General features: G+C 56.8%; 46 protein-coding genes, 1 tRNA gene, 1 other RNA gene and 3 pseudogenes (2 of these 51 cut by a window edge). 27 read left to right on the top strand and 24 right to left on the bottom strand.

The genetic code is table 11. The features are described from left to right. Together GTO91_RS08215 and gyrA are read right to left on the bottom strand one after the other, a co-directional pair. A protein-coding gene (locus GTO91_RS08215; protein WP_161257587.1) for a TetR/AcrR family transcriptional regulator crosses the window boundary here: on the bottom strand, positions 1-450 show its 5' portion. It extends 132 nt beyond the left edge of the window; 450 of the gene's 582 nt are visible here — the first part of the coding sequence; the start codon lies at positions 448-450; its stop codon lies off the left edge, out of view. A gap of 105 nt (positions 451-555) precedes the next feature. After that, positions 556-2994: a DNA gyrase subunit A gene (gyrA, locus tag GTO91_RS08210; RefSeq protein ID WP_161257584.1), complete on the bottom strand. Its 2439-nt coding sequence runs from the start codon at positions 2992-2994 to the stop codon at positions 556-558. A 205-nt stretch (positions 2995-3199) separates the two neighbouring features. On the opposite strand from gyrA, the gene GTO91_RS08205 reads away from it, so the two are divergent. Beyond that, positions 3200-3838 (top strand): nitroreductase family protein, encoded by a 639-nt coding sequence (locus tag GTO91_RS08205; protein WP_161257580.1) that lies wholly within the window; start codon positions 3200-3202, stop codon positions 3836-3838. A 77-nt stretch (positions 3839-3915) separates the two neighbouring features. Here the strand turns inward: GTO91_RS08205 and GTO91_RS08200 are convergent, their stop codons facing one another. The 7 genes from GTO91_RS08200 to GTO91_RS08170 all read right to left on the bottom strand — a co-directional run bounded on the left by GTO91_RS08200 (position 3916) and on the right by GTO91_RS08170 (position 11891). Then, complete coding sequence (locus GTO91_RS08200; RefSeq protein ID WP_328793760.1) at positions 3916-5985, bottom strand: (Fe-S)-binding protein; 2070 nt, start codon at positions 5983-5985, stop codon at positions 3916-3918. Continuing rightward, complete coding sequence (locus tag GTO91_RS08195) at positions 5961-6938, bottom strand: electron transfer flavoprotein subunit alpha/FixB family protein (RefSeq protein ID WP_161257577.1); 978 nt, start codon at positions 6936-6938, stop codon at positions 5961-5963. Before GTO91_RS08195 ends, GTO91_RS08200 begins: the two co-directional genes overlap by 25 nt. An 88-nt stretch (positions 6939-7026) precedes the next feature. Continuing rightward, positions 7027-7791 (bottom strand): electron transfer flavoprotein subunit beta/FixA family protein, encoded by a 765-nt coding sequence (locus tag GTO91_RS08190; RefSeq protein ID WP_161257574.1) that lies wholly within the window; start codon positions 7789-7791, stop codon positions 7027-7029. A gap of 14 nt (positions 7792-7805) precedes the next feature. Further along, positions 7806-8588, bottom strand: a complete 783-nt coding sequence (locus GTO91_RS08185) for an enoyl-CoA hydratase-related protein (protein ID WP_161257571.1) — start codon at positions 8586-8588, stop codon at positions 7806-7808. Positions 8589-8667: 79 nt separating this feature from the next. Beyond that, the gene (locus tag GTO91_RS08180; protein ID WP_161257568.1) at positions 8668-9810 is read right to left on the bottom strand and encodes an acyl-CoA dehydrogenase; all 1143 of its coding nucleotides are present in this window, start codon (positions 9808-9810) and stop codon (positions 8668-8670) included. Positions 9811-9832: 22 nt separating this feature from the next. Then, positions 9833-10684 (bottom strand): 3-hydroxyacyl-CoA dehydrogenase family protein, encoded by an 852-nt coding sequence (locus tag GTO91_RS08175; RefSeq protein ID WP_161257565.1) that lies wholly within the window; start codon positions 10682-10684, stop codon positions 9833-9835. A gap of 28 nt (positions 10685-10712) precedes the next feature. Continuing rightward, positions 10713-11891 carry an acetyl-CoA C-acetyltransferase gene (locus GTO91_RS08170; RefSeq protein ID WP_161257563.1) on the bottom strand — a complete coding sequence of 393 codons (1179 nt, stop codon included), beginning with the start codon at positions 11889-11891 and terminating at the stop codon, positions 10713-10715. 408 nt (positions 11892-12299) lie between these two features. Here GTO91_RS08170 and GTO91_RS08165 point away from each other — a divergent pair, with 408 nt between their 5' ends. Then, on the top strand, positions 12300-13919 hold the full coding sequence (locus tag GTO91_RS08165; RefSeq protein ID WP_161257638.1) for an AMP-binding protein: 1620 nt from the start codon (positions 12300-12302) through the stop codon (positions 13917-13919). A 152-nt stretch (positions 13920-14071) separates the two neighbouring features. On the opposite strand, the gene GTO91_RS08160 is transcribed toward GTO91_RS08165, so the two are convergent. From GTO91_RS08160 to dnaA, 9 genes are all read right to left on the bottom strand, one after another. Continuing rightward, positions 14072-14413 (bottom strand): hypothetical protein, encoded by a 342-nt coding sequence (locus GTO91_RS08160; RefSeq protein WP_161257560.1) that lies wholly within the window; start codon positions 14411-14413, stop codon positions 14072-14074. A gap of 315 nt (positions 14414-14728) precedes the next feature. Beyond that, complete coding sequence (gene icmF / locus GTO91_RS08155) at positions 14729-18055, bottom strand: fused isobutyryl-CoA mutase/GTPase IcmF (protein ID WP_161257557.1); 3327 nt, start codon at positions 18053-18055, stop codon at positions 14729-14731. A gap of 24 nt (positions 18056-18079) precedes the next feature. Next, positions 18080-19219: an acyl-CoA dehydrogenase gene (locus tag GTO91_RS08150; protein WP_161257554.1), complete on the bottom strand. Its 1140-nt coding sequence runs from the start codon at positions 19217-19219 to the stop codon at positions 18080-18082. A 72-nt stretch (positions 19220-19291) separates the two neighbouring features. Beyond that, the gene (locus tag GTO91_RS08145) at positions 19292-20467 is read right to left on the bottom strand and encodes a CaiB/BaiF CoA transferase family protein (RefSeq protein WP_328793758.1); all 1176 of its coding nucleotides are present in this window, start codon (positions 20465-20467) and stop codon (positions 19292-19294) included. Between the two features lie 371 nt (positions 20468-20838). Further along, positions 20839-22764 carry a DNA topoisomerase (ATP-hydrolyzing) subunit B gene (gyrB, locus tag GTO91_RS08140; RefSeq protein ID WP_161257548.1) on the bottom strand — a complete coding sequence of 642 codons (1926 nt, stop codon included), beginning with the start codon at positions 22762-22764 and terminating at the stop codon, positions 20839-20841. A gap of 108 nt (positions 22765-22872) precedes the next feature. Then, entirely contained in the window at positions 22873-23151 is a 279-nt protein-coding gene (gene remB / locus GTO91_RS08135) for an extracellular matrix regulator RemB (RefSeq protein WP_161257545.1), read from the bottom strand. Positions 23152-23162: 11 nt separating this feature from the next. Further along, positions 23163-24281, bottom strand: a complete 1119-nt coding sequence (recF, locus tag GTO91_RS08130) for a DNA replication/repair protein RecF (RefSeq protein WP_161257542.1) — start codon at positions 24279-24281, stop codon at positions 23163-23165. Between the two features lie 5 nt (positions 24282-24286). Then, a complete protein-coding gene (gene dnaN, locus GTO91_RS08125) occupies positions 24287-25402 on the bottom strand; it encodes a DNA polymerase III subunit beta (protein WP_161257538.1) in 1116 nt (371 codons plus the stop codon). A gap of 160 nt (positions 25403-25562) precedes the next feature. After that, positions 25563-26894 (bottom strand): chromosomal replication initiator protein DnaA, encoded by a 1332-nt coding sequence (dnaA, locus tag GTO91_RS08120; RefSeq protein WP_161257535.1) that lies wholly within the window; start codon positions 26892-26894, stop codon positions 25563-25565. Between the two features lie 518 nt (positions 26895-27412). Here dnaA and rpmH point away from each other — a divergent pair. The 16 genes and pseudogenes from rpmH to GTO91_RS08040 all read left to right on the top strand — a co-directional run bounded on the left by rpmH (position 27413) and on the right by GTO91_RS08040 (position 41896). Further along, positions 27413-27547, top strand: a complete 135-nt coding sequence (rpmH, locus tag GTO91_RS08115; protein WP_012282181.1) for a 50S ribosomal protein L34 — start codon at positions 27413-27415, stop codon at positions 27545-27547. A 45-nt stretch (positions 27548-27592) separates the two neighbouring features. Continuing rightward, a complete protein-coding gene (gene rnpA, locus GTO91_RS08110) occupies positions 27593-27949 on the top strand; it encodes a ribonuclease P protein component (RefSeq protein WP_161257532.1) in 357 nt (118 codons plus the stop codon). Position 27950: 1 nt separating this feature from the next. Beyond that, complete coding sequence (yidD, locus tag GTO91_RS08105) at positions 27951-28163, top strand: membrane protein insertion efficiency factor YidD (RefSeq protein WP_161257529.1); 213 nt, start codon at positions 27951-27953, stop codon at positions 28161-28163. Between the two features lie 49 nt (positions 28164-28212). Beyond that, on the top strand, positions 28213-28875 hold the full coding sequence (locus tag GTO91_RS08100) for a YidC/Oxa1 family membrane protein insertase (RefSeq protein WP_328793761.1): 663 nt from the start codon (positions 28213-28215) through the stop codon (positions 28873-28875). Further along, positions 28875-29498, top strand: a pseudogene (jag, locus tag GTO91_RS08095) (RNA-binding cell elongation regulator Jag/EloR); the annotation flags it as partial. The gene GTO91_RS08100 and the pseudogene jag, both read left to right, overlap by 1 nt. 403 nt (positions 29499-29901) lie before the next feature. After that, positions 29902-31302 (top strand): tRNA uridine-5-carboxymethylaminomethyl(34) synthesis GTPase MnmE, encoded by a 1401-nt coding sequence (gene mnmE / locus GTO91_RS08090; RefSeq protein ID WP_161257520.1) that lies wholly within the window; start codon positions 29902-29904, stop codon positions 31300-31302. 45 nt (positions 31303-31347) lie between these two features. Next, positions 31348-33261, top strand: coding sequence for a tRNA uridine-5-carboxymethylaminomethyl(34) synthesis enzyme MnmG (gene mnmG / locus GTO91_RS08085; RefSeq protein ID WP_161257635.1), 1914 nt, complete (start codon positions 31348-31350; stop codon positions 33259-33261). Beyond that, entirely contained in the window at positions 33258-34031 is a 774-nt protein-coding gene (gene rsmG / locus GTO91_RS08080) for a 16S rRNA (guanine(527)-N(7))-methyltransferase RsmG (RefSeq protein ID WP_161257517.1), read from the top strand. Before mnmG ends, rsmG begins: the two co-directional genes overlap by 4 nt. 519 nt (positions 34032-34550) lie before the next feature. Then, the gene (locus GTO91_RS08075) at positions 34551-35312 is read left to right on the top strand and encodes a ParA family protein (protein ID WP_161257514.1); all 762 of its coding nucleotides are present in this window, start codon (positions 34551-34553) and stop codon (positions 35310-35312) included. Next, positions 35305-36282 carry a ParB/RepB/Spo0J family partition protein gene (locus GTO91_RS08070; RefSeq protein ID WP_207708992.1) on the top strand — a complete coding sequence of 326 codons (978 nt, stop codon included), beginning with the start codon at positions 35305-35307 and terminating at the stop codon, positions 36280-36282. Before GTO91_RS08075 ends, GTO91_RS08070 begins: the two co-directional genes overlap by 8 nt. 289 nt (positions 36283-36571) lie before the next feature. Then, positions 36572-37717 carry an aminotransferase class V-fold PLP-dependent enzyme gene (locus tag GTO91_RS08065; protein WP_161257511.1) on the top strand — a complete coding sequence of 382 codons (1146 nt, stop codon included), beginning with the start codon at positions 36572-36574 and terminating at the stop codon, positions 37715-37717. A 1-nt stretch (position 37718) separates the two neighbouring features. Continuing rightward, positions 37719-38402, top strand: a complete 684-nt coding sequence (locus tag GTO91_RS08060; RefSeq protein ID WP_161257508.1) for a DUF554 domain-containing protein — start codon at positions 37719-37721, stop codon at positions 38400-38402. Between the two features lie 19 nt (positions 38403-38421). Next, positions 38422-39534, top strand: coding sequence for an alanine racemase (locus GTO91_RS08055; RefSeq protein WP_161257505.1), 1113 nt, complete (start codon positions 38422-38424; stop codon positions 39532-39534). 220 nt (positions 39535-39754) lie between these two features. Then, complete coding sequence (locus GTO91_RS08050) at positions 39755-40264, top strand: DUF4446 family protein (RefSeq protein ID WP_161257501.1); 510 nt, start codon at positions 39755-39757, stop codon at positions 40262-40264. An 85-nt stretch (positions 40265-40349) separates the two neighbouring features. Continuing rightward, complete coding sequence (locus GTO91_RS18625) at positions 40350-41396, top strand: peptidoglycan DD-metalloendopeptidase family protein (RefSeq protein WP_161257497.1); 1047 nt, start codon at positions 40350-40352, stop codon at positions 41394-41396. A gap of 89 nt (positions 41397-41485) precedes the next feature. Further along, complete coding sequence (locus tag GTO91_RS08040; protein ID WP_161257494.1) at positions 41486-41896, top strand: bactofilin family protein; 411 nt, start codon at positions 41486-41488, stop codon at positions 41894-41896. Positions 41897-41942: 46 nt separating this feature from the next. Here the strand turns inward: GTO91_RS08040 and yyaC are convergent, their stop codons facing one another. Beyond that, positions 41943-42605, bottom strand: coding sequence for a spore protease YyaC (gene yyaC / locus GTO91_RS08035; protein WP_161257491.1), 663 nt, complete (start codon positions 42603-42605; stop codon positions 41943-41945). Between the two features lie 87 nt (positions 42606-42692). Between yyaC and GTO91_RS08030 the strand changes: the two genes are divergently transcribed. The 4 genes from GTO91_RS08030 (at position 42693) to spoIIR (ending at position 47903) form a co-directional block, all read left to right on the top strand. Then, positions 42693-43832: a YkvI family membrane protein gene (locus GTO91_RS08030; protein ID WP_161257488.1), complete on the top strand. Its 1140-nt coding sequence runs from the start codon at positions 42693-42695 to the stop codon at positions 43830-43832. 114 nt (positions 43833-43946) lie between these two features. Continuing rightward, positions 43947-45866 (top strand): selenocysteine-specific translation elongation factor, encoded by a 1920-nt coding sequence (selB, locus tag GTO91_RS08025; RefSeq protein ID WP_161257485.1) that lies wholly within the window; start codon positions 43947-43949, stop codon positions 45864-45866. A 125-nt stretch (positions 45867-45991) separates the two neighbouring features. Continuing rightward, positions 45992-47158, top strand: coding sequence for an ABC transporter substrate-binding protein (locus GTO91_RS08020; protein ID WP_161257482.1), 1167 nt, complete (start codon positions 45992-45994; stop codon positions 47156-47158). A 106-nt stretch (positions 47159-47264) separates the two neighbouring features. Beyond that, complete coding sequence (gene spoIIR, locus GTO91_RS08015) at positions 47265-47903, top strand: stage II sporulation protein R (RefSeq protein WP_161257479.1); 639 nt, start codon at positions 47265-47267, stop codon at positions 47901-47903. Between the two features lie 73 nt (positions 47904-47976). On the opposite strand, the gene ssrS is transcribed toward spoIIR, so the two are convergent. Next, a non-coding RNA gene (gene ssrS, locus GTO91_RS08010) (6S RNA) lies at positions 47977-48157 on the bottom strand. Positions 48158-48339: 182 nt separating this feature from the next. Between ssrS and GTO91_RS08005 the strand changes: the two genes are divergently transcribed. Continuing rightward, positions 48340-48437, top strand: a tRNA-Sec gene (locus GTO91_RS08005). A 248-nt stretch (positions 48438-48685) separates the two neighbouring features. Here GTO91_RS08005 and GTO91_RS08000 read toward each other — a convergent pair. The 4 genes and pseudogenes from GTO91_RS08000 to GTO91_RS07990 form a co-directional block, all read right to left on the bottom strand. After that, positions 48686-49666, bottom strand: coding sequence for an Abi family protein (locus tag GTO91_RS08000; protein WP_161257476.1), 981 nt, complete (start codon positions 49664-49666; stop codon positions 48686-48688). A gap of 256 nt (positions 49667-49922) precedes the next feature. Then, positions 49923-50450: pseudogene (locus GTO91_RS18775) on the bottom strand (HD-GYP domain-containing protein); the annotation flags it as partial. Between the two features lie 63 nt (positions 50451-50513). Further along, positions 50514-50873, bottom strand: a pseudogene (locus GTO91_RS18770) (response regulator); the annotation flags it as partial. A gap of 102 nt (positions 50874-50975) precedes the next feature. Further along, positions 50976-53603, bottom strand: coding sequence for a hybrid sensor histidine kinase/response regulator (locus GTO91_RS07990; RefSeq protein WP_161257470.1), 2628 nt, complete (start codon positions 53601-53603; stop codon positions 50976-50978). A 301-nt stretch (positions 53604-53904) separates the two neighbouring features. Between GTO91_RS07990 and GTO91_RS07985 the strand changes: the two genes are divergently transcribed. The 4 genes in view from GTO91_RS07985 to GTO91_RS07970 are tightly spaced (at most 2 nt apart) and all read left to right on the top strand, a layout consistent with a single transcriptional unit that may run on beyond the window. Then, complete coding sequence (locus tag GTO91_RS07985; RefSeq protein ID WP_328793757.1) at positions 53905-55449, top strand: spore germination protein; 1545 nt, start codon at positions 53905-53907, stop codon at positions 55447-55449. Further along, the gene (locus GTO91_RS07980; protein ID WP_161257467.1) at positions 55446-56615 is read left to right on the top strand and encodes a Ger(x)C family spore germination protein; all 1170 of its coding nucleotides are present in this window, start codon (positions 55446-55448) and stop codon (positions 56613-56615) included. The genes GTO91_RS07985 and GTO91_RS07980 overlap by 4 nt, the downstream gene beginning before the upstream one ends. Positions 56616-56617: 2 nt before the next feature. Beyond that, positions 56618-56836, top strand: coding sequence for a hypothetical protein (locus tag GTO91_RS07975; protein WP_161257464.1), 219 nt, complete (start codon positions 56618-56620; stop codon positions 56834-56836). Continuing rightward, on the top strand, positions 56833-57671 hold the 5' portion of the coding sequence (locus GTO91_RS07970; protein ID WP_161257461.1) for a GerAB/ArcD/ProY family transporter. 289 nt of this gene lie beyond the right edge of the window; the window shows 839 of its 1128 coding nt (coding positions 1-839); the start codon lies at positions 56833-56835; the stop codon falls past the right edge of the window. Before GTO91_RS07975 ends, GTO91_RS07970 begins: the two co-directional genes overlap by 4 nt.

Genomic DNA, 57671 nt, shown 5'->3' with positions numbered 1-57671 from the left:
GAGCCCCGTGGCGGAGAGTTCCGCCGGCATGGAGCGCAATCGGCCTTTTTCAATCCCTGAAAGGATGATACCCGATAACTGGCCGTAGAACTTATGGAGGGATTGGCGGAACTGGACCTGGCGCTCCCGGTTGAACCAGACGCCCATCAACAGCAATTGGCAGAAGTCCCGGTTCTGGTCAAAAAAACGAACCAGCGCATGGATCGCCCGCCGCAGTTGTTCCGTCGGGTCGTCGCTGCCGGCGACGGCGTCGCGGACGTATTGTGACAGGCGCTCCGTCCCTTCTTCCATCAGATAGGCGATCAAATCTTCCTTGCCGTCAAAATGATAGTACAAGGTGCCTTTGGCGACGCCAGACCGTTCGGCCACCTCATCCATCGTAGCGCGATCAAAGCCCTTTTCGGCAAAGATATCGACGGCGCCCTGAAAAATCTGCTCCACCTTGCGCATAGCCGCTCCCTCTTTCCCCCCGGTTTGCCTCATCCTACTGCCAATCAATTGGCTTATCCCCAGCAAATTTACTGATCGACAGCCTATCGGCGCCGACCTGCCCGCTTACTCGTCGTCCTCTTCCCGCATGGCCACCCGGGCGAGGGCGACCACCTTGTCGTTGGCGCTCATCCGCATGATGTTCACGCCCTGGGTGACGCGGCTGAGGACGCTGATCTCATCGACGTTCAGACGGATGATGACACCCTCGGCGGAGATGACCATCAACTCGTCACCGGGACGGACCACCTTGATGCCGGCCATCAAGCCCGTCTTGTTGGTGAGGCGCATGGCCAGGATGCCTTTGCCGCCCCGGTTTTGCTTGCGGTATTCCGTGAGGGGGGTGCGCTTGCCCATGCCGAGTTCGGTGATCATCAACAGTTCATCGTCGTCCTTGACCGCGTCAAGGGCGACGACAAAGTCGCCCTTGGCCAGTTCGATCCCTTTGACGCCGCGGGCCGTCCGACCCATCTCGCGCACATCGGTCTCATTGAAGCGAACGGCCATGCCCCCACGGGTGGCCAGCAGGATGTCGCTCTGGCCGTCGGTGAGCTTGACGCCGATCAGTTCGTCGCCTTCATCAAGGGTGAGGGCGATCAATCCTTCTTTTCGCGCCGTGTCATAGTGCTGGAGGGAGGTCTTCTTGACGATGCCACTGCGTGTCGCCGTGAAGAGGTACTGGTCAGCGGCAAACTCCTTGACGGGGATGACGGCGTTGACCTTTTCATCGCCGGTGATCGCCAGCAGGTTGACGATGGCCGTCCCCTTGGCCGTCCGCGACGCCTCGGGGATCTCGTGGGTCTTCAAGCGGTAGACCTTGCCGCGGTCGGTGAAGAAGAGCAGGGTGTGGTGGGTCGTGGTGACAAAGAGGTGCTCCACGAAGTCATCCTCTTTGGTCCCCATGCCGGTGACCCCCCGGCCGCCCCGGCGCTGGGCCTTGTATGTATTGACCGGCAGGCGCTTGATGTAGCCGTTGTGGGTGATGGTGATGACAGCGTCTTCTTCCGCGATCAGGTCCTCCACGTCGATGTCGGCGCCGCCGCCGGTGATCTCGGTGCGGCGGGGATCGGCGAATTTATCTTTGATGTCGGAGATCTCTTTTTTGATGATGTCCAGGACCATCTTCTCCGAATTGAGGACAGCGCGAAAATAGGCGATGCTCGATAACAACTCCTGGTACTCGTTCTCGATTTTTGCCCGCTCCAAACCGGCCAGGCGCTTGAGGCGCATGTCCAAAATGGCTTGGGCCTGTTTGTCGCTGAGTTTAAACTCCTCCATCAGGGTGGGACGGGCTTCGTCCTCGTCCCGGGAGGTGCGGATGATCTCGATGATCCGGTCGATGTTGTCGATGGCGATGCGCAGGCCTTCAAGGATATGGGCGCGCGCTTCAGCCTTCTCAAGGTCGTAGCGGGTCCGGCGGACGATGACGTCTTTCTGGTGCTCCAGGTAGTAGTAGAGCATGTCGCGCAGGTTAAGCACCTTGGGCACGCCGTCGACGAGGGCCAGCATGATGACGCCGAAGGTCTCCTGCATTTGCGTATACTTGAACAACTGGTTAAGCACGATCTGGGGGTTCACGTCGCGGCGCAGTTCGATGACGATCTGCATGCCCCGCCGGTCCGATTCATCCCGAAGGTCGGTGATGCCGTCGACGCGCTTGTCCCGGACCAGATCGGCGATGCGCTCTAACAGTTTCGCTTTGTTCACCTGGTAGGGGATCTCATGGACGAGGATGCGCATCTTGTTGCCATTCATCTTTTCGATGCGAGCCTTGGCGCGCATGATGATGGAGCCGCGTCCGGTCGTGTAGGCCTGGCGGATGCTGTCGCGTCCCATGATCAGGGCGCCGGTGGGGAAGTCGGGACCTTTGATGACCTTCATCAGGTCTTCGATGCTCGTCATCGGGTTTTCGATCATCATGATGACGGCGTCGATAATCTCGGTCAGGTTGTGAGGCGGGATGTTAGTGGCCATGCCGACGGCGATGCCGGAGGAGCCGTTTAAGAGCAGGTTCGGCACCCGTGACGGCAGGACAGTCGGTTCCTCCCGCTTGTCATCATAGTTGGGTTTAAAATCGACGGTGTTCTTGTCGATGTCGGCCAGGATGTGGCTCGTGATCTTGGCCATGCGCAATTCCGTGTACCGCATCGCCGCCGCCGGGTCGCCGTCGATGGAGCCGAAGTTGCCGTGTCCGTCGACGAGCATGTAGCGTGTGGAGAAATCCTGGGCCAAGCGGACGGTGGCGTCATAGATCGCCGAGTCGCCATGGGGGTGGTAGCGGCCCATGACATCGCCGACGAGACCGGCGGATTTGCTGTAGGGCTTGTCGGGCGTCCGGCCCGTTTCATAGAGGGTATAGAGAATCCGGCGATGAACGGGCTTGAGCCCGTCGCGCACATCGGGCAGCGCCCGGGAGACGATGACGCTCATCGAGTAATCGAGGAAGGATTTTTTCATTTCGTCTTCGAGTTTGATGGGGACAACTTTTCCGACCATATCCGACATCGGATGTTCACCTCATGTCATATTCCGTACCATGTCCGCTTATACGGTGCTCATCTTTACTATTATAACCAATCTAGCCGCCTCTTTCAAAGGCTGCCTGTCGTCCCGCTCAAATAGGGGATGGACGAGCACAGGAGGAATTCATTATGGTTATCGCGAAGTTAGTTTACTGAATTTATAGAAAATTTCTAAAGGGGGATGGTTAATGGATCTGGCATCGTCGATTCAAGGCCGCAGAAGCATCCGCAAGTATAAACCCGACGAACCTCCTGTAGAAGTGATCGAACAGATCATCGTGGCCGGCTTGTGGGCGCCGTCGAATATGAACATTCAACCTTGGCGCTTCGTCGTCGTCCGTGGGGAAAAACGAGTTGACCTGCTGGCGGTGATCGGCCGTTCGGGCCAGTCGATCCTGCCCAAGCTGGAGCGCATTTTCGCCGACAAGCCGAAGGTGATTAAGTTCACGCTGGAGTTTTTTCAAGACCTGGGCAGAGCGCCCATCCTTATCTTCTGTTACGGCCCCGCGGAGTGCGCGCCGCCGCCAGGCGACCTGAACCTTCAGGAACGACGGGTGGCCCATTTCGAGTACTCCACCAATCTGCAGAGCGTGGCGGCGTCGATCCAGAACATGCTGCTCGCGGCCCATGCCAACGGTCTTGGCACCTGTTGGATGACGGGCCCCCTCCATGTGGCGGACGAGGTGAACGAACGCCTCGGTGTCGCCGGCCAGGAACTGGTCGCCCTGATCACCCTGGGTTATCCCGATCAATCGCCACCGGCGCCTCCCCGCAAGCCGGGGAGGGTGACCTGGGTTGGTTTTGAAAATCGTAAGGCCGGGGACTAAAAAAATATTGAGCAAAAAAAGAGCGGAAGGCTGCGCAGTTACGATGCGCGACTTTCCGCTCTTTTTCTCATCAAGGTTTATAGGCTCCGCTCCAACAACTCCGCCAGGTCGATCGTCTGCACCCGCCCTTCAGTCTCGCTGGCCTTTACGCCGTCGGTCAGCATGGTCAAGCAGTAGGGGCAGGCCGAGCAGATCACATCGGCCCCCGTTTGCAGCGCTTCTTCAGTGCGGTTTTCATTGATCCGGCTGCCCAGGTGTTCCTCCATCCACATGCGGCCGCCACCAGCGCCGCAGCAGAAGGATTTTTCCAGGTGGCGCGGCATCTCCGTCAGCCTGAGGCCGCCGATGGCGGTAAGGACGCTCCGAGGGGACTCGTAGATCTCGTTGTAGCGACCCAGGTAGCAGGAGTCGTGGAAGGTGACCGTCAGATCGACCGGTTTGGCCGGTTTCAGCTTCCCTTCGCGGACCAGCCGTTCCAGAAGAGACGTGTGGTGGATCACCTCAAAATCGCCGCCGAACTGGGGGTATTCGTTTTTGAGGGTGTTGTAGCAGTGGGGGCAGGCCGTAATGATCTTCTTGATGTTCAGCTCTTTCCAGGTCTCCACGTTGGTCATCGCCGTCTCCTGGAAGAGATACTCGTTGCCCATCCGGCGGGCCGTTTCGCCGCAGCACCACTCATCGCCGCCCAGGATGGCGAAAGAAACGCCGGTCCTTTGCAGGAGGCGGACAAGCGACCGGGTCACCTTGCGGGCCCGGTCGTCAAAAGAACCGGCGCAGCCTACGTAGAGGAGATACTCCGCCTCCGGCTCCTCGTCCAGGGTTGGCACAGGCGCGTCGAGGCCGTCGACCCATTCGCCGCGGCTGCCTTTCGGCAGTCCCCAAGGGTTCCCTTGCTTTTCCATGTTGTTGAAGGTCCGCTGCACATCTTCGGGAAACTCGCTCTCGGTCAGCACCATGTACCGGCGCATTTCGATCAGTTTGGGAATATGCTCGTTGCTGACAGGGCAGGCCTCCATGCAGCCCCGGCAGGTGGTGCAGCTCCAGAAGAAGTCTTCGCTAAAGATCTCGCCGGTCACCTTTTTCTCCAGGGTTGCCGCTTCGGCTTCGGTCAGGCATTCGGCTCCTTGAGCGGATAGACTTTGTTCGGAAGCGCTGTCGGCGGCAGCGACTTGCCTACGAATCCGTTCCAATAGCGGTCCTTTCTCGTCGATATGGCTGCGCAAGGTCACATGGAGTGCCTTTGGATTGAGCGGTTTCCCCGTCTGATAGGCTGGGCATTGATCGGTGCAACGGCCGCACTGGACGCAGGTGTAGGCGTCAAAGAGCTGCTTCCACGTGAAGTCCTCCAGTTTGGCGGCGCCGTAGGATTCGACCGACTCGTCTTCAAAGTCGATTTTGCTGAGCGCCCCCTTCGGTTCAAGCGATTTCCAGTAGGCGTTGAAGGGGGCGAAGACGAGGTGCAGGTGTTTGGAACGGGGGATCAGGACGGCGAAGGCGAACATGGTGACGAAGTGCAGCCACCAGAAAACCCAGACCGCCGCTTCCGCTTGCCCCGGCTGGTAACCAGCAAAAAGCTGGGACGCCAAGGCGGCCACCGGCGCATAGGTCTTCAGGTGAAGGCCCTCTCCCGCAGCAAACTGGGCGCCATGGGACAGGGCTTCACTGGCGACGATGATCAGGATGAATCCGAGGATCAAAAAGGCTTCGCCGCTGTTTTCCAGCCGCTCCGGCTTGAAGACAGTCCGACGCAAGAGGCTGCCAGCGACACCGACAGTGACGAGCATAAGGAAGAGATCTTTGACGAGCAGATAGGCAGAATTGTTTCCCACCCCGGGGATGGGGTGGGAGAAGAGCCCTTCGGCGACCATGTTCAGCACGCCGAGTCCGAGGACGAGAAATCCCCACATGATCAACAGGTGCAGGCTGCCGGAAACAGGGTCCTGCAGCACCTTTTTTTGACCGAACACATGGGTGAGCACAGCCTTCCGCCGCTCATCGGGACAATCGAAGCGGTCTTCCGGCTTGCCGAACTGGGTGTAGCGGTAGCGGCGCCGGACCTCAAAAAGGGTGTACCCGCTGGCGAGAGCGAGGAGGACCAAAAAAGCCGCTGCGTTGAGCCCGTTCATCCCGCCTGCTCCGAATTCCACGCCAGAGCCCGCTGAAATTCCTCTGTCAGCAGGGGGATCACCTCAAAGAGATCGCCCACGATGCCGTAGTCGGCCGCTTTGAAGATGTTGGCTTCAGAATCCTTGTTGATGGCGACGATGACCTTGGAACCGCTCATCCCTGCCAGGTGTTGGATGGCGCCCGATATGCCGGCGGCGATGTACAAGGTCGGTGACACCGTCTTTCCGGTCTGTCCCACCTGTTCCTGGTGCGGGCGCCAGCCGGCGTCGACAGCAGCTCGGGAGGCGCCGACGGCGGCACCCAGCACATTGGCCAGGGCCTCGAGGATGAGAAATCCATCGGCGCCTTTCATGCCTCGTCCGCCGGAGACGATGATCTCGGCCTCTGTCAGTTCGGGTCGGCCTGTCACCTGGCGGACTACGTCGCGGACAATCACCCGCAGGTCATCGCCGGTGAGGGACACCGTTGCCGTCTCGACGATAGGCGCCGCCCCGCCGCCAATCGGTTCGGCAGCTTTAAAGACATTGGGGCGAACGGTGACGATCAACGGATAGGCGACGGCTGTTACCTGTTGAAAGGCTTTTCCGGCATAGATGGGCCGAATGAAGAGATTATCCCGATAGTCGATCACGTCGCTGATCTGGCCGGCGTCCACCCGCTGGGCGACGCGAGGCGCCAGGTCCCTTCCGGTGGCCGTGTTGCCGATGAGAACGATCTCCGGTTGGTCGCGCCGGATCAGATCAGATAAAACCCGCCCATACGTAGCTGCTGTGTAGGTTTTCAAATCGGCATGGTCGGCCACAATCACCTTGCCCACACCGTAGTTGCCCAGTTCCGCCGCCACAGGGGAGACGCCTTCCCCGATCAAGACGGCTTCCACATCCCCCAGCCGGCGCGCGAGGGTGATCATCTCCAGGCTGATCTTTTTCAGCTTTTGATCCTGCACCTCCGGTACGACCCAGACCTTTGCCATGCCTTACGTTCCTCCCTTTTCTTCACCTTCGTTTTTCGTCAGCGCTATCCACTTGAAATGGTCCAATGCCATTGAGCAGATCACCCGTTCAGATCACCTTGGCCTCTTCCCGAAGGGCCGCCACCAGCGCCTGCACGGCGGCGGCGGGATCGCTCTTGTAGACCTTTCCTGCGGTCTTGGCTTTGGGAAGGAATGTGTCGCCGTTCTGGACCTTTGCTTTCAGGCCAACGGGCACAAGGCTGCCGGCGGGGATCGTCTTCAACTCCTTTTTCTTCGCCTGCATGATCCCTTTCATATTGGGGTAGCGGGGCTCGTTAAGTCCCCGCTGGGTCGTGACCAGGACGGGCAGGGGCGCTTCGAGGATCTCGCTGCCGCCGTCGATCTCCCGCCAGGCCAGCGCCTTGTTCCCCTCGATCTCCAGCTTCGTCACCACGTTGAGTTGGGGCAGGTCCAATAGCTCGGCCACCCGGATGGCGACCTGGGCCGAGCCGTCGTCGATGGCCCGCCAGCCGCAGAGGATAAGATCAAAGCCGCCCGGTTTGAGGGCTTCAGCCAGGGCGGCGGCGACTATCCCTTCATCGGCGATCAACCCCTCCGTATCGATGCGCACGGCTCGATCAGCGCCCATGGCGAGGGCCTTGCGCAACGCCTCCTGCACTTTGGCGCCGCCGGCGGAAAAAAGGACCACCTCGCCCTTGCCGGCTTTTTCCTTGATCTGCAAGGCCGCTTCCAGTGCCAGTTCGTCATAGGGGTTGATGATGTAGGTGACCCCTTCCGGAACGACGACGCCGTCCTTGACGATGATCCGGTCCTCCGTATCGAAGGTTTGCTTGAGCAGTACGGCGATCTTCACCGCTTCGACCTCCTTTATTCCGCTTTGAAATCGGCTTGGCGTTTTTGCAAAAAGGCGGCCATGCCTTCCTTTTGGTCTGCCGTGGAGAACCCGCCGGCGAAGAGCTCCGCCTCATAGGCGAGGGCGCGGTTGAGATCCATGTTGCTGCCCTCCCGGAGCGCCGCTTTGGCGGCGCTCACCGCCAGGGGACCCCGTCCGGCGATGCGCCCGGCGATGGCCTTCGCCTCTTCCATCAACGCTTCGGCGGGGACAACCTTGTTGACCAAGCCGATGCGCAGCGCTTCCTCGCTGCTGATCATGTCACCCGTGAAGAGAAGCTGGGCGGCCATGCCGCGACCGACGAGGCGGGGCAACCGCTGAGTGCCGCCGAAACCCGGGATGACCCCTAGGGAGACCTCCGGTTGGCCGAAGCGGGCCTTCGTTGCGGCGATGCGAAAGTCACAGGCCGTCGCCAGTTCACAGCCGCCCCCGAGAGCAAAGCCGTTGACGGCGGCGATCACCGGCTGGGGCAGTTCCTCGATCCGGTTGAATACCTGCTGGCCTAAGCGGGAGAATTCTCGCGCCTCGGCAACGCCAAAGCCGCTCATCTCGGCGATATCGGCGCCGGCGACAAAGCTTTTTTCCCCGGCGCCGGTCACGATGACGGCGGCGATCCCCCGATTAGCCGCGATGCCGGCGAAGGTCTGGTCAAGTTCCAGTAAGACAGCCCGGTTTAAGGCGTTGAGCACCTTGGGGCGGTTGACCGTCACGATGGCGACCGCCCCAGCCGTTTCATAGATCAGGTTCTGAGAGTCCACTCCGCGCCCTCCCTTGTAACGAGTTCAATGAACCAACTCAACGAATTGCCATTTACTTTTTGCACGCAGCTTTTTGATTTCAACGAAGCAGATGCCGGGCGATGACCATCTGCTGGATCTGGTTGGTCCCCTCGTAGATCTGGGTGACCTTGGCGTCGCGCATGTGCCGTTCCACCGGGTATTCCCGCGTATAGCCGTACCCGCCCAACAGTTGGACGCAATCGGAGGTGACCTGCATGGCCGTATCGGTGGCGAATTTCTTGGCCATGGCCGCCTCTTTGCCATGGGGCCGGCCGGCCGTCTTCAGCCAGGCCGCCCGGTAGACGAGCAGTCGCGCCGCGTCGATCTCGGTGGCCAGATCGGCCACGAGCCACTGGATGCCCTGGTTGGCGGCGATCGGCCGCCCGAACTGTTCGCGCTGGCGGATGTAACGGATGGCGTAGTCGAGGGCCCCTTCGGCGATACCAAGGCCCTGGGCGGCGATGGCGATGCGGCCGCCGTCGAGCATTTGCATGGCCACCTTGAAACCATGGCCGATCTCGCCAAGGACGTTCTCCTTCGGCACGAGGGCGTTGTCAAAGTGGAGTTCACAGGTGACGGAGCCGTGAAGGCCCATCTTTTCCACAGGCTTCGAGATCGTTAGGCCGGGCGTGTCCCGCTCGACGATCAGGCAGGTGATCCCCTCGGCCCCCCGGCTGGCCGGATCGGTGCGCGCGAAGGTGACGAAGATACCCGCCTCGCTGGCATTGGTGATGAAGACCTTGCTGCCGTTTAGTCGCCAGTGCTCGCCGGCGTCGGAAGCCGTCAAGGTCAGGCTGGCGGCGTCGGAACCGGCGTTCGGCTCTGTCAGGGCATAGGCGCCGATTATCTCCCCGGCGGCCAATGGCCCCAGGAATTTTTCGCGCTGGGCTTCTGCGCCGAAGCGGGCGATGCTGGTGCAGGCGAGGCCCGTATGGACAGCGACGATCACCGCCGTGGAGGCGCAGACCTTGGCCAGTTCCTCGATCATCAGCACATAGGAGAGGTAATCGCCGCCTGAACCGCCGTACTCTTCCGGGATGGAGAGGCCGAGCAAACCCAGTTCGCCCATCTTGGCGATCGTCTCCTGGGGAAAGCGGTGCTCCCGGTCGACCTGCTCAGCGACGGCGGCCACCTCGTGGCGGGCAAACTTGCGCACCATTTCCAAAAAAAGTTCCTGTTCCTCATTCAGCGTGAAATCCATCGGGTCGCCCATTCACCCTTTCTTATGCGTAGCGGTAAAAGCCGCGGCCTGATTTGCGGCCCAACCAGCCGGCTTTTACGTACTGGCGAAGCAGCGGGCAGGGGCGGTACTTGGGATCGCCGTATCCGTCCTGGAGGACCTGCAAAATCGCCAGCACCGTGTCGAGGCCGATCAGGTCGGCCAGCGTCAACGGACCCATGGGGTGGTTCATGCCCAGTTTCATGATCGTGTCGATGCTTTCGGCCGAGGCCACCCCTTCGTAGAGGCACCAGATGGCCTCGTTGAGCATCACCATTAGCACCCGGTTGGAGATGAACCCGGGCACGTCGCGGCACTCGGCGGTGGTCTTGCCCAGGCGGCGGCTCAACGCCTCGATGGCCTCGTAGGTCTCATCGGATGTGGCCAGGCCGCGGATGATCTCCACCAGCTTCATCAGCGGCACGGGGTTCATGAAGTGCATGCCGATCACCTGCTCCGGCCGTCCCGTGACGGCGGCGATCTCCGTGATCGGCAGCGACGAGGTGTTGGAGGCCAGGATGGCGTTGGGAGGGGCGAGGCGGTCCAACTCCCGGAAGATCTTCGCCTTGACGCCCATGTTTTCTACGACGGCTTCAATGGCGAGATCGCATTCGGCGGCGGCGGCGAGATCGTCGCAAGGCGTCAGCCGGGCCAGCGCGGCCTCCATCTCTTCCGGCGACAGCTTTCCTTTTTCCACAAACTTGGCCAGGCTCTTGCGGATCGCCAGGAGCCCCTTCTGCACCGCTTCCATGCTGATGTCATGGAGGAGGGTGGAAAAACCGGACTGGGCGGCCACCTGGGCGATGCCGCTGCCCATCTGTCCGGCGCCGATGACCATGATGGCGCGAATCTCCATGTTTCCTCGTCCTTTCTGAAGCTAAGAATCAGTCGACGCGCACCATGAGGGCGTCACCCTGGGCGGCGCCGCTGCAGATGGCGGCGATGCCGACGCCGCCGCCCCGGCGGCGCAAGCCATGGATGAGCGTCGCCATGATGCGGGCGCCGCTGGCGCCGATAGGATGGCCGAAGGCGATGGCCCCGCCGTTGACATTGACCTTTTCCAGGTCATACCCGGCGACTTTCTGGCTGACGAGGACGACGGCGGCGAAGGCCTCATTCACTTCAAATCGATCGATCTGGTCCGGGGTTTTTCCTGTTTTGGTCAGCAGCCGGTTGATGGCATGACCCGGCGCGCTCGCCAGATCTCGCGCTTCCAGGGCCACTTCCGTGTGGTCCAGCAAGGTGGCCAGGGGACAAATCCCCATCGCTTCTGCCTTTTCCCGGCTCATCAGGACCAGCGCGCCGGCGCCGTCATTGACGCTGGGCGCATTGCCGGCGGTCACCGTCCCGTTTGGATCGAAGATGGGCGCCAGTTTCGCCAATCCTTCCCGAGTGGTGGGGCGGGGCTGCTCGTCCCGGCTGATCATCGCCGGAGCGCCCTTTTTCTGCGGAACCGTCACCGGAACAATCTCTTCGGCGATCCAGCCCTGTTCCATGGCTGCCGCCGCCCGCTGCTGGCTGCGCAAGGCCCACTCGTCCTGCTCTTCCCGGCTGACACCATATTCTCCCGCCATTTCGGAGCCGTGCAAGGCCATGTGGCGGTCGTAAAAGGGACACCAGAGCCCGTCATGGACCATCAGGTCGACGGCCTCGAAGTTGAACATGCGCTGTCCCCAGCGGGCCGACGGCAGGAAATAAGGCGCCTGGCTCATGCTCTCCATCCCGCCGGCGACGGCCGCATCGATCTCTCCAGCCGCGATCATCCGGGCAACGAGAGCCACAGCGATCATGCCGCTGGCGCAGACCTTGTTGACGGTCAGGGAAGGGGTTTCCCAGGGGATGCCGGCTAGGCGGGCAGCCTGGCGGGACGGGATCTGACCGGCGCCACCCTGGAGCACCTGTCCCATCGTGACATACTCGACCGACTCGGATGCCAGATCGCATTGCCGCAACGCCCCCTGAATGGCGGCAGCGCCTAACTCAACCGCTTTTACAGACGACAGGGCGCCTCCGAATTTGCCAAACGGCGTGCGGACAGCGCTGACGATGACCACATCTCGCAACCAATCTCCCCCCATTTTTAGCTCTCGTTGTAAGCGACGCCAGTGTACGTAATAGCTACGCAATCAAAAGCGGAAATCCTGCCTGAGTTTTTTCAAAAATCTCTAAATTAAGAAAATTAAAATAATAGCAGACACCTGTCTACATCTGTAACGGCTTGACCAATCCCTCCCTCTCACCGGTTCCTCGGGAATGGAGAACCTCTGAAAAGCGTTTTCCATCACTTGTTTTTAAGAATTTTTTAATTATTCGGATAATATTAGCAGGAAGATGATTCTCCACGGAGAAAGATCATTCCTGCCCAAACATGCTATTGTCGAGAACCCGGCTTCATTCCTCGTTGCATCCTTCGCAGGGGCAAACATATCGCGCAGGGGGAGGAATCGGCATTGCCTGGCTCGTTCTTCAACATGACCGATTATGAGCAGACCTACGCGGAGTTTCAATGGGAAGTCCCCGCCAAGTACAACTTCGCCCGCGATGTCATTGACCGCTGGGCCGTCGACCCCGACCGTCTGGCCTTGTGGTGGGTCGATGACCATGGGAACGAAGAAAAAAAAACCTTCCGTGAACTGAGCGACGCATCCCAGCGGGTTTGCCATATCCTGCGAGATCAGGGGATCGGCAAAGGCGATGTGGTCGTCGTCATCCTCCCGCGCCTCGTCGAGTGGTGGGTAATCAACATCGCCTGCTTGCGCATGGGCGCCGTGATCAGCCCGGGAACGATGCAACTGACGGCCAAGGACATCCGCTTCCGCTTGCAGACCGCCGACACGCGCTGCATCATCACCACCGATGCGATCGCCCAGCGGGTCGATGAGATTTACAGTGAATGCCCGACCGTAAAAAGCCGTATCATCATCGGCGGTCTCCGGGAAGGCTGGCTCCATTACGATACCGCCGTAGCGGCAGCGCCGGATGTCTTTCCCACCGCCGACACAGCCGCCGATGACAGCGCCATCCTCTACTTCACCTCCGGCACGACAGGCTACCCTAAGATGACCTTGCATACCCATACGAGCTACCCCATCGGCCATTCCGTGACCGGCTTCTATTGGCTCGACCTGCGCTCAGAAGACCTCCACTGGAACCTGAGTGACACAGGCTGGGCGAAAGCCGCCTGGAGCAGCTTCTTCGGCCCCTGGATCTGCGGCGCCGCTGTCTTCGTCCACCACAGCGACCGCTTCGACCCGAAGAAGACGCTGGAACTGCTCGATCAGTACCCGATCACCACCTTTTGCGGCGCACCGACCATCTACCGCATGCTGGTGCTGGAGGATCTGAAGCAGTACCGCTTCGCCCACCTGCGCCACTGTGTCGGCGCCGGTGAACCGCTCAACCCGGAGGTCATCGACACCTGGAAGGAGGCGACAGGCCTCACCATCCGCGACGGTTACGGCCAGACCGAATCGGTGCTCCTCGTCGGCAGTTTCCCCTGTATCGAGCCGCGCATCGGTTCCATGGGCAAGCCGACGCCCGGTTTTGACGTGCAGGTGATCGATGACGAGGGCAACATCCTGCCACCGAACAAGGAGGGTGATATCGCCGTCCGCGTCAAGCCCAACCGGCCCGTGGGGCTTTTCAAAGAATACTGGCGCGACCCCGAAAAGACCGCCTCCGTCTTTCGCGGCGACTGGTACCTCACGGGTGACCGGGCCTACCGCGATGAAGACGGCTACCTCTGGTTCGTCGGTCGGGCCGACGACGTGATCCTTTCCGCCGGATACCGCATCGGCCCCTTCGAGGTGGAAAGCGCCCTGCTGGAGCATGAGTCCGTCGCTGAATCGGCCGTCGTCTCCAGCCCTGACGAGGTCCGCGGCGAGGTGGTCAAGGCCTTCGTCGTGCTCCGCCCCGGTTTCATGCCCTCCGAGGAACTGGCGAACGAACTGAAAGAGCACGTAAAAAGGGTGACGGCGCCTTACAAGTACCCGCGCTCGATCGAGTTCGTCCCTTCCCTGCCGAAGACGGTCTCCGGCAAGATCCGTCGCGTCGAGCTGCGCAACCGGGAGTGGAAGGAGCACCGGAAATAAAAAAACTCCAGTCAATTTGCCTAATTTCTTAGGCTGACTGGAGTTTTCGGAAATCATATTCGTCAACACGAATTATAAAGTTTACAGCAAAGATAAATAAGATTTTTAGGCAAGCTGATATCAATCTTTAACGATTTCAGCTTGCCTTTCGTTTAATTGTTAAAACTAAGAAATAGTTGAATGTTTTTCTCTTTAACAACAGATTTTTGATAAGAACACTCAGAAGCATTTATTGTCTTAGATTTTCTTGAGTTAGTTTTACTCTGCGGCTTTTTGGTTTTTTGTCGCGAAGACTTTAGGGGGATAAACAATGTAACTCCGGCAAACTCGATCACCATGATGTGACCTCCTTGATTTAGAAAGTAACACCCTAGAACACAATTTTGTTCAGATACATTTTTCTTAGGGCCTGGCTTACTCCGAGTTTTTTTTGCTTTTTGTTTCGAAGAGACTTGAGAGATAGATGCAGCAACCTCGGCAAACCCAATCATCATAATGGTTCCTCCTCGTCTTACTTTTCTCCCAACTAGACTTAAAACTACTGTGCTTTCCTACCATGTAAATACCATCGCGAATCAGTATTATGCAGAGAGATTCAATATTTTTTTTACACGCCTATGACTTAAGGTATCAAGTCTAAACCATGGGTTCAAATTTAACCCGCATAAAAATTCGATGATAAGTAAAAAAAATACCTCTGGGTGGTTCACCTTTTTATCTAAGGTGAGTAGCATCCTAGAGGTCTTTTTTTATGGCTTGTTTTCTCCATTTCGAAATTTTAATTAATTATTTCTACACCCTAAGATTAATCACATATTCCGCCGGTACCTTCCCCCCACCTCGTAGAGGGCCGCCGTGATCTGCCCGAGGCTTGCCACCCGGACCGTCTCCATCATTTCGGCGAAGATGTTGCCGCCGCTGCGGACCACGTCCTTCAACCGCGCCAATGCGAGGGGGGACGCCTCCCGATGCCGCTCCTGGAATTCGCGCAGGTGGTCGATCTGCTGGCGTTTCTCTTCCTCGGTGGCCCGGCTCAGTTCAATGTTTTCCTCCACCTCTGTTCCCTTAGGATTGAGGAAGGTGTTGACGCCGATGATCGGCAGATCCCCCCTGTGCTTGCGCGTCTCGTAGAGCAGCGACTCCTCTTGAATTTTGTTGCGCTGGTATTGGGTCTCCATGGCGCCCAGCACGCCGCCGCGCTCATTGAGGCGGAGAAACTCGGCGAGCACCGCCTCCTCCACCAGGTCGGTCAGTTCTTCGATGATAAAAGCGCCTTGCAGCGGGTTCTCGTTTTTGGCTAGGCCGAACTCCCTGCCGATGATCAACTGAATGGCCATGGCCCGCCGCACTGACGCCTCTGTCGGCGTCGTGACCGCTTCATCGTAAGCGTTGGTGTGCAGCGAGTTGCAGTTGTCATAGATGGCCGACAAGGCCTGCAAGGTGGTGCGGATGTCGTTGAAATCCATCTCCTGGGCGTGAAGCGATCGCCCCGAAGTCTGGATGTGATACTTCAGCTTCTGGCTGCGCTCATTGGCATGGTACTTCTGTTTCATCACGACCGCCCAGATGCGCCGGGCCACCCGGCCGAGGACGGAGTACTCCGGATCGAGGCCGTTGCTGAAAAAGAAGGACAGATTGAGGGCGAAGTCGTCGATCTTCATCCCCCGGCTCAGGTAGTACTCCACATAGGTAAAGCCGTTGGCCAAGGTGAAGGCCAACTGGGTGATCGGGTTGGCGCCTGCTTCGGCGATGTGGTAGCCGGAGATGCTGACCGAGTAGTAGTTGCGCACCCGCTCGCCGATGAAGTACTCCTGGATGTCACCCATCATCTTGAGGGCGAAATCGGTGGAAAAGATGCAGGTGTTCTGCCCTTGGTCCTCCTTGAGGATATCGGCCTGCACGGTGCCGCGCACCTTTTGCAGCGTCTCCGCCCGCAGGCAGGCCCATTCATCCGGACTCGGCAGGCGCCCCTCCCGCTCGGTGAATCGATCGACCTGCTGATCGATGGCCGTGTTCAGGAACATGGCGAGCAGGATCGGCGCCGGGCCGTTGATCGTCATCGATACGGATGTAGTGGGCGCGCAGAGGTCGAAACCGGCGTAGAGCCGCTTGACGTCATCGATCGTGCAGACGTTGACGCCGCTGTTGCCGATCTTGCCGTAGATGTCAGGGCGATGGGCCGGGTCCTCCCCGTAGAGGGTGACGCTGTCAAAGGCCGTGCTCAGGCGGACGGACGGATCATCTTTGCAAAGGTAGTGGAAGCGCCGGTTCGTCCGCTCCGGCGTGCCTTCGCCGGCAAACTGGCGCCGCGGATCCTCCCCTTCCCGCTTGAAGGGAAAAACGCCGGCGGTAAAGGGAAACTGACCGGGAACGTTTTCTTTCAGCGCCCAGCGCAGGATCTCGCCCCAATCCTCATAGCGGGGCAAGGCCACCTTGGGGATCTTTGTTCCGGACAAGGTGGTTGAAAACAGCGCCGTCACATTCTCCCGGTCACGCACCTTCGTGACCCATTGGTCCTGGCGGTAGGCGGCGCAGAGGCAGCCCCAGTTGTCCAGGATCCGTTGACAGTCGGGATAAAGCTTTTCCTGCCACAGCCGGATCTGTTCATCGATATCGGCGAGGCTATCGGCAATACCGGAAGGGCTCTCGGCTAACACCTGACGGGCGCCCTGCAACTGGTAGAGGCGGCGGGCGACCTGGACCTGCTCCTCCACGAAGTGGCGGTAATCCCGGGCGGCGTGGACGATCTCGGCCAGGTAGTTGACCCGCTCGGCTGGGATGACGCCGGCGGAAGTTCGCGGCGTAGGCATTTTCTGCCCACTTGGTAGCGCTGCTGAAAGGGCTGCATTTTGCCCAATCACAGGAAAGCCCGCTGTAACCGGCGCAGGCGCCTCCGGCAACGGCCAGAATCCGGCCGTCTTTTCGTTCACCATCTCCATCAGACGGTGAAAAAAAATCTGGATCCCCGGGTCGTCAAACTGGCTGGCCACCGTGCCGAAGACAGGGATATCGCTATCCGGAATGTCGAAGTGGTTGCGGCTTCGCCGCCACTGTTTGCTCACGGCCCGCAAGGCGTCTTCGGCGCCGCGCCGGTCGTACTTGTTGATGACAACGGCGTCAGCAACGTCGATCATGTCGATCTTCTCCAACTGGGTGGCGGCGCCGAATTCGCTCGTCATCACATAGACGGAGACATCGCACACATCGATGATCTGGTGGTCTCCCTGGCCGATGCCGGAGGTTTCTACGATGACCAGGTCATAGCCGGCCCCCTTGACGACGGCAATGGCGTCGTCGATGGCCCGGCTCAGTTCGCTCCGCGAATTGCGGGTGGCCAAGGAGCGCATGAAGACGCGGGGATGGTGGATAGCGTTCATGCGGATGCGGTCCCCCAGCAAGGCGCCGCCTGTCTTCCACTTGGAGGGATCGACCGACAGCAAGGCCAGCCGCTTCTGCGGATAGGCCGCCAGAAAGCAGCGGACCGTCTCATCGATGAGCGAACTCTTGCCGGCGCCGCCCGTTCCGGTCACACCGATAATCGGCGTCTCCACTCCCTGGAGGCGTAAGCAGTCAAAGAGCGACGACAACGCCGGATCGGGCTCTTTTACGTTTTTTTCGGCCAGGGAGATCCAGCGGGCCACCTGCGGCCAATCGCCCGGCTCCGGCGACAAAACTTCCACCCCTTCCGGTCTCTTCTCCGCCGGGTCAAAATCCGCCTGACCGACGAGAAAGTCGATCATCCCCTGCAAGCCCATCTTCCGCCCGTCTTCGGGGGAAAAGATCTTGCAGACGCCATAGGCCTCCAGTTCCCGAACCTCCCGAGGGACGATGACGCCCCCACCGCCGCCGAAGACGCGGATATGGGACTGCCCACGCTCCCGCAGCATGTCGATGATGTACTTGAAAAACTCGATATGGCCGCCCTGGTAGGAGGTGACGGCGATGGCCTGGGCGTCTTCCTGGATGGCCGCATCGACGATCTCCGCCACAGAGCGGTTGTGTCCGAGATGGATCACCTCGACCCCGCTGGTTTGCATCAACCGCCGCATGATGTTGATCGACGCGTCATGGCCGTCAAAGAGACTTGTCGCCGTCACGATGCGCACGGCGTGGCGCGGCCGGTACGGTTCTGTCATCCTCTTCTCCCCGATCCCTCTCGGTTATTTCAACAACGCGGCGGCGATGACGGTGCGCTGGATCTCGCTGGTGCCTTCGTAAATCTCGGTGATCTTGGCGTCGCGCATCATCCGCTCGACAGGATATTCCCGGGTATATCCGTATCCGCCATGGATCTGGACCGCCCTGGTGGTCACGGACATGGCTGCTTCCGAGGCGTAGAGCTTCGCCATGGCCGATTGCTTGCTGTAGGGAAGGCCGGCTTCTTTGAGATAGGCGGCTTGGTAAACGAGCAGGCGGGCCGCTTCAATGGCCGTGGCCATATCGGCCAGCATCCACTGGAGCCCCTGGTTGGCGCTGATCGGCTTGCCGAACTGTTCCCGCGTCTTGCTGTAAGCCAAGGCCTGGTCAAAAGCGCCCTGGGCGATCCCCAGGGCCTGGGCGGCGATGCCGATGCGACCGCCGTCGAGGGTCATCATGGCGATTTTAAACCCTTGCCCCTCCTCGCCCAGACGGTTTTCCTCCGGGATTCGGCAGTTGTCAAAGACGAGTTCATAGGTGCTGGAGGCGCGGATCCCCATCTTATGTTCTTTTTTTCCGAAGCTGAACCCAGGCGTTCCCTTTTCCACGATAAAGGCCGTCGTCCCTCGGTGCTTTTTCGCCGGGTCGGTGGCGGCGATCACCACATAGACATCGGCCCATTCGGCATTGGTGATGAAGATCTTGGTCCCATTCAAGACATAGCCGTCGGCGTCCCGAACAGCCGTTGTTTTGAGCGAACCGGCATCTGAACCGGCGCCCGGCTCCGTCAGCCCGAAGGCCCCCACAGAGCGTCCCTCGGCGAGGGGCGTCAGATATTTTTCTTTCTGCTCATCCGTGCCGAAGGCGTCGATGGGCCAGGCGCACAGGGAGGTATGGGCGGAAAGAAGTACACCGGAAGAGGCGCAGACACGGCTCAGCTCTTCCACCGCGATGGCGTAGCTCAGGTGATCCATCCCCGCCCCGCCGTAGCGGTCTGAAAAAGGGATCCCCGTCAATCCCAACTCGGCCATGCCCTCCCAGAAGGAGCGATCATAGGTCTCCTGCTCATCCATCTCTGCCGCCTTGGGGGCGATCTTCGAATCGGCAAAATCGCGCACCGTCTGGCGCAGCATCTCCTGTTCCTCGGAAAGACGAAAAATCATCAGGAGACCTCCTTTTTCGATTTCATCACTCACATCTGGCAAAAGGCGAAGGGCAAATAAAAAAGTCTAACCTCATGGCTCACTTTTTTCGTACTGCTGGACAACCCCGCCGCGCTTCAGTTCAGCGATCGCTTCTTCCCCATACCCCAGCTCGCGCAGCACCTCCTCGGTGTGCTCCCCGAGAGACGGAGAATAACGCCGACAGCGGCTCGGCGTGTCGGAGAATCTGAACGGAAAGCCCGTCTCCGTGAGCAAGCCCTCCGTGGGATGGACCGAATGAAAGACCATCGCCCGGCTCCTTACCTGCGGGTCGGCGATGACCTGTTCCACATCCTGCACCGGGGTGCAGCAGACATCGCGGTTGTGGAAAAAAGCGGCCCACTCCGCTTGTGTCTTCGTCCGGAAGAGAGCGGACAACGCGTCCATTCCCCGCCGGCAGTCGTCCTCCCCATCGCCGAGTTCGGTCAGGTCCATCCGCTCGACGGCGGCGCAAAAGCGCTGCCAAAAGTGGTCCTCTAAGGCGGCCAACGCCATGTAGCGTCCATCGGCTGTCTCATAGACGTTGTAGCGGGGCAGCGCTCCGGCGATCGGTCCCCTCCCCCGCTGCGGGATCTCTCCCGTCGCCCCGAAGCGGGTCACGTAGTGGCCCATCATCGCCACGACAGCGTCCAACATGGCCAGATCGATGTACTGGCCTTTTCCCGTGCGGTGACGATTTTCCATCGCAGCCAGGACCGCAATGGACGCAAGCAGGCCGCTGATCAGATCCGAAAGGGGCACGGCGGGGATCGCCGGCGGCCCCTGCTTCAACCCGATCAGATCCAACAGACCGCCCAGGGCGAGGTAGTTAAGGTCATGACCGGCCAGATCCCGGTAGGGCCCATCCTGGCCATAGCCGGAGATAGCGCAATAGATGAGCCCCTCATTTTTCGCTTTTAGCGATGGGTAACCCAAACCCAGACGTTCCATGACGCCGGGACGGAAGCCCTCCAGCAACACATCGCTCTCGGCGGCCAGTGCTTCGATGATCCGCCGTCCTGCTTCGGTCTTGATGTTGACGACCATGCTCCGCTTGTTCCGGTTCAGGCTCAGAAAAAAATCGCTCTGTTCCCTAACCGGCGGAAAGAGCGTCCGCAAATAATCCCCCTTGTCGGGCGCCTCGATTTTTAGCACATCAGCCCCCAGATCGGCCAGCAGCAACGAGCAAAAAGGACCTGGCGCCAGGCGGGACAAGTCGAGGACTTTCACCCCTTGCAGCGGACCAGCAGGGAGCGGCTTACCATTGCATTCTGAAATCGCTCATTTCCCCCCTCCACAGATGTGCCCCTGGAGTCGCCATTCCCTGAACCAACGGTTTCATTCCCGGCCCGGCAATATTGCCGTAAACCGCAACGATGCCGGGCCGGTGTGATGGATATTACCCCATGGAAGGGTATGGATTTTTTCGAGGGACAGATAAAAAATTCCTGCTTATACTTTTTAAAAATTCTGAATATTAGTAATAAATAAAGATCGGTCGACTGTATCGCCGACCGATCGCGTGTGTTACGTGTTTTCATGTTGTCATCAAGTATTAATAAAACATTTATTAGGTGTTCACAACGTTTTAAACGTTTTCCTCAAATATCCAGGTTCCGCACGTCCTTGGCATGGGTCTGGATGAACTCCCGCCGCGGCTCCACTCGGTCGCCCATGAGGGTGGTGAAGATCAGTTCCGCCTCGGCGGCGTCCTCTAAAGAGACCTGCAGGATCGTCCGGTTCTCGGGATCCATTGTCGTCTCCCAGAGTTGTTCCGGGTTCATCTCACCGAGACCTTTGTAGCGCTGGATGGTGATGCCGTCGCGACCCGTCTTCTCCAGGTGGCGGTTGAGCTCGTTGTCATGGTAGAAGTAACGCACATCGCGGCTCTTTTTTACCTGGTAGAGGGGCGGCTGAGCGATATAGACATAACCGTTTTCAATCAACGGCTTCATGTGTCGGTAGAAGAAGGTGAGCAACAACGTCCGGATGTGGCTGCCGTCCACGTCGGCGTCGGTCATCAGGCAGATGCGGTGGTAGCGCGCCTTGCCCAGATCAAAGTCCTCGCCGATGCCGGTGCCCATAGCCGTGATGAGCGCCCGGATCTCCTCGTTGGAGAGCACCTTGTCCAGCCGGGCCTTTTCCACGTTCAGGATTTTGCCGCGCAAGGGCAGGATCGCCTGGAAGCGCCGGTCCCGGCCCTGTTTGGCGCTGCCGCCGGCGGAGTCGCCCTCGACAATGTAGATTTCGCAGAGGGAGGGATCCTTGAAGGAGCAGTCAGCCAGCTTGCCCGGCAGGGAGGTCGATTCGAGGGCCGACTTGCGGCGGGTCAGTTCCCGGGCTTTGCGCGCCGCTTCGCGGGCCCGCATGGCGCCGATGGCCTTTTCGATGATCCGCTTGGCGACAGAAGGATGCTCCTCCAGGTAGGTGCCGACGCCCTCGGTGACACAGGAATCGGTGATGCCCCGCACCTCCGAGTTGCCCAACTTGGTCTTCGTCTGGCCCTCGAACTGGGGTTCTCTGACCTTCACCGAAATGACGGCGGTGATGCCTTCCCGGATGTCTTCGCCGGACAGGTTGTTTTCGCTGTCCTTGAGTTGATTGAGGCGGCGGGCGTACTCGTTGACCACCCGGGTGAGGGCCGTCTTGAAGCCGGCCTCATGGGTGCCGCCCTCCTGGGTGTTGATGTTGTTAGCGTAGGAAAACACGTTTTCCGCGTAGCCGTCGTTATATTGCAAGGCCATTTCCACGTGAACGGTGTCCTTTTCCGTCTGGAAGTAGATGACCTCGTTGTGGACGGCGTCCTTGTTGCGGTTCAAAAATTTGACGAAATCGATGATGCCGCCGCTGTGGGCAAAGACGCTCTCCTGATCCGATCGTCGGTCCACCAGGGTGATCTTTACGCCGCGGTTGAGGAAAGAGAGCTCCCGCAGGCGATGGGAGAGGGTATCGTAGCTGTATTCCAATTCCTCGAAAATCTGCGGATCCGGTTTGAAATAGACGGTGGTGCCCGTTTCTTTTGACTGACCGACGACGCGCAATTCGGAGACGGCGACGCCACGTTCATAATGCTGCTCATGGATCTTGCCGTTGCGGCGCACCGTCACCTGCAGTTTTTCGGACAGGGCGTTGACGACGGAGAGACCGACGCCGTGGAGGCCGCCGGAGACCTTGTATCCTTCGCCGCCGAACTTGCCGCCGGCGTGCAACACCGTCAAAGCCACTTCAACGGCCGGTTTGCCCATTTTGGGGTGAATATCGACGGGGATGCCGCGGCCGTTGTCAGACACCTCGACGCTGTTGTCCTCGTGGATGATCACGTCGATGGTGTCACAGTAGCCGGCCAAGGCCTCGTCGATGGAGTTGTCGACGATCTCATAAACCAGATGATGCAGGCCCCGGGCACTGGTTGAACCGATGTACATGCCCGGTCGACGGCGAACGGCCTCCAGACCTTCGAGCACTTGTATCTGACTGGCGTCGTAATTCGACGCGCCGCTGACAGTCCAGGTATCCTGTTCAGCCACCCGAAAAAACCTCCATTCAGGGAATGCACAATCTCCGGGGGGCTAATTCCCCGATCCGGTGCTTCCAAAAGAACATTTTACCATATTCTTTCGAATTGCACAAATCGGCTATCGCTGGCTCTCCTCCCAGGCTTTGAGCATCGCTTTGATGTTATTGCCCCGTTTCATCAAGGTCGTCGATGAGATGGGGGACAGATAGATGTATTTGGTGGTGACGATGAAGGACTTTTCCTTTCCCTCTTCCGCGATGCGCTTGACGAAGCCCTCGTCGTGGACGGTGCTCAAAAACTCCTTCGTCGTTGCCGCCTGGCTGGACGATTCGAGATCGATGATGGCGACGATCTCCTCTTTGGGGACGATGACCTCCCCGCCAAGATGCAGGAACATGGGGCGCCCTCCTATTCATCGCTTCGAGAAAGCTGTCCCGCCTGGACGCGGTAGATGCCGGCCCGGCCCAGTTGCTCCGGCGAGAAGGCGTGCAAATGGGTGGTGGTGATAAATACCTGGATATTTTTACTCTCCAATTCGGACAGCAATTGCTGCCGCCGATCGGGATCAAGCTCACTCATCACGTCATCGAGCAGGACCAGGGGGTACTCTCTCTTGATCTGGTGGATGAAGGCGATCTCGGCCAGTTTCAGCGACAAGGCGATCGATCGCTGCTGCCCCTGGGATCCGTAGATACGGGCGTCCCGCCCGTTGAGGAACAGTTGCAGGTCATCGCGATGCGGCCCCGTCAGGGTCGCCTGCCGGGCGATCTCCTCGGCGCGCCGCTCTTGTAAGGCCTTGCGGTAAGCCTCCAGCCAACGGGACCGATCATCAGGCAAGGGAAAGGAGGAGCGATAGGTCAGTTCCAGTTGCTCCTTGTCACGGCTGAGGCCGCGATAGATCTGCCGTGCGTAGGGAGCGATGCGGGCCAAACCATCCAAGCGACGGGCCAATGTCTCCACCGCCGGCAGGGCCAGTTGTTCATCCCACAATTCCAACTCGACCGCCGTCGCTGCCCCCTCCCGCAGTCGCCGAAGCAGGTTGTTGCGCTGGGTAAGCACCCGGGCATAACGGGATAGGACATCACCATAGGCTGGCGATGCCTGAGACAACTCGCGATCCAAAAATCGCCGCCGCTGGGCCGGCGAACCCTTGACCAGCGACAGATCTTCCGGCGAAAAGACGACCGTATTCAACGTTTCTGACAGATCGGCGATGCGGCGCAATTTGCGGCCGTTGACCTTGGCCAATTTCCGCCGCTCGCCGCCAAAAGCGAGTTCAAGGCCGACAGTCTGACCGTCGGCCGTCCCCATGGCCTTGATCCGGTAAAACTCTTCCTGCCACTGGACCATCTCGGCGTCCCGGGCGTCGCGATGAGACCCGCCGCCGCTCAAGAGGGCGATCGATTCGAGGAGGTTCGTCTTGCCCTGTCCGTTAGCCCCGACGAAGATGTTCACCCCGGGCGTAAAGTCGACCTGCAGTCCCCGGTAATTGCGAAAATGGGCCAACTCGATCGCTTGGATTTGCACAGGTGTTAAATCGTCCGGACAGGCACGATCAGGTAGAGGTAGCGCTCTTCTCCGACAGGCCGCAAGAGTCCGGGCGCCAGCGTTCCGGACAGGTCGAGCCGCACCTGTTCCGTGTCGATGACCTTCAGCACATCCTGAAGGTAGCGGAAGTTGAAGGCGATGGGGATCGGATCGCCGTTGATATCCACAAAGACCTCTTCATAGATATGACCCACCTCGGGCGAGTTGGAACGGATCGTCAACAGGTTTCCCTCTGACGACAATTTGATGATATTGGAACCCTCCTTGCCGATGGAGGCCAGGGAGGCCCGGTCTACCGCCTCGGCCAGGGCTTTGACAGGGATCGTCAGGCGGGTCTTGTGATCCCGCGGGATCACCTGCTGGTATTTTGGGTACTGGCCTTCGATGATGCGCAGGATGACGCGCAGGCGGTCCGTTTCCAGGAGCGCCTGGGAACGGGTCAGGGTGATCTGCAGCGGCCCTTCTTCATCGGGCAGCAGCCGTGCCACATCGGAGAGGGTCTTGCCGTGGAGGATCACCTGTCGCGACTGGTTGACGCTCATCTCCACAGCCTGGCCGGATAAGAGGGCCAGACGGTGGGTGTCGGTAGCCACCCAGCGGATCTCTTCCGGCTGGATATCCCAGAGCACCCCCGTAAACCAGGGGCGCGATTCATCGCTTGACGCAGCGAAGGCGACCAGACGCGTCATCTCTTTAAACTGCCCCTGATTGACGATCAGTCGATCACCGTCCAAGATCGCCGGCAGCAGCGGAAATTCCTGCGGGTTCATCGTATTCAAGGTCAATTCCGATCCATGATAGCGGACTTTCAGGGCCGGATTTTCCTCATTGACAAAAAAAGTGATGGGGCCTTCCGGCAACCGGCGGGCCATCTCGTTGAAAATGCGCGCGTTGACGACAGTGCTGCCTGTCCGCATTGTACGGACAGGAATGGTGTATTCGATGCCCAGTTCCATATCGGTGGCGACGAGACGCAGCGCCTCGTCATGAGCCTCCAAGTAGATGCCGCTCAACACCGGCGTGGTCGCTTTGGAGGAAACGGCGCGCGACACCGCGTTGACCGCTTCCAGCAGTTCGGCCCGGGAACAGGAAAACTCCATGGCCTGGAAACCTCCTTGGTTGGCGCCTTTTTACCCTTTTTATATACCGTAGTCATAGTAATCAGGCGGGATATGTGGAAAAGTGGCTGATCGCCACGGTTTCGCTCAAAACAGGGTGTGGATAACTCTGGGGATAAGTGGGTAAGTCCGGGGATAACTTTTAAGCCCTCTGGATTTTTTCTTTTAAAACTTGAATCGTCATTTCCAGTTGGGGATCCTTTTCGATATCTTTCGTAATTTTTTCATGGGCGTGGATGACGGTGGTGTGGTCCCGGCCGCCAAATTCTTCGCCAATCTTCGGGAGAGACACGTCGATCATCTCCCGAGAGAGGTACATGGCGATCTGCCGCGGGAAGGCCACATCACGGGTTCGTTTTTTCGCTTTGAAATCTTCCACTCGCATATTGTAGTGCTCAGCCACGACCTCTTGAATGAGCGCGATGGTGATCACCTTGGCCCGGTGAGAGGGGATGATGTTTTTTAAGGCCTCTTCGGCCACATCCGATGTGAGGGACTTGCCGCTTAAGTTGGCAAAGGCGATGACCCGGTTCAAGGCGCCCTCCAACTCGCGGATGTTGGATTGAATGATGTTGGCAATAAAGACCATGACTTCATTGGGCACATCCAGGTTTTCCAGGATCGCTTTTTTGCGCAGGATGGCGATCCGCGTCTCCAGGTCGGGCGGGTTGATGTCGGTGATCAAACCCCATTCGAATCGGCTCCGCAGCCGGTCTTCCAAGGTGGGGATCTCTTTTGGCGGCCGGTCCGAGGAGATGATGATCTGCTTGCTCGACTCATGAAGGGCGTTGAAGGTGTGGAAAAACTCTTCCTGGGTCCGTTCTTTGCCAGCCAGGAATTGAATATCATCGATCAACAGCACGTCGATGTTGCGGTAGCGGTTGCGAAACTCCACCGTCTTGTCGTCGCGGATGGCGTTGATCAACTCATTGGTGAATTTTTCGGACGACACGTAGACAACCCTGGATTGGGGACGCTGGTCAATGACAAAATGGCCGATGGCCTGCATCAGGTGAGTTTTCCCCAAACCGACGCCCCCATAGACGAAGAGGGGGTTGTAGGCTTTGGCCGGCGCTTCGGCGACGGCCAGCGCAGCAGCATGAGCGAAGCGGTTGGAGTTGCCCACCACGAAGGTGTCGAAGGTGTACTTGGGATTTAACAGCGGCGGGCTGCTCTCTTCGGCTGCTACAGGACGGCGGGAATGTTCGGAACGGCGCGAATCGGCGCTCGGTGTAAAAAACCGGACTTCCACCGATTCGCCGAGGACAACGGAGAGGGCGTTTTTCACCAGGGTGGCGTATCTGTTTTCCAGCCAGTCGCGGGCCAGATCATTGGGTACGCCGATATGGGCCTCTCCGTTTTGCATCGTCACCAGTTGCGTGTTTTTCAACCATGTGTCAAAACTGGCCGGTTTCAGTTCTTGTTTCAATATCTCCAAAGATTGTTGCCATAGACCGGCAAACTGTGAAGTCATCACAGGCTACCCCCAGTTTGAACATTTTCACAAGCGGGGATACGGTTATCCCCTGTTTTCGAACGGATATTCACGCGCTGTGGAGAGATAGTATATATGTAGAAACGCGGACAGCGCCCGCGATTGTCCACAGGTTCGGCCGGTGTGGACGAGTTTTTTTGGGGAAAAGGCGATGCAGGGAGAAAAAAAGCCTTCGCCGCCCGTCGAAGGTGTTGATGAAAGGCCTGTTACCGCACAAATTATCCACAGTCTGTGGATCACTCTTGGGATAAAAGTCAACCTTTCCGAGTTATCCACCTGTGGATAATATTCATCCCCAATTGTAACCTGCGTCGAAGTTATCCACAAGGGGATAACTCAAAAAATGACCTATGTCCCGATCATGTTCTTTTTCTTGACTTTCCTTGCGATGGTCCCTATAATTGTAGTTGTTTGTTCTCGCGAGCCGCCAGGATACGTGGCTTTTGACTTCGCGGATAGATTCAAAAAATCTGGGCAATTATAAGGAGGTGTAGACATTGAAGCGCACCTATCAGCCGAAAAATCGGAAACATAAACGCGTTCACGGTTTCTTGAGCCGGATGAGCACGCCGAACGGACGCAACGTCCTCAAACGGCGTCGTGCAAAAGGAAGGAAAAAACTCAGTGCTTAAGGCCGCTTCGGGGGCCTTCTTTTGTTTTCCGGGGGGTGAACGCTGATGCTGGCGCGACATTATCGCTTGCGTCGCAATGAGGATTTTCAAAAGGTTTATAAGCGCGGAAAATCCTACGGCGGCCAGTATGTGGTGTTGTACCGGTTCCAGCCTCGCCTCCCGGACACCCCTTCCCGCCGTCGCTTCGGTTTTTCTGTCTCCAGCAAGGTGGGCAAGGCGAATGTGCGCAACCGGGTGAAACGCATGCTGCGGGAGATCTGCCGCCGCCACGGCCTCCGTGCTGATGACGGCAGTGACATAATTTTGATCGCCCGGTCAAAAATAAAAGGAATTCCTTTTCGCCTAGTCGAACAAGATGTAATCAAACTCTTCAAACGGGCCAAACTGGGGCTGGGGGGATGACATGCGGATTGTCGATGTATTCATCGTTCCGATCCGGTGGTATCGCCTCTATCTTTCGCCGCTTAGGGGACCCTCCTGCCGGTTTGCGCCTACCTGCTCCGAGTATGCCATCTTGGTCTTGGAGAAGTATGGGGTGATCCGGGGGCTGTGGAAGGCCGTCGGACGGTTGTTGCGCTGTCATCCCTTTCACCCTGGGGGATATGATCCCCCATGATCGCCTTGAGTCGGTACATAAGTAAGGAGGAGTGCTTGCCTTGTGGCAAATGCTAGTTGACGCATTTTCCTCGATGATCAACTTTTTCTACACCCTCACCCAACAGATCGGTCTACCGAGTTACGGCCTGGCGATCATCTTGATTACGATCGTGATTAAAATGCTCCTGTATCCGTTGTCAGCCAAACAGATGAAATCGATGAGGGCTATGGCGGAATTGGCGCCGAAACAGAAGGCGCTCCAGGAGAAGTATAAAAAAGATCCGCAGAAGGCTCAGGAAGCGATGATGCAACTCTATAAGGAACATGGCGTTAATCCCCTGAGCGGTTGTCTGCCCCTGTTGATCCAGTTTCCGATTCTCATCGCTTTCTATAACGGCTTGACGAGTTTTCCTTATCTGAATGAAGCTCACGCCACTTTCCTTTGGATCCCGAACCTTTCGCATCCCGATCCCGTTTATATCTTGCCTCTGTTGGCCGCTGCTACGACTTATCTTCAAATGAAGGTGACGCCCTCCTCTTCCGGCGGCAATGCACAGGCAGAACAAACGCAGAAGATCATGATGTATTCCATGCCGTTGTTGATCGGTTGGATGGCCCATAGTTTTGCCGCTGGTTTGTCTCTCTATTGGGTGACCTTCAACACGGTCGGTATCCTTCAGCAGCTCTATATGAACCGCAGTCTGAATGTTCGGAAGGAAGGTACCGCGTAATGTCCCAACCGATAGTATTGGAAAAAACCGCAAAAACGGTGGAGGAAGCCCTCCGCGCCGCCCTTACGGAATTGAAACTGGAAGAGAAGGATGTGGAGGTCCTCGTCCTGGAGGAGCCTTCGAAGGGTTTTCTGGGTCTGATCGGAACCCGTCCCGCCCGTGTCCGGATCACGGTCAAGCCCGATCCGATGCGCGACGCCATCCGTTTTATTCAGGACATCTTTCGTGTCATGGGGATTCAAGCGGAAATCAAGCCGGAATGGCGCGATTCCACCTTATTTATCGGTTTTTCCGGCGACGATCTGGGCATCCTGATCGGTCGTCGCGGCGATACCCTCGATTCGCTGCAGTACTTGGTCAATCTGGCTGTCAATCGCCAGGGTCCGGAACGGGTTCGGATCCTGCTGGATGTGGAAAATTACCGGCAACGGCGGGAAGAGACGCTGGTCCGGTTGGCCAAACGCCTTTCAGAAAAAGTGAAACGAACCGGCGTCAAGGTCGTCCTTGAGCCGATGAGCCCGCAGGAACGGCGGATTATTCACACGACCTTGCAAGGGGATCCCCGTGTTGTCACCTACTCAGAAGGGGAAGAGCCTTTCCGCAAAGTGGTGATCGGTCCAAAAATGGACGCCAAACGACCGCGGACAGAAGGTTTCGGCGCGCCACGCTGGGGGGATAACCGTCGTCCCCGCGCTGTTCGGCCGGAGAACCGGGAACAACGCGATAGTCGGGATCATCATGACAATCGGGAGAACCGGGAGCAACGGGAGATCAGCGCTGTACGGGAGAATCGGTCGGACATTCGTGCCGAAAACCGTGCGGATAACCGGGAACTGCGCAATGTGGCAGACCAACGGTTTGGCAAGCCCCGTCCACGCCTCTACTCGGTTGGCGATGACACCGTGAAAGAGTAAAAATGAACAGGATGATAACTGAATATCCTGCGGGGTATGAACCGTAAAATCACAGGGGAGAATAAAAAAGCGCTTAGGCGCTTTTTTTCCTGTATTGGGAGAGGATGTTTCGATGGTCGGCGACACAATTGCGGCAGTGGCCACTCCACCGGGAGAAGGCGGGATCGGGATCGTTCGGGTCAGCGGTCCCGGCGCCCGGGATGTGATCAAGGCAGTTTTCCGTCCACGCTACGGGCGTGGTGTCGATGACTGGGCTACCCATTCGCTGCATCTGGGTACGATCATCCACCCTGATGACCATCGTGTGATCGATGAAGCCCTTGTCGCCTGGATGGTTGCCCCGCGCACCTTTACGACAGAGGACATCGTCGAGTTTCACTGTCACGGCGGGTCGGTGCCGGTGAGGGAGACCTTGGGCGCCGTTTTGCGAGCGGGCGCCCGATTGGCTGACCCGGGGGAGTTTACTCGTCGCGCTTTTCTGGGCGGGCGCCTCGATCTGGCCCAGGCGGAGGCGATCATTGAAGTGATCCGCGCCAAGACTCGTGACGGGCTTGGCGCCGCCGTTTCGCAATTGGAAGGGCAGTTGTCGCGCCGGATCGGAAAAGTCCGCGATGATCTACTGGCCCTTTTGGCGCATCTGGAGGCGATGATCGATTTTCCGGAAGAAGACCTGCCGGATCTCGGGAACGATCGGATCCGCAGTGATTTGGTTAAGATTCAGCGTCAGATCTGCGACTTGTTGGAACGTTCCCGGACCGGACGCGTACTTCGGGAAGGTTGGCGCACAGTGATCGTCGGTCGTCCCAATGTGGGAAAATCTAGCCTGATGAATGCGCTCCTCGATGAACAGCGGGCGATTGTTACGGAGATCCCGGGGACAACGCGCGATGCGATCGAGGAGTATATCGATCTGGGGGGCATCCCTTTGCGAATCGTCGATACGGCCGGCATCCGCGAGACAGAGGATGTGGTGGAGCGGATCGGCGTTGAGAAGACCCGCGAGTATTTGGAAAAAGCGGATCTGGCGCTGGTCGTCCTCGATGGTTCTGATTCGTTGATGGCAGAGGATGAAACGCTGCTCCTGTCTCTCGCTGGTCGTCCGGCGGTCGTCTTGGTGAATAAAAGTGATATTGCCGTCCGGCGTCTCGATGAGAAACGTCTGCATTCTCTTGTGGGAGAGATGCCGATCATATCTGTGTCCGCCAAAGAGGGTTGGGGTCTAAAGGAATTGGCGGAATTGATCCGTCGAATGGTCTATGGGGAAGACGGCGTGGGTTTTTCACCTGACGGGGGACGGCTGGCGCTGGTCACCCAGGCGCGGCATCGCGAGGCCTTGGAACGGGCCGACGATCTTGTGCGGCAAGCATTAAAAGCGGTTGATGACGGCGCCAGCCCCGACTTTTTGACGATCGATCTGAAAGCCGCCTGGGAGGCACTGGGTGAGATCACCGGTGATACGGTCGGTGAAGATATTCTCGATAAAATTTTTTCGTCTTTTTGCATCGGCAAATAGTTTTTTCGATGGCACGGTTATCGACGGAATGAGGGTGGAAACATGATGGAGTATGCAGCTGGAAAATATGATGTGATCGTCATCGGCGCAGGACACGCCGGATGTGAAGCGGCTATGGCCTCCGCCCGCCTCGGAGCGAAGACGCTGATTCTGACGATCAGTTGGGACAATGTGGCCCTGATGCCTTGCAACCCGGCAATCGGCGGTCCGGCGAAGGGACATCTCGTTCGGGAGATCGATGCCCTGGGTGGCCAGATGGGAATGACCATTGATGAGACCTGCATCCAGATCCGGCTGTTAAATACAGGCAAGGGTCCGGCAGTCCATGCATTGCGCGCACAGGCTGATAAAAAGCGTTATCAACGGGAGATGATCCACGTCCTCGAACACCAGGAGAATCTTGATGTGCGACAGGCGATGGTGGAATCGGTCGTCGTGGAGCAGGGACGTGTGCGCGGGATTCGTACGGACACGGGCGCTTTTTTTGCTGCGCCTGCCGTGGTCATCACAACCGGTACATACCTCAGGGGTCGGATCATCATTGGCGACTTGCACTACCCCGGTGGTCCCAATGGTTATTTCTCTTCCGTCGGTTTGGCTGCGTCCCTTCGAGAAATCGGTGTCCGGCTCGGTCGGTTTAAGACGGGCACACCGGCCCGGGTCGATGGCCGCACCGTCGACTTCAGCCAAATGGTGGAGCAGCCTGGCGACCGGGAACCGCTGAACTTCTCTTTTCTATCGCCGCGGATCGAGCGCAAACAGATCTCTTGCTGGCTGACCTATACGACAGAGGAAACGCATCAGATCATCCGCGACAACCTGCACCGGTCCCCTCTCTATGCTGGGGTGATCGAGGGCACCGGCCCGCGTTACTGCCCGTCTATTGAGGACAAGGTTGTCCGCTTTGCCGATAAGAAAGGCCATCAGGTTTTTGTCGAACCGGAAGGGGAAGGCACCCATGAGATGTATGTGCAAGGGATGTCGACAAGCCTTCCGGAGGATGTCCAGGTGGCCATGCTTCGTTCCCTCATCGGCATGAAGGATGTTAAGATTATCCGTCCCGGTTACGCGATCGAATATGATTATGTGGACCCGACACAATTGCGTCTATCCCTCGAACATCATGAGATCGGCGGTCTCTTCACGGCCGGTCAGATTAATGGCACTTCCGGATATGAAGAGGCAGCCGCTCAGGGATTGATGGCCGGGATCAACGCTGCTCGCTTGATAATGGGCGAGGAACCGGTTGTTTTGAAGCGTTCCGATGCCTATATCGGGGTGCTCATCGATGATCTGGTTACGAAGGGCACCAATGAACCGTACCGGATGCTCACGTCTCGCGCCGAGTACAGGTTGTTGCTGCGCCAGGACAATGCGGATCAGCGGCTGACGGAAATCGGTCGTTCCATCGGTCTGGTCGATGATCGGCGTTACCGGCGTTTTCGTGAAAAAATGCAAAGCCTCGAACATGAGATCTCCCGCTGGAAATCTTTCTTTGTGACACCGGGAAACGCGCAAATGCAAGCGATCTTGGATGAAAAACAGAGCGCACCGTTGACGAAAGGTGTTTCCCTCTATGATCTGCTGCGACGTCCTGAATTGACGTATAATGATCTTGCGCCTTTGATCAATGACGGGGAGAACGATCATTCGACCGATCCCGAGGTTGCCGAACAGGTTGAGATATCAGCCAAGTTTGAAGGTTATCTGGTAAAGCAGCAAGCCCAGGTGGACCGGTTTAATAAGTTGGAAAACAAGCGACTTCCCGCCGATCTCGATTACAGACTGATTCACGGTCTATCGAATGAGGGGCGGCAGAAATTGATCGCCAGAAAGCCTGTTTCCATTGGACAAGCCTCGCGTATCTCCGGGGTAAGTCCTGCGGATATCTCCATCTTGTTGGTTTACTTGGAGCAACGGCGCCGTCTTGCGCCGGGGGATGGGGGAACTATCGATTGATTGAAACGAAGGAAACAGTCAAGTTCACCCAGTGGGATAGCGAACAGGTTCTTCGCTTCCGTCAGCAGGTACAAAAGGGTCTTCAAGATTGGGGGATCGCCGTTTCGCCGGAATTGATCGACCGGTGTACAGTCTATGCCGAGGTGATGCTGGCAACGAATGCCCATTTGAACCTTACAGCAATCACCGATCCGGATGGTGTGGCGGAAAAGCATTTCGTCGATTCTTTGAGTCCGTTATTATTGAACCTATCGGATGCGCCTATCTCTGTAATCGATGTGGGGACAGGCGCAGGGTTTCCCGGCTTGCCACTTTCTTTGATCAGGCCGCAATGGCGGGTCACGCTTCTCGATTCACTGCAAAAGCGATGCCGTTTTTTAAGTGAAACGACGGAGAGATTAGGATTGACGAATGTGCAGGTTCTTCACGGCCGGGCGGAGGATAGCGCTCGCAACCTGCTATTGCGAGATAAGTACTCGATCGTCTTCAGTCGCGCTGTCGCTCGGCTTCCTGTACTTCTGGAATTGTGTCTTCCTTTTGTTACCTTGGGGGGAAGTTTTATCGCCTTAAAAGGACCTGACGGCCCTGCCGAGGTGGAGGAAGCTAAAACGGCATTGCGTTTGCTCGGCGGTGAGCTTGAACAGGTTAAGTCGATCGCTTTACCGCTTTCGGGAGATCGGCGTACGCTGATTATTGTCCGCAAGCAGAAGCCCACAAATGCGGCATATCCACGAAAAGCCGGAATTCCCAATCGTAAACCTTTGCTGTAAGAGTGGCTCGTTCGGCAGAAGATAGGCCTCAAATGATGTTTCACGTGAAACAATATGAAGTGATTCGGTAAAATGTTTCACGTGAAACAACTTGGAGCGGTTCGGGAGTGTTTTACGTCAAACAACACGGAGCGGTTTTGGAATGTTTCATGAGAAACAACCTGAAGTGGTTTGATAAAATGTTTCACGTGAAACAATATGGAGTGGCTCAGCAAAATGTTTCACGTAATAGAATTCGAAGCCGTAAGAAGTGTTCTACGTGAAACAATGGATTTTGTTAAAAAAACGAAAACATGTTCCCCTTTTATTTTGCCCTATATGGCTTTGAAACGAATGGAATAAGGTGATGCCCTTTGAAGGGGGGGTCAACTCAACGTTGGCCTCTTTTTTCATGTTTCACAGGGTCCGTATTTTTCTAAGGTGGACACACTTTTTATGCTTCGACCTGTGAAGGACTTGTGCTTTCTCGTGTTGAAATGAATACGTCGAGTAAGGCGAATGACAAAGGTGGTGGAATAGTTGGCTCAAGTTATCGCCGTAGCCAATCAAAAAGGTGGCGTCGCAAAGACCACGACTGCCGTTAACCTAAGCGCCTGTCTGGCTGAGCTTGGCAAAAAGGTGCTGTTGGTCGATATGGATCCACAAGGTAATGCCACGAGTGGATCCGGGATTGATAAGCTGCGTGTCCGTCATTGTATCTATGATGTGCTGATCAACGGCGCACCGTCGGATTCGATATTGACGAAAACGGATTGGGATCGGTTTTTTGTTCTGCCAGCTACGATTCAATTGGCCGGGGCGGAAATCGAGTTGGTCTCCGCCATCTCTCGCGAAGTGAAATTAAAACGAGCCCTCGATCCTTTGCGGAATCGATTTGATTATATCATCATCGATTGCCCTCCATCCCTCGGTTTGCTGACCTTGAATTCACTCACTGCTGCTGATCAACTGCTGATTCCCATACAGTGCGAGTATTATGCCCTAGAAGGGCTGGGGCAGTTGATGAGCACGATTAAACTCGTACAGAAGCACCTCAACAGTGAACTTACTATTCTGGGCGTTTTGTTGACCATGTTTGACGCGCGCACGAATCTCGCCATCCAAGTGGTCGACGAAGTAAAAAATCATTTTCATGATAAGGTATTCAAAACAATCATCCCGAGAAATGTTCGCCTGAGTGAGGCTCCCAGCCATGGTCAGCCTATTATCGTGTATGATACCCGTTCACGCGGCGCTGAGGTCTATCGGGAATTGGCGAAGGAAGTGTTGGAACGTGGTTAAAAAAGGGATGGGAAGGGGCCTTGGCAAGGGTTTAGAGGCGCTGATCCCGGGTATCACTACAAATGAGGAATCGCCAAAAGATATCCAGAGCGCGACTGAGATTGATCTGAATCACATCGAACCGAACCGGGATCAGCCGAGGAAACACTTCGATCATGAGGCGTTAGAAGAATTGGCCCGTTCCATCGCTGAGCATGGTGTCATTCAACCGCTTGTCGTACGGCCACTAGGCAAAGATCACTATCAGTTGATCGTGGGAGAACGGCGGTGGAGGGCCTGTCGACAGTTGGGTTTGACGAAAGTTCCGGTCATTATACGTGATTGGGATGAAAAGACTGTCGCAGAGGTCGCATTAATCGAAAACATACAACGGGAAAATTTGAACCCTATCGAGGAGGCCCAGGCTTTTCGCTCACTAATGGATGATCATCAAATGACGCAGGAGCAAATGGCCAAACGTGTCGGTAAGAGCCGTTCTTATATTGCGAATGCACTTCGTCTACTGTCTTTGCCTGCGCCTGTGCAAGCGATGGTGTCGACGGGAAAACTGACTGCCGGCCACGCTAAGGTGATCGTCGCCATCGATGACGAATCGGTGCAGGAGACTTTCGCCTTGAAGGCAGCGGAAGAGAACTGGTCTGTTCGCAGGATGGAGGAAGAGGTTCGCCAGCGGAATCAAGACGCTGAAAAAGCGTTCATTGTCGACGAACCGGGCGCGGAGAATATTGATAACAGTAAGGCTCATATGCAGATCAGTTCTGCGCCGGTTACAGAAAAACCCCGGTTAAAAGCTGCGCCGCTCACTGTGAATCCCGAGATATCCGCCATGGAGGAACGGCTGCGATCTATTTTGCAGACGCAAGTGCGCATCCGGTCCAATGGTTCAACGGGTTTTATTGAACTTAGTTTTTTTAGTTCTGACGAGTTACAGCGCCTTTGTGATTTCTTGTTAGGCAATGAAGTATCGTAATGCAGCCTCCTGTGTTTCACGTGAAACATTAAGGTTGGATTGGCGACGGATAATTCATTTGAAACGCGAATGCGGGATATACGCTGGATGTTTCATGTGATACAAGAACCTGAGATCTACGATAAAATGATATCCATGAATCACTTCACGCCAGTGATACGTGGATGTTTCACGTGAAACACTGACGTAACATGTGCGACCGATGATTTGCGTGAAACATCAATGTGGGATATGGGCTTGATGTTTCACGTGAAACATAACTAGACCTTCGAGAGGGGTTGAACCTTCGTTGATCTATCTGGACAATGCAGCTACCTCTTGGCCGAAACCAGATTCAGTCTGGGAGGCGGTGATGCATGTCGGAAAAAACATCGGTGCAAATCCGGGACGGGCCGGTCACCAGATGGCCATCGACGCGGGAAGGGCCATCTACAACACAAGGGTGGCTATTGCCCGTCTGTTTCAATTACCTGACCCGCTGCGGGTGGTCTTTACCCTAAACGCAACCGATGCCCTCAACCTGGCCATCTTCGGTTTGATCAAACCCGGTGACCATGTGCTGACCACACGGTTGGAACATAATGCCGTCGTGCGTCCTTTATGGATCCTCCAGGGCAGAGGCGTAGAAGTGACCTACCTCGATGGTGACGAGTATGGCAGGATAGGTCCCGAGGAACTGAAAAAAAACCGGAAGACCAATACGAAAGCCTTGATTCTGAATCATGCCTCCAATGTCACCGGGGCGCTGCAGGATCTGGAGGCCATCGCCAAGGCCGCCAAAGCGCTCGGCCTGCTCGTCATTGTCGACGCTGCTCAGACGGCAGGTGTATTTCCCATTTCCATGGCATCCTGGGGAATCGACCTGCTGGCCTTTCCCGGCCATAAGGGATTATTGGGTCCCCAAGGAACGGGCGGCCTCTGCATCATGCCCGGCATTGAATTGGAACCCTTGCGGTACGGCGGGACAGGAAGCCAAAGTGAGTCGGAAGCGCAGCCCTTGTGCTTGCCCGACCGTTATGAAAGCGGCACGCCCAATACACCAGGAATCGCCGGTCTGGCCGCCGGTATCGAGTATATCCATCAAATCGGGCGAGAAAAGATTGAAGACCATGAGACAAGGCTCATCAAATTGCTGATGCAGGGTCTCTCCGAATTAGAAGGCGTAAGGCTGATCGGACCACCTGTTGAAGAGACGCGGGCCGCAGTCCTCTCCTTCACAGTCGACGGCATGGAATCTACGGAAATGGGCTTTTTGCTAGACAAAGCTTTCAATATCGCCGTGCGGACGGGACTGCATTGCGCCCCGGTAGCTCACCGGAAAAGCGGCACCTTTACGACTGGGACAGTCCGGCTCAGCCCTGGGATTTTTACGACTGAAGCGGAAATCAAGGAGGTATTGGCTTCGATCACCCAAGTGGTGAATGAGGCAAAATAATATGATCGGAACGATTGTCAACACAGTGGCGGTCATCGGCGGCGCAATTGTGGGCGCCGTGTTTCAAAAGGCGATATCCGAACGTTTCAAAGTGACAGTCATGCAGGGGATAGGCTTGTCAGTCTGTCTGATCGGCATTCAAATGGCGCTGCAGTCAAAAAACCCTTTGATCGTCGTCGCCTCGCTTGTCCTCGGCGGCATCCTTGGCGAGGCTGTAGGCATTGAAGCCAAATTGGAACGCTTCGGCCAGTGGTTGGAGAGCAAGGTGGGTACCAACCACGGAGATGTGGCCAAGGCGTTTGTCACAGCCAGCCTGATCTACTGTGTCGGCGCCATGGCCATCATGGGATCCCTCCAGGATGGACTGACCGGGGACGCATCGGTGCTCTTTGTCAAAGCGATGCTCGACGGGATCACCTCCATCATCTTGGCGTCTACACTGGGAATCGGCGTCGCCCTCTCATCGCTTCCCCTCTTCATCTATCAAGGCGCCATTACCATGACCGCCTCCCTGATCCAACCCTTCCTCCAGCAAGGGATGATCGCCGAAATGACAGCCGTGGGCGGGTTGCTGATCACAGGCATCGGAACGAACATACTCGGTGTTACCCAATTGCGAGTGGGCAACCTATTGCCAGGGATTCTCTTTGCCATCATCGGGGCGGGGCTTTTTCCGCCCGGCTGATGCCGTAGGAGGAAGGGAAATGGATCCTATGACATACGGCTGGACCCCGCTGGTCGCCATCCGGCAAGCCCAGTTGATCGCCAATATCGAAAGGATGGCAAAAAAATGCCAGGAAAAAAGCGTAAAACTGAGGCCCCATTTTAAAGCCCACAAGTTGCTTCCCGTCGCTCGCATGCAGCAGGCGAAGGGCGCTGTCGGCTTTACCGTTGCCAAGCTCTCGGAAGCGCAGGTGCTCATCAATGGTGGGTTCAAGGATATCCTTGTCGCCTTTCCCCTTTGGGGGGAAGCCAAATGGGACGCCTACTTCCGGATGGCGGAAGAGTCGACGATGGCGACCATCGTCGATACGGAAGAACTGCTGGAAGCATGGCGCGCTCAGGCGATCCGCCGGGGACGGCCCGTTGACCTCTACGTAAAAGTCGACAGCGGGCTGCGTCGCGTCGGGTATCCCCCGGGAGAACGACTCAAAGCATTGATCCGCGCCGTCGCCGCCTGTCCGCAGATCCATTTTCGCGGCCTCCTGACCCATGCCGGTCATGTCTACGGGGCTGCGTCAATGTCCGAACGAGAGCGGATAGGCCGGGAAGAGGGGGCGGTGCTGCTCAGCCTGGCCGAAGAGATGGATGGAGAAGGAATCCGCATTCCCGAGATCTCCGTGGGCTCTACGCCGTCAGTGGAATTTAACCTTGATACGCCAGGCGTGACAGAGGTGCGCCCCGGAAACTATGTCTTTAACGATGCCACCCAGGTTCGCTTGGGCGTGGCGCAGCTGGCGGAATGCGCCTTGCGCGTAGTGACCACGGTCGTCTCCCGCCCGGAGGCGAACCGACGAATCATTGATGCCGGCGCCAAGGTGCTGGCGCTGGATCAGGGGGCTCACGGGAACCAGGCCGATGTGGGTTACGGCATGCTGACGGTTCCAGGCTGGAAGCTGACCCGCCTGTCGGAAGAACACGGGGTGCTGGAACGAACTGCACCCAACAGTCCCGAACTCCCCCTGGGCGCAACGATAACCCTCATCCCCAACCACGCCTGCCCGGTCGTCAATCTTGCGGACGAGGTGGCGGTCATCGATGAAGGGGGAACCATTCTGGAAACATGGCCAGTGGATGCTCGCGGATGCAGCCGTTAGGGTGGACTCGTTTATTTACAGAAAAGGACGAATTCATCATCAGGCGTAAGATTTATCGTTCTTGGGAATACTTGTGTAAGAATCGCGGCTACCCATGCCTTCGCGCTTTTCCACAAGAAACGCCCAAGCTGCCCATGAAATGCGGAAAAATGTAGACATAGTAGAGGAAATAGGGCGGATACGTGGAAAATAAATGACGGGCGAAGGGGGGTAATTTGTAATGCCGGGAATTATCGTATGGGCGAATGAAAATATCGCCGGCTTGACGCTTCTCTGTCTTGGACTGACCATCTCGATGATGGTGATTGGCTTGATCGTCCTGGTGAAATCGCAAAAGATCACCCGCATGTATCAGACCTTAATGAGAGGGCAAGAAGGAGAAAACCTTGAAGCGTTGCTTCTGGAAAATATGGAACTGTCCAAAGCGTTGCTTCAGCGGATCGAAGCGATGGAGCGTTCCATTTCCCAACTGGAGGCGATCAGCAAGGAGACAGTCCGCCATGTGGGCGTTGTCCGGTTTAACGCATTCGAAAACGTCGGATCCGATCAGAGCTTTGCAGTCGCCATGCTCAATGACCAACGAAACGGTGTTGTGATCAGCAGCCTCTATGGGCGCGAACTGTCCCAAGTGTATGCCAAGCCCATACAAAACGCAAAATCGACGTACTTATTGTCTAATGAAGAAGAAGAGGCTATCGTGAAAGCCCTTTCAGGTCTGGAAAATAAATAATTCCGACATTTTCCTAGCGCGTAGCAGGAAAAATATGTACCTTAACCGAAGTGTTTTTAAGTTAATCAGGGACTTCAAAAGCGGGGTGAGCCCCATCCCAAAAGAGGAATCACCGCGTCGCGCGCGTCAACAACCCTATACGATCATCCTTGCTCCGGGTTCGGGTCAAAAAACGTGGAGTATCAATCTATCGCCGGAACGTATCCGGCACTTGCTGATCGGCGGCGCCGTGGCCGGTGGTTTCTTGCTTGTCATCGTCACCCTATCCATTTACGTCCTGTTTCAGTTAGGCGAGTTGCAGCGGTTAAAATCAGTCAATCAGGAGCAGGCCAAGCAAATCCAAGAATTAAAGGACTTTTCCGTCACCGTCCAAGACAAACTGACCAGGGTGAAAGAGTTGGACAGGCAGATCCGGCGCATGGTCGGCATCGATGGCGGCCCCGATGGCATTGCGGAAGAAGAAGGGGAGGCGCCCTCCCAGATTCCGGAACAAAGCTCTGCTGTCAATGAACCGGGAAAAAAGGAACTGCAGGCTTTTCGATCGATCCCTTCCCGATCCGGCAGCAACACCCAACAACGGACAAGCATGAGCGCTGCAGTCAGGCAACTATTCAGCGCTGAACAGGATCAGCTGCGTCTTTTGTCCGTCACGATCCGGCAAATGGATTCTGAGTTAGAAGGGCAAGAAAAACAACTGCAGCAACTGAACAAAGAGGTGACAGACCGGCTCGCCTACCTGGCCTCTGTCCCCTCAACCTATCCGGTGCGAGGAACCGTCAGTTCTCCCTTTGGTAACCGGCGTTCCCCCTTTGGCACCAAGACGGAGTTTCATTCCGGGTTGGATTTGGCCGCCTCTTACGGTACGCCCGTTCGCGCGGCGGCAAAAGGCGCCGTCGTTTTCACTGGATGGAAGCCAGGCTTGGGCCGGGTCGTGGAAATCAACCATGGTCATGGATTTCAAACAGCCTATTGCCACCTTTCCGCGATCACCGTGAAAGTCAATCAGGAATTGGAACGGGGCGACATGCTGGGCAATGTGGGAAACAGCGGACGAAGCACCGGACCGCATCTGCACTTTATGGTCTACCACCAGGGGAAACTGCAGGATCCGGAACGCTATCTTCTGCATTGACAGCAATCAACCCCATCGATCTCCATAGAGCAGCAATCCGAAAAAAGCCTGCCTGTTCGATGAGGCAGGGTGAAGGAGGCGAATGGCCCATGTTCGGCCGGAAAAAAGAATCAAACCAGACTGCTGTTGATCGCATCGATACGGTCATTGGCAAGGAATCCCTGATCACCGGCACATTAAAAGCCACTGGAACGGTCCGCATTGACGGCCAGTTCAGTGGCGAAATTGTCGGGAAAAGTGATGTTATCATCGGGGAAACCGGTCGTGTCGAAGCGACGGTGGAAGGACGCAACGTCATCATCGCCGGAACGGTCCATGGGAACATTGACGCTTCCGGACGCCTGGAAATCGCCTCAACGGGAAGGCTCTACGGCGACCTGATGGCCACCAGCCTGATCATCGATGAAGGCGCTGTCTTCCACGGCAGTTCCCGGACGGAAACGCGCTCCACGCGTTCCGTCGACGATGCCGAGGAGGAAGCCCTCGAGAGCGCGCTCTAAAAGGAGCCTGCTCTAAATTTTTTTTGCGAAAGACTTACGAGAGCGCTCACGGCCAGACAGGCTCCACCTTCTGCGCGTCGAGCGCGGTGGCGGACGATTGGAAGGTCAGCGAAGCCACCGGTTTGCGGCGGGCAGCCCGGTAATACCCGTACAACAGGCCGCGGCTGATCTGGTTGGAGAGTTTCATCACCTCAGAGAGCCGGGTGTTCTGCAGCACCATGAACTCCATAAAGCCGCCGACATTGACGATGCCGGTGATGTGAAGATCTCCGATTTCCGGGAGATCTTTTTTTACGCCTGCGCCGGGGCGCAACCCGCCGAGGGAAAGGGTGACCTGTCCCACCTGGTCGATACGTCCGAGCGATGCGTCGATGGCGATGATCAAGGCGCCGGGGTGGGTCTCTTCAATGGCTTTTTTCTTCTCGGCAAGGTTGGTTGCGTGAATGGGATCATCGAGGGTGCCGTAGATATGATAGTAATGAGAAGCCAGGGGCGTCAGTTGGGTGCCGACAAGCGGGCCCAGGCAATCGCCGGTCGAACGGTCCGTGCCGATGCAAAAGACGACGCGCGGGCGGCTCAATGTAGGATCCAGGTAGAGGATGAGTTCAGCCAGGGCATCACCGAGCGTATGGGCGCATTGCCGGCTGTTTGACGAAAAATATTGTTTTTCTCCGGCCAGCAGGCGCTGCCAGTCACGTTGTTCTGCCATGTCCAAACTCCTTTGCGCACTGTTTAGTAACAGCTTTCCCATGCTGAGGGAAAATAAACCATTCTATCTATGGAATGGGGGATGACCATGGGTGCTCTATGGCAGGTACAGGTGGCTTCTGTGTATATTGGCGCTGTCTTAGGGGCCGGATTCGCCTCCGGTCAGGAGATCTTCCAATTCTTTGTCCGCTATGGCCCCGCAGGGTTGCATGCCGTGTTGCTCTCGGGTCTCCTCTTCGGTCTATTGGGTCCAGCGATTTTCTTTGTCTGCCGGAGCCGGGGATTTAACCGCTATCAAGAACTCCTGGACGGGCTCTTCGGAGATAAATTCGGCAAAGTTATGGACGGCCTGATCACCTTTTCCCTCTTCGTCGGGGTGATGGTCATGCTGTCCGGCGCGGGCGCGCTCATGTCCCAACAGTGGGGGTGGCCGCCCTGGACCGGTGTGGCCGTCACGACGGCGCTGATCCTCCTCGCCCTCTGGTGGGGAATCGATTCCTTGATCTGGGTCAACACCATCCTGGTTCCTTTAAAATCGATTATCTGCCTGGCCGTCGCCCTGGCCATCGTCATCTGGATGCCCTCGATCGAGGACACACCCGTTGCGGCGACCGCGCTGACCTGCCTGGCCGGCTGGGCGAATCCCCAACCGGCGGCGGCGGAGCCCAACGCCTTGCTGCCGGATTCACCAGCCTTGAGCGCCTTTTTGTATGTCTCCTTCAACCTCACCATGTCATTGGTGGTTCTCGTCGCTTTGGCCCCACAGGTGCAACGCCGGGGCGGTTATACGGGGGCTGCAGCCGGCGGGGTGCTCCTCGGCTTTTTTGCCTACCTGCTGACGATGGCCATGCTGCGCTATGTGCCCGAGATTGCCGCATACCCGGTGCCGATGCTGTTTCTCGCTGGCGCGCTGCATCCCTGGACCGGGCAGGTCTACGCCTTTCTCCTCTGGCTGGCTATGTTCACAGCCGCCCTGGGGAGCGCCTTCGGCGCCGCCCTCCGTCTGGCCAAATGCGACCAAGGACCCGCCTTCCGAAAAAATCTGACCGGATCGGTGCTCGCCGTCTGTCCCTTTGCCATGCTCCCCTTCGCCGATCTGGTGGCCACCCTGTACCCTTTTTTCGGTTATGTGGGTTTGCCCCTGATCCTGGCGGTGGTCTGGGTGACGATCAGGGAGATCGGCCGGCGTGTGTCCTTATCGAAACCATTTTTTACCATAGACCGATAATTTATCCTATGCGCGTGCATGGGTGATCGTTTTGTTGATAGAAACAGATGAAGAAAATAGAATAATAGTCATGGAACATATCGCCGGGTCAGAAAGGGATATGGAGGAATGGGGATGTCAACAACAGGGCCGGTTCATGCCATCATCGGAACGGCCGGTCACATTGATCACGGAAAAACACGACTGGTGGCGGCACTGACCGGCGTCGATACGGATCGGCTGAAAGAAGAAAAGGAACGCGGCATCTCCATCGAGTTGGGATTTGCGCCCTTGCGCCTTAGCGACGGCCGGATGGCCGGCATCGTCGATGTGCCGGGCCATGAACGTTTCATCCGGCATATGGTGGCCGGTGTCACAGGGATGGATGTGGCGATCCTGGTCATCGCCGCCGATGAAGGGGTGATGCCCCAGACGAAGGAACACCTGGATGTGATCGAACTGCTCCAGGTTCCCCGGAGCCTCACCGTGCTGACGAAGACAGAACTCGTCGATGACGAGTGGCTGGCCATGATCACCGAAGATGTCCGCCAATTTCTGGCCGGAACCCCTTTGGCCGCATCACCGATCCTGCCCGTATCGGCTGTCGAGGGGAGAGGGGTCGCAGAACTAAAAAGGGCGCTCGAATCCCTGCTCGGGGATTTGCCCCGCCGGCCTTTCGCCGGTCCGGCCCGGCTGCCTATCGATCGCGTCTTTACGATGAAGGGATTCGGCGCCGTCGTCACCGGCACGCTGGCATCAGGGATGCTGCGCGCCGGAGATACCTTGACGCTCTATCCCTCCGAGCGGCCGGCGCGCATCCGGGGATTGCAGGTGCATGGCGAGAAGGTCGACGCTGCCTGGGCCGGGCAGCGGGTGGCCGTCAACCTGTCGGGCGTCGAAGTCAGCCAGGTGGCGCGCGGCGACGTGCTCGCCAGCCCCGGAACCCTTCAGCCGGCCTATCGGGTCACTGTCCGGTTGCAGGCGCTCAACCGAGAGGACAAGCCGCTGCGGGACCGGGAACGCATCCGCTTTCATGCCGGCACGAAGGAAACACTGGGGCGGCTCACCCTCCTCGACAGGGAAAGGATCGAACCGGGCGAATCGGCTTTCGCCCTGATTCTATTGGAGGAACCGGTCGTCGTCGCCAAAGGCGATCCCTTTGTCCTTCGCACCTACTCGCCGGCCCGCACGGTCGGCGGCGGCCAGGTGATTGAACCAGTCGCGGGCAAGTGGAAAAAAAACCGTCCCGATGTGATCGCCCACCTCTCTGTGCTGGAACAGGGAAGCCCGGATGAGCGGCTGGCCCAGCACCTCGCCCGGACGGGCCAACCGGTGACGCCGGCGGAAGCGGCGAACCTGCCGGGCTTTGACCGTGACGGTGTGGAGGCGATGATGGCGGGCGCCGCCTCTGTTTCGCTCCTGAGCGGCGATGGTGTTGAATACCTCGCCAATGCAGCGCAAGTCACAACCTTGGAAAGCAGCCTGCGCAGTGACCTGGACGCCTATCATCGCCGCTATCCCCTGCGCCGGGGGATGCCGAAGGAGGAACTGAAGAGCCGCCTCGTTCCTGCATGGGGCGCCAAAGCCTATGGCGCCCTGTTGGAGACATGGAAGCAACGCGGTCTCATCACGGTCGATGGGAAGACCGTCGCTCTCGCCGACCGGAAGGACAAGCCGCCGAAGGAGATGGTCCGCCTGCTGGCGGCGCTGGAGGATCGGTTTCTTCGCGACGGCCTGCAACCGCCTTTGCCAGCGGAGGCGAGAGACTGGCTGGTCCGGGAGGGGCTAAGCGCCGAGAACGCCGAAGAGTGCCTGAACTGCCTTGTCGAGCGGGATAGGCTGCGCAAGATCGGCGATGATCTGCTCTTTCACGTCCAAGCCCTCGCTGATTTCCGTCAATTAATTGTCAATGCCTTACGTGACGGAGGGGAACTGACCGTGGCTGAGGCGCGCGACCTCGCCAAGAGCTCCCGGCGGTACATGGTGCCGCTGCTGGAGTGGCTGGACCGGGAACGGGTGACGAGACGCGCCGGCGACAAGCGCTCCCTGTGGTAGGACAAGCTTTCAGATCAAGCGCTCGCAGATCACAAGAAGGCGCTCCTTATGGTAAATACATGGAAAATGCTGTAATATCACAAGGAAATGGGACATACCCTCATTCATAGAAGGAGGGTTGTCCCATGCTTTTTTTATCGCGCCGTTCGATCATCACCATCTTCGGACTCCTCTTCCTCGTCCCGGGGCTTCTCTATGTCGGTTGGATCAAAACGATGGCCGCGCTGGCGACGGCGAAAACGGGGTCATCCCCCATCGTTCTGGCAGTGGCGGTCGAACTGTCCGGTCCTGTCGGCCCCTGGGGGCAGGCCGCCTTCAAAGGCATTCAGATGGCCGTCGACGAGGCGAACAGCCAGGGAGGCATCGAAGGGCATCCCATTCAGACCATCTCGGCTGACGCCAGTGATGGTACGGGATTGGCCGGTCTCTCCGAACAGGCGCAAAAAAACAGCGTCGCCGCCGTGATCGGTCCGGTGACGCCGTCGAAGGCGGAGGCGCTCGTCAAGGCCGGCCTGCCGGTCCCCTTGATCAGCCTGGCTACGGCGCCTTCTGTGCCCAGCCTCGGTGACAAGGTGCTTCAAGGGAGCTATGACGACCGGCAGCAGGGGACGGCGGCGGCCCAGTATGCGGCGCGCGTCTGGAGCAAAAAGGCGGCCCTTGTGGTCGAGGAAAAGAGCGCCTACGCCCAGTCGCTGGCCAAGTCCTTCCGGGAGACCTATGAAGCCAAAGACGGCAAGATCGTCAAAAGCCTGACCTACCAGCGGGGACAGCAGGATTTCAGCGGCCTCTTGAAACAACTGACCCAGGCGGACCCCGAGGTGATCTACCTTCCCGGCTACGCAAAAGAAGGGAAGGCCTTTTTGCAGCAGGCCCGACAGAAAGGCCTCCAGACGCCGATCATCGGCGGCGACGGGTTGGAGTCGGTGGCCAAGGAGATCGCCGGCAAAGAAAAAGAAGCCTGGCAGTGGCGTCTCTACTATACAACGCCCAACTTCATCCCTACCGGCGAAGCGGCCGCCTTCGTTCAGGCCTATCAAGGCCGCTACGGCGAACTGCCCCAGCCGATGGCCCTCTGGGCCTATGACGCCACCCGTGGGATCCTGAACGGCCTGCGCACCCCAGAGGTCCGCGCCAACCCCGACGCCCTGGTCCGCCAGATGGCCGGCGCCGGATGGCAAGTCGCCGGCGGGCGGATGCAGATCAATAAAGACCGGCACGCATTGCGGCCCATGGCGATCATGGAGACGGAACCGGAACTGCGCCTCGTCGAGGTGATTCCCGCCGGGCAGTGAGAAGGACAGTGAAACAGTATTTTAAGTGAATCGGATGTTTATCGAAGGGCGCGACCCGGCAAGACTACCTCCTGGATGGAACCATTCCATGAAGGAGGAGAACCGCTTGGCTCGAACGCCCTTTTCTCCTGCCTTCCGGCTCCTGACCCTTTTCACCCTCCTGGTTGCCTTTTGTGGCGGAGTGGCCTCCTATCTACCGCACTTGGAGGCCCATGAAGCTTCGCCGTTACCGCTGTTGCGCCTGCACGTGGTCGCCCCTTCGGACGACCCGGCAGACCAAGCGCTCAAACTGAAAGTCCGTGACGAAATCCTAGCCTACGTCGACCCCCTGCTGGCGGACTGCCATTCGGTCGAGGAATCGCGTGAACGGGTCCAGGCGCACCTGGACGAGATCCAAAACCGCGCCGCATCGGTCATCACGCAAGCCGGCTATGACTACATCGTTACCCCTGAGGTGGGCCGCTTCCATTTCCCGGCCAAGGTCTACGGCCATCTGAAAGCCCCCGCCGGGGAGTATGAAGCCCTCCGGGTGGTCATCGGCGGTGGACAAGGCGCCAACTGGTGGTGTGTCCTCTACCCGCCCCTCTGCCTCAGCGACCGCACCGGCGCCGTCGCCTCGGAGAACACTGCGGCGAATCCCCCTGCGATAAACACCATCGAATCGGTCAGCCCGAACGGCGGCGAGCCGAACATCGAGGTCCGATCGAAACTTTGGGATATGGTCACAGGAACAGAAAAACCCTGAAGCGAATGAACCGCTTCAGGGTTTTCTTTTGATCCGTATTGGGTCGTCATGATCGGATGGTCATGGATGGGTATGTAGACCCACAAAGGCCGTCACCGACACGTTTTCCAACCTTGCACTCGCAAGTGGGCGCCTCGCCGCCAGCGTTTGCCGTCCCGTCTCAGCGGGCATGACAGCGACTGGCATGATCCAGCTCCCGTAATGAAAACTTATCGATTGAAAACATTAATCGGCAACGCACCCAGCAGGTGTCGCCGGAACCGTTCCGGCAAAATGTATTCTACCCAAAAGGGCGGGGATTGTCACTAGGAGGTCGATGGAAAATGGTTTACGATGAAAAAGTCGACGAATGGACATGCGATTGTTAATGCATTATAATGACGATACCTTGTTGCTCAATGGAACGGCATAGAAGAGACTTTTCTTGATGTATTTCGGGGGTGAATGGGGACTGGTGTCCTCCCTGGGCTTCAAACCCACGTGGCGCGCGGCCAACCCGGGCGCGGTAGGTTCGATTCCTACCCACTCCCGCCAATAAAAAATGGAAAAGGGATTGGACGCATCCAATCCCTTCAGGTGTAGTCCGAAGACATCCACCGCAATTCGTTAATTATACTATACAATTTTTTGAGAATTAATGCAAGAGCTTTTTCTATTATTTTGAAATTTGCCTTCGTTTATTGGGGTTTGCCTATCTACATCAGGTTGACAATGGTGCTGTTACTCGGAACCCAAAAATTGTTTCCTTTGAGAAGGTTTTTCTCTAAATATAAGTTTTTCGATTAAGATTTTATAAAAGACTTTAATGCATTTAGCTTATTTCGCGTATCTGTATAAAATATTGTATTATAAACAGATATAGGTATCTGTGTCCTGAAATGATTTATTGAATTTTCGAACCTACTTACAATCTTAGCCAAGTCAGTTTTTGCAATATAAAGGTGTTTTTGAATATATACTAATAATATAACAAAGTCTACGATAGTATTAAAAGTGATGTTTGGGATGCCAGTATCGTTTATTAAAGCTTTAACTAGTGAACGATTAGGGTTAATACTGTTAAAACGTGTGTCAAAAATTACGTCGTTATGAGCTATTGAGTTTCTTAAATCTTTAATAAGAAATATTATACCTTCTGTCATTTTTCTATTCGAATCAAAAGATTGATTTAACCCTAGAGAGACAGAGACATCCCGCTTTATATTAGGATTCAAACAGGATACAAAGTTTCCGAACTCACCCAGACTAATGACTTCAAAAATGGCCCAAATTGGGACATACCGATCGCTATGATAAAAATGCTGCACCACTTGTTTATCATACGAATAATCACGTGCAAGTGCACTGTAAAATTTATTTCTCAATTGCAATCGTTTATTTAGTGCTTTTTTATACTCAGTGGTTCCAACTTGGTGAACCTTGTAGTAAGTTAGTAAGGTCTCAAAAATGATATCAAAACTATCTGTTTTTCCATGATTCAATACAACTTCAAGAACATAGTTTTTTATTGCAGTCTCTATAAACATTATCTGTGGATAAAATAGTGCTTTTAATTCCATGTCAAATGTGTTAACTGAAAGAATTTGGTTGAAGTCCGTGTAAGGTATTTGCTTATTTGGGTTTTTTATAAATCGGTAACCTTTATATCCGTGGTAATAGCCGATATTCCTAAGTTTTCTTTTATGAGTGCTCCCTGAAATTGAGATATGGTGCTTGTCCCTTAAATATTTCATCAGGGAATCTATGCTCTTTACCTTGGTCATTTTTATATCCCTCCAAACTACAGGAATATTATATCATCTCCTGTAAGTTTAAGGGAACTGAATATTTGAAACAGCAGCATTTAAATATTTTCTATCAATTTAAAATCTTAATTGGGCCATTGCAACCACTGGTGTATAAGTAAACTCACTGCTGAGGCCACTAATAGTAAAATAATCCATAAAAACAATAAAAATACATATATGGGTACGACAAAGCGCCATTCACACCGAAACGTGAATGGCGCTTTTTTTATTGTCACGATGCCCCTTTTGCCTCAATCATCCCGCAAAAACAGGCGATCAACGCCGGATCCCACTGCTCCCCCGCATGCCTTCGGAGGATGTGCAGCGCCTCCTCCACCGGGAGCGCCTTGCGGTAGGGGCGGTCGCTCGTCAGCGCGTCATAGGTGTCGGCGATGGCCAGGATGCGCCCGCCGAGGGGGATCTCCTCTCCCCGCAGGCCGTCGGGGTAGCCCAGGCCGTTGTAGGACTCATGGTGGTGCCGGATCAAAGGCAAAATGGGGGCCAGCGTCTGGATGGAGGCGCAGATTTTCTCGCCCGTGACGGGGTGGCTTTTGATCGTCTCAAACTCCTCCGGCGTCAGCTTGCCCGGCTTGAAGAGGATCTCGTCGCGGATGCCGATCTTGCCGATGTCATGAAGCAGGCCGGCCGTTTTGATCAATTCCGCATGCCCTGGGTCGTCAATCACCCGGAGGGCCAGTTGATAGGCGAATTCGGAGGTTCGTTTGGAGTGGTTGACGCTGTAATCGTCCCTGGCTTCCAAGGCTTGAGCCAGGGAGAAGACGACGTTTTGAAAGCTCTCCAACTCGTCCTGGAGCGCCTTGATCCGCAGCAGCGACTTGACCCGCGCCTGCAGTTCCAGGGGATTAAAGGGCTTGGTGATAAAATCATCGGCGCCGATTTCGAGCGATTTGATTTTCTCGCTCGTGCCGTGGAGCGCCGTGATCAGCACGACGGGGATCAACTGGGTCTCTTTGTTGTTTTTGATCACCGATAACACGGTGTAGCCGTCCATGTCCGGCATCATCACATCGAGGAGAATGAGGTCGGGCTTTGCTGCGCCGAGTTTTTCCAGGGCGGACTTTCCGCTGTCGGCCTCCATGACGGTGTACTGTTTGAGCAGGCCGCAGAGCAGCATGCGATTGGCTTTGTTGTCGTCGACGACCAGGATCCTGGAATTCTCCATCGCATTCATCTCACATTCTGTCCGTTCGTCGCCTATGACATGTTGAACATTACGGTACGGCAACGGCCGGTAATTGCCTGTCGTTCTTCGCCAGGCGGAAAGCTATGACGAAGGAATCCACTTGCGAAGAATCGTGTTCAGTTTCTCCGGAGAGACGGGCTTGCTGAGATAATCGTCCATGCCGGCGCGCAGGCAGCTTTCCAGGTCGCCTTTCATCGCGTTGGCGGTCAGCGCCACGATGGGGGTCCGGGTCTTCCTTTGCGCCTCCAAGCGCCGGATCTCCCGGGTCGCCTCAAAGCCGTCCATGACCGGCATGTGGCAATCCATGATGATGCAGTCGTAGGCTTCCCGCTCGAAAGCCTGCACCGCTTCGAGGCCGTTGTCGACGATGTCGACGGCATAGCCCAACTTCAACAGCATCATGCGAGCCAATTTTTGATTGGCTTTGTTGTCATCGACCAGGAGAATGCGTGTCAAGGGGGCGTCTCCGGTGTCTGGATCAGGATCCGACGGTGGAGGAGTATGTTTCATATACGGCCTTTGTGCCGGGCCTGTTACATGTTGGGAATTTTGTCTGTGTTCAGGATACTCACGCTGAACCATGGGTTCCGGCGGCGTTTTCGCGAGGGGCATCTCAATCCAGAAATGGCTGCCCTGATTCGGCGCGCTCTCCACATGGATGCTGCCGCCCATCACCTCGACCAGTTGCTTCGTCACCGTCAACCCGACGCCGATCCCCTCGACGGTGGTCTGTTTCGTATGGCTGCGGTGGAAGGGTTCAAAGATCTTGGTCAACTGATCGGGCGCGATGCCAAAGCCGGTGTCTTTCACATCGACGGCGAGCCGGCTGTCGCTCACGAGGCGGCAGCCGATGATCACCTGTCCCTGTTCCCGGTTGTACTTGACGGCGTTGGAGAGCAGGTTGATCAGCACCTGCTTGAACCGGGTCAGGTCGGCTTTCAGGTAATAGGGCTTTGACTCGGAGACCTGATTGATGATAACGATGCCTCGTTTTTGCGCCAGCGGTTGGATGAGGTGCAAGCATTCGTCGACCGTCTCGGGGAGCGAGACGGGTTCATTGGACAGTTCCAATTTGCCCGATTCGATGCGGGCCAGGTCGAGGACATCGTTGATCAGCGCCAGCAGGTGGTGACCGGCCTTATGGATCTCCCGCAAGCCCTCCCGGTCGGCGTCCGATAAGCACTGCGTGTCCAGGAGGTCGGAGAAGCCCAGGATGGCGTTGAGGGGGGTGCGCAACTCATGGCTCATGCTGGACAAAAACTCCGACTTGGCCCGGCTGGCCCGTTCCGCCTCCTCCTTCGCCTGGATCAGGTACTGCGCCGTATCCCCCAATTGGCGGCCCATCTGGGCCAGCAAGGCGGCCGTCTCGGTCAGTTCGTGGACGGGGAAGGCGGGCGCCCTCTGGGCATACTCGCCCTGGCCGATCCGCTTGACCATACCGTTCACTTCCATGAGCGGCTGGGAGATGTCATGGGAGACGCGCTTGGCCTGCCGGTAGAGGATGGCGAAAAAGACGGAGTAGAAAAGCACCATGCCGCCGATCATCATTGCCCCGATGCGCCACAAAATCGCGCTGAGTGCATTCGCCTTGGCATAGATGTTTTCTTCCGGGACGAGGACGAGCAGTTTCCAGCCGGTTTCGGCGACAGTGGACCAGGAGACCAGTTTTTTGTGGCCGTTCAAGGTCACCGGCAGCAGGCCGTGATCCCTATGCTGCACCTGCTGGGCCAGTTCGGCCTTGTCAGGACGCTTGTACAGGTTGAACTGTTCCGGCTTGAAGGTGTTTTCCTGGACGGCGTTGTCATAGCGGTGGGCTGTCAACTCATGGAGGTTCCAGTCGACCTCGCCCGATTGGGGCAGGGCCAGGATCGATCCGTCCTTGCCGATCAGCATGCCGTAGCCGTTCCAGGGGATGTTCAGATTCAGGATACCTTTGATGATGGTGTCGATGGTCATATCGATGCCGACGACGCCTTCGAGCGTCCCGTTGCGATAGACAGGTGCGATGCAGGAGGCCATCCAGCCGTTGCCGGCCGGATCGAGGTAGGCGTCGGTCCAGCGAACCTTGCGCTCCGGGTTATGTTCGGCATCCGCCTCATAGTAGAAATTGAAGGACGGTATGTTCATCTTCGGGGCGTATTGGGAGAGCACATCGAAATAGGGGTAGATGATGTTGAGAGAGTCGAAGGTGTTCAGATAGATGGCGGCGGCCATCGGTTCGTTGTTTTGGATGCCGACCATGAGGGATTGCAGGCGGAGCAGGCGGGCGACCTTTTCCCGTTCCGCCGGTCCGATGGGCCTATAACCGCTGTAAAAGACGGCCAGTTGACCCTCGCCGCCCCTTGTGGTGTGGTACGCGCCATCGGGCGAGTAGGCGAGGCGAGCGGCGTCTTCCGGAGAAAGGTTCGGCGGTTGATCATAGGCCAAGGCCACCTGCTGGCGATACAACTCGGCCAAGTGGGTGATCCGCTGGGTCTGTTGAGCGATAACCTCGGCCTCTTGCCGGACGATCCGCTGCAGATCGTCATCGGTCATCTCGCGGACAACGGCGGTGTTTTCCCGTTTGCTCCATTCATTGGAGTAAAAATAAATGCCGATGAAGATGAGTTCAATGGTGAGGATAGGGATCAGGGCAGTTTTTAAATAAGAACGCCAGATCCACTGCAAAAGGGTCAAGGAGTCTCTCGGTCGATTCGGAAAGGTAGACAATCTATCCCGCCTTTCAAGAAAAAGTATCCAGACGGACATGGATCTTCAAGCGAAAAAATCCTTACATTGTTATAACTGTCTTGATTTGAGTATACGCGAAGGGGCGAGCGAGGGGCAAGCCAAGGGGAGTAATGTGAACACAAAAGAGCGCGGTATGCAAAGAGAACTGCAGCACAGCAATGTATGAAGAGTATGCAAAGCAGTACAGCAGTACAGCCTATGCAAGAGGCCGGCCATGCCAAGGAGTGCCGTAGTAAAGTCAATGTCAGGGGGTACACTAGCAGGGAAAGGGGGGCATCCGGTGGATGAAAGGGGAACGGTGAGACTAAGACGATCTTTGCAGGCTCCTGCCGGTCAACGGCAGACGCCGGATGCCTTCGACCATTCCTACGACGAGAACATGAGGACCTTAAAAAAAATCCTCGCCAACGATGACCTGATCATCTTTCGCTCGTTGACGCTGGACGGGCAAGACAATCATCGCTGCTGCGCCGTCTATGTGGACGGTATGGTGGACAGCGATTTGATCCATGAGAATGTGCTGGCGCGATTGCAAGATTTCCACTGGCAACAGACCCCTGAGGACGAACTATTGTCCCTGTTCGTGAAAAGAATCGTCAGCGCCGGAAACGTGACCACAGAAACGAAGGTAAACCCGGCCATCCAGGCGCTCTTGTACGGCAATGTGCTGTTGGTCGTTGATGGCGCCTCTGCAGTCATCCTGATCGAGGCGAAGGGTTGGGAGAAGCGTGCCATCAGCGAACCGGAGACAGAACGAGTCGTCCGGGGCCCCCGGGAAGGGTTTATCGAGAACATCGTCACCAATCTGGTCATGATCCGGCGCAAAGTGACCAACCCGAACCTGAAGATGGTCTATCGGGAGATCGGGACGCGGACGAAGACAAAGATCTGCATCGTCTATCTGGAGGGCGTCAGCAGGAAAGAGTTTCTCGATGAACTCCAGCGCCGCCTCGATCAGGTGCAAATGGACGGCATCCTGGAGCCGGAATACATCATCGAGTTGATCCGTGACGCTCCGCTCTCTCCCTTTGAAACGCTCGGCACGACGGAACGTCCTGATACGGCGGTGGGGAAACTGCTGGAAGGCAGGATCCTCGTCGTCGTCGACGGCTCTCCCTTCGTCATCACCCTGCCCTACCTCTTCGTTGAATACTTCCAGGCGAACAAGGATTACTATGACAATTATTTTTACAGTTCCGTCAACCGGCTGCTGCGTTACCTGAGTTTCTTCTTGACGACCAGCACGCCTGCCATATTCGTGGCCCTGACCACCTTCCACCAGGAGATGATCCCGACCCGGCTGTTGTTCAGCATCTCCGCCGCCAAGGAAGGCGTGCCCTTTCCTACGGTGGTTGAGGCGCTGTTGATGCTCACGGCTTTTCAGATTTTGCGAGAGGCGGGGGTGCGCTTGCCTTCCCCGGTCGGACAAGCCGTCAGCATCGTCGGGGCTTTAATCTTGGGTGAGGCGGCCGTCACCGCCAAGATCATCAGCGCGCCCATGGTCATCGTGGCGGCCTTGACGGGGATCACCAGCTTCATGGTCCCTGAAATGCCCGGCGTCGCCTTTTTGCTCAGCATCTTCTTCTTGCTTGCCTCGTCTTTTCTAGGATTCTTCGGTTACATCTTCGCCGTCATCGCTTTGACCATTCACCTGGCCGGCATCCGCAGCTTCGGTGTCACGTACCTGGCCAGCATCACGTCCATCCGCTTGCAAGACCTGAAAGACACGGCCATCCGCGCGCCCTGGTGGTGGATGACCTACCGCCCAAGGCTCCTCACCCACAATGACCGGCGGTTGGCCGATCCGGGGAGACCGAAACCATGAGTCCGGGCGTTCGCGCCGGCCTCCTTTTCGCCTGTTTTGTGCTCATCCTGCCGGTGGCCGGATGCTGGAACTACAGAGAAATCCGCGATCTGGGCATCGTCGTTGGCGCCGCTTTTGATAAAGAGGGCGAACAAATTCATTTGACGGTCGAACTGATGAGCACCAAAACCGGGGAGAAAGCTGAAGGCGGCGGCAGTCTGGGGATCCGCCCCCAACTCTTTGAAAGCTCCGGCAAAACCGTGTTTGAGGCGGTCAGAAACATGATCGCCAAGTCAGGGAAAAAGCTTTACTGGAGTCATGCCAAAGCCTTCATCGTCAGTGAGGAAATGGCGAGAGACGGCATGATCCAGATCACCGACTGGATCAACCGCGACGCCGAGGTTCGTTCACAGACGTGGGTCCTCGTCACACGGGGCGAAAGGGCAGCCGATATTTTCAAGACCAAGTCAAAACTCTTCGACACCGTGTCGATGCAACTAGAGGAAACATTGCGGAGATATGGGAACTCGGGAAAGCTGTTGTCTACCACTGTCGGTGATTTCGTGGAAGACATGGAAGCGCCGGGAATCGGGGCGACAATCCCCTTCGTGCAAACGGCGGAAAATGCCGGTGATAAGGTCCCCCAGATCGGAGGCACCGCTTTGTTTAGGGGGGAACGGCTGGTCGGATACCTGGATGCCGAGGAGACGCGGAGCTTGCTCTTTATCCGGGACCGGATGAATAGGGGAAGTTTGATCGCCGTCAGCACGGAAAGGCCGAAAACGGAAGTCAGCCTGGAAATCTACCGGAGCAAGACGAAGCGTGCGTTGCATGTGGAAGGCAATCGCCCCGTGATTGAATTGACAGTGGAACCGTTGGCCGATATCGCCGAGATATCGACCGAAAAAGATGTGATCGACTTAGAGAAAAAAGAAGAACTGACAGAGAAAGCGAACAAGCAACTGGCACGAGAGCTTCAAAAAACGATCCGCGAGGTTCAGGAGAAATATCAGACCGATGTCTTCGGTTTTGGACAGATGATTCATCACAGGCGCCCGGACCTATGGGAAGCCATCGAGCAGACAGGATGGGAGCGAGTCTTTCCGGATCTGGAGGTTCAAACGATCGTCGACTTCAGGCTCAAAGGCAGCGCGCTCTTGTCAGAACCTACAAAAGTCGGTGAGTAGTATTGAGGTTTTTCGTCCTGACCGTCTTCATCCTCTTTGGGTGGGTCGACGCTGTGCATCTGAAACGGTCTAAACGAGGGAAGGAACTGGCTGTTTACCTGGCATTCCTCTTCCCCGGCCTTGTGTGGGCGGCGCTGATGGGCTTCCAGGAATCAATGCCCAGTATCGCGGATGTGCTGGAATCTTGGCTCGGGCTGGCGCCGCTGGTGGGGCATCAATGAAGAGCCAGGGCGGGGGGAGGGGCAAGGAGCAGGTTTCCTTCAAGCAAGGCGTCTACCTGATCGTCTTGTTCATCATCGGCAGCAGCCTGATCTTGCCGATTGGCGCCAAAGCCAAGCAGGATGTTTGGATGGCCGCTTTGCTGTCCCTCCTGTTCGCCTTGCCCATGGTCGTTGTCTATGGGCGCATTTTGTCGCTCAACACGGGGATGGATCTGCTTGAAATCACAACGCGCCTGTTTGGAAAGATCATCGGCAAGGCGATCATCTTTGTCTACGCCTTTTACGCCTTCACTTTATCAGGATTGGTGCTCATCAATTTCGGTGAATTCATCAACGTGGTGGCGATCCCGGAGACACCGAAGCTGGTCATCATGTTTTTTCTCGCCCTGTTGGCCATCTGGGCGGTCAAAGAAGGCATAGAGGTCATCGCGCGAACGGGGGAAATCTACCTGCCCTGGATCGTCATCGCCGCCATGCTCACCTTCTTGCTCCTATTGCCGCAATTTGAAATTCAGCGCTTGTATCCGATCCTGTATAAAAATCACCAAAAGATCTTCCAGGCGGCCATTGATCTGTTCAGCTTTCCCTTGGCGGAGACGGTGATTTTTTTGTTGCTACTGTCGTCCTCAAAACAGGCGCCAGCGGTGAAGCAGTATATGATGGGGCTGTTCATTGGTTTTTTCGCCGTTTTTACGAGCATCACCGCTGTGATGGCCGTCGTCGGGCCGGAAGAGTATGCCGCCAATTTCTTCCCTGGTTTTTTGGCGGTCCAGGAAATCAGCATCGGCGACTTTTTGCAGCGGTTGGAAGTCGTCATCTTTTTGATCAACATATT

The sequence above is a fragment of the Heliomicrobium undosum genome (assembly GCF_009877425.1).
GTDB classification, from domain to species: Bacteria; Bacillota; Desulfitobacteriia; order Heliobacteriales; family Heliobacteriaceae; genus Heliomicrobium; species Heliomicrobium undosum.
The sequence above is the reverse complement of the archived record's forward strand: the minus strand, read 5'-3'. Positions and strand labels throughout refer to the sequence as shown.

Excerpts from the sequence above, each read along its gene's own strand:
- mnmE (WP_161257520.1), top strand. The coding sequence starts at position 29,902 with ATGGTCGGCGACACAATTGCGGCAGTGGCCACTCCACCGGGAGAAGGC.
- GTO91_RS08165 (WP_161257638.1), top strand. The coding sequence starts at position 12,300 with ATGACCGATTATGAGCAGACCTACGCGGAGTTTCAATGGGAAGTCCCC.
- GTO91_RS08030 (WP_161257488.1), top strand. The coding sequence starts at position 42,693 with ATGGGTGCTCTATGGCAGGTACAGGTGGCTTCTGTGTATATTGGCGCT.
- GTO91_RS08050 (WP_161257501.1), top strand. The coding sequence starts at position 39,755 with ATGCCGGGAATTATCGTATGGGCGAATGAAAATATCGCCGGCTTGACG.
- GTO91_RS08180 (WP_161257568.1), bottom strand. The coding sequence starts at position 9,810 with ATGGATTTCACGCTGAATGAGGAACAGGAACTTTTTTTGGAAATGGTG.
- GTO91_RS08195 (WP_161257577.1), bottom strand. The coding sequence starts at position 6,938 with ATGGCAAAGGTCTGGGTCGTACCGGAGGTGCAGGATCAAAAGCTGAAA.
- GTO91_RS08100 (WP_328793761.1), top strand. The coding sequence starts at position 28,213 with ATGCTAGTTGACGCATTTTCCTCGATGATCAACTTTTTCTACACCCTC.
- yyaC (WP_161257491.1), bottom strand. The coding sequence starts at position 42,605 with ATGGCAGAACAACGTGACTGGCAGCGCCTGCTGGCCGGAGAAAAACAA.
- gyrA (WP_161257584.1), bottom strand. The coding sequence starts at position 2,994 with ATGTCGGATATGGTCGGAAAAGTTGTCCCCATCAAACTCGAAGACGAA.
- GTO91_RS08060 (WP_161257508.1), top strand. The coding sequence starts at position 37,719 with ATGATCGGAACGATTGTCAACACAGTGGCGGTCATCGGCGGCGCAATT.
- GTO91_RS08150 (WP_161257554.1), bottom strand. The coding sequence starts at position 19,219 with ATGATTTTTCGTCTTTCCGAGGAACAGGAGATGCTGCGCCAGACGGTG.
- GTO91_RS08055 (WP_161257505.1), top strand. The coding sequence starts at position 38,422 with ATGGATCCTATGACATACGGCTGGACCCCGCTGGTCGCCATCCGGCAA.
- GTO91_RS08160 (WP_161257560.1), bottom strand. The coding sequence starts at position 14,413 with ATGATGATTGGGTTTGCCGAGGTTGCTGCATCTATCTCTCAAGTCTCT.
- GTO91_RS08020 (WP_161257482.1), top strand. The coding sequence starts at position 45,992 with ATGCTTTTTTTATCGCGCCGTTCGATCATCACCATCTTCGGACTCCTC.
- yidD (WP_161257529.1), top strand. The coding sequence starts at position 27,951 with ATGCGGATTGTCGATGTATTCATCGTTCCGATCCGGTGGTATCGCCTC.
- dnaA (WP_161257535.1), bottom strand. The coding sequence starts at position 26,894 with ATGACTTCACAGTTTGCCGGTCTATGGCAACAATCTTTGGAGATATTG.
- GTO91_RS08000 (WP_161257476.1), bottom strand. The coding sequence starts at position 49,666 with ATGACCAAGGTAAAGAGCATAGATTCCCTGATGAAATATTTAAGGGAC.
- GTO91_RS08040 (WP_161257494.1), top strand. The coding sequence starts at position 41,486 with ATGTTCGGCCGGAAAAAAGAATCAAACCAGACTGCTGTTGATCGCATC.
- mnmG (WP_161257635.1), top strand. The coding sequence starts at position 31,348 with ATGGAGTATGCAGCTGGAAAATATGATGTGATCGTCATCGGCGCAGGA.
- selB (WP_161257485.1), top strand. The coding sequence starts at position 43,947 with ATGTCAACAACAGGGCCGGTTCATGCCATCATCGGAACGGCCGGTCAC.
- dnaN (WP_161257538.1), bottom strand. The coding sequence starts at position 25,402 with ATGGAGTTTTCCTGTTCCCGGGCCGAACTGCTGGAAGCGGTCAACGCG.
- rnpA (WP_161257532.1), top strand. The coding sequence starts at position 27,593 with ATGCTGGCGCGACATTATCGCTTGCGTCGCAATGAGGATTTTCAAAAG.
- GTO91_RS07980 (WP_161257467.1), top strand. The coding sequence starts at position 55,446 with ATGAGTCCGGGCGTTCGCGCCGGCCTCCTTTTCGCCTGTTTTGTGCTC.
- icmF (WP_161257557.1), bottom strand. The coding sequence starts at position 18,055 with ATGACAGAACCGTACCGGCCGCGCCACGCCGTGCGCATCGTGACGGCG.
- remB (WP_161257545.1), bottom strand. The coding sequence starts at position 23,151 with ATGTTCCTGCATCTTGGCGGGGAGGTCATCGTCCCCAAAGAGGAGATC.
- GTO91_RS08205 (WP_161257580.1), top strand. The coding sequence starts at position 3,200 with ATGGATCTGGCATCGTCGATTCAAGGCCGCAGAAGCATCCGCAAGTAT.
- GTO91_RS08175 (WP_161257565.1), bottom strand. The coding sequence starts at position 10,684 with ATGGAGATTCGCGCCATCATGGTCATCGGCGCCGGACAGATGGGCAGC.